The organism is Corynebacterium sp. HMSC11E11 (genome assembly GCF_001807025.1).
Lineage (GTDB): Bacteria > Actinomycetota > Actinomycetes > Mycobacteriales > Mycobacteriaceae > Corynebacterium > Corynebacterium freneyi.
Genome location: NZ_KV787156.1, coordinates 1 through 41,371 on the forward strand (window position 1 = coordinate 1; position 41,371 = coordinate 41,371).

Genomic DNA, 41,371 nt, shown 5'->3' on the forward strand with positions numbered 1-41,371 from the left:
GTCGCCGTCGTCAAGCTTGACGACGGCGACCTCGGCGCGTGGCTGCGCTCCCGCCGTGGCCCGGCGGCCGTCGACTATTCCGGCGGGGAGCTGGCCATCGCCGCGTCGGAGTCGGAGGAACAGCCGGGATCCGGTGAAGCCGACGGTGACGCGGCCGGTGCCGCCGCCTCCGCCGACGCCGCCCCGCAGTCGATCGATGCCGTCGTCCTCGATCCCGCCGCCCTCGTTCCCGCCGACGCGGAGGCGCTGGCGGAGTGGCTCGCCGGCGACCACCCGAAGCTCGTCCACGACGCGAAGTCGACCATGCACGCGCTGTGGGACCACGAACTCGAGCTCGGCGGCGTCATCCACGACACCTTCCTGGCCTCCTATCTGCTGCGGCCGAGCCAGCGCAGCTATTCGCTGGACAACATCCTCCAGCGCCACCTGAACCGCACGCTCGCGCAGGCCGAGGGGCAGCTGACGCTTCTCGACGAACCCGGCCCCGGCAACGCCGACCGCGTCGCGGCGGTCTACGACCTGGCGGGCGCGCTGGCCGCCGAACTCGACGACAACGGCCTCTACGCCGTCTACGCCGACATCGAGGTTCCTCTCGCGCCGGTCCTGGGGCGCATGGAGCGGGCCGGCATCGCGGTGGACGTCGACAAGCTGAAGAGCCTGCGCGATCAGGCCGCCCGGGCCCAGTCGACGGCGGAGGACGCGGCGCGCGAGATCGTCGACCGCCCCGAGCTGAACCTGGGCTCGCCCAAGCAGCTGCAGGAAGTCCTGTTCGACCAGCTGGGCATGCCGAAGACGAAGAAGACCAAGACGGGCTATTCGACGGCGGCCAAGGAACTGGAGAACCTGGCCAAGACAAACGATCACCCGTTCCTCGAGCGGCTCATGGCGTTCCGCGAGGCGCAGAAGATGAAATCCACCGTCGAGGGCCTGATCAAGGCCGTCGGCGAGGACGGCCGCATCCACACGACGTTCAACCAGACCGTCGCCGCCACCGGCCGCCTGTCGTCGACGGAACCGAACCTGCAGAACATTCCCGTGCGCACCGAGTTCGGCCGCGAGATCCGGTCGGCGTTCGTCGCCGGCGCGGGGTACGAGGGCCTGGTCACCGCCGACTATTCGCAGATCGAGATGCGCGTCATGGCGCACCTGTCCGGCGACGAGGGGCTCATCGACGCCTACCGGCGAGGCGAGGACCTGCACAACTACGTCGGCTCGAAGGTCTTCGACGTGCCCATCGACGGCGTGACCCCGGAGTTGCGCCGCCGCGTGAAGGCGATGTCCTACGGCCTGGCGTACGGGCTGTCCGCGTTCGGTTTGGCGCAGCAACTCGACATTCCGCAGGGCGAGGCCAAGCGCCTGATGGAGGAGTACTTCGAGCGTTTCGGCGGCGTGCGCGCGTACCTGGACGGGGTCGTGGAGCAGGCCCGCAAGGACGGTTACACGGCGACCCTGCTCGACCGCCGCCGCTACCTGCCGGACCTCAATTCCGACAACCGGATGGCCCGGGACATGGCGGAGCGGGCGGCGTTGAATTCGCCGATCCAGGGCACGGCGGCGGACATCATCAAGGTGGCCATGCTCCGCGTCGACGATGCTTTGCGACGGGGCGGCGCCGGCGCCGAGGAGCCTGCGGGTGACGGCGCACTGAAGTCGCGGGTGCTGTTGCAGGTCCACGACGAACTCGTCGTGGAGGTGGCCCCGGGCGAGCGGGAGGTCATCGAGGAGATGCTGCGCCGCGAGATGGATGCCGCCTTCGAGCTGAAGGTGCCGTTGGAGGTTTCCGTCGGGGCGGGCGCGAACTGGGACGAGGCCGCGCACTAGGGGCGGATGGCCACCACCGTCGGCGCTGACCTCGGCGCTGCCCGCTGACTATGGCCGGATGGCTACCACCATCCCCTTGAGCGGCAGGTGCACGAGGATCTCTGCGGGGCGGCCCACTCCGGCCAGCTCCAACGCGTCGGCGTAGCCGGCGAGCTGTCCGATGTACGTGGCGCGCACGTGATCGAGCGGGTCGTCGCCCGGGTAGGTTTTGTGGTCGATGAGGACCACACGGCCGTCGGGCAGTTCCAGCAGCTGGTCGATCCAGCCCTCGTGGACTTGGTGGTAGTCGTTGCGCCAGGTCACCGGCACCTCAGAGCGGATCGTGGCCCCGGGGTATTCCGCCTCGAGCCAGGACAGCCAGCGGTCGCCGACGTCGGCGAGCGTGTCGGCGTCGACGTGTGCGCCGACGCCCCACGCGTCGACGAGCCGTGTCGCCGCGTCGGCGCGCACGTTCTCGGGGAGAATCGTCAACGGCAGTCCGAGGTACCCGTGGACGGCTTCGCCGACGCGCTCCCAATGCTGCCCGCCGCCGGAGACGAGCGGTGCACCGAGGACGGCGCGTTCGACGACGGCCGCGCGGTCCTTCTGCCCGTCGGTCGCGGTGATCGAGGACGGCGCCACGCGGGCGGGGACCAGACGGTCCACGGGGGCCGGTCCGCGCAGGGAGTCGAGGCCGGGGCGGTGGCGCGACGGCGCCGGTTGCGCGGCGTCGGACTCGTCCCACGCCATCGTGTCGATTCGGGCGGGCACGAACGCCTCGTTGCCATCGGCGTCGGTGATGGTCACGTTCGCATCCCCGAGGGCCATGGTGACGCCGGTGCCCCGCACGGCATCGAAGTCGACGAACCCGGAACGGGCGCACAGGATCGAATGCTTGGCCGCACGGGTCAGCGACACGTAGGCCAGACGGCGTGCGTCCTCGATTTCGGCTGCGGCGCGCTCCTTCTGGACGGGCTGGGCGGCCATCGTTTCGACGATGAGCGTCGCCTTGTCCGGGGTGGCCGGCCAGAACCGCAGGTGGCGTTCGCCGAGCGGATCCTCCAGCGTCGGCGCGTTGCGGGAGGCAACCCAGTGCCCGTCGGGGGTGAACCGATCCCTCGGCTTGGGCACCGCAACGCACACGGCGTCCCATTCCAGGCCCTTCGACGAGTGCATGGTGCCCACGTAGACGGAATCGGCGTCGCCACCGGCCTGCGGCAATTCTTCGAGGGCGTCGAACCAGCCGAGGAAACCGGACAGCGACGTCGCCCCGCCCGCCGAGCGCGTTTCATCCTGGTACAGGCGGGCCAACCCGGTGAATGCGTCGAGGGACCCCATGCGCCGCGACGGCCGCGTCCAGCCGACGATGCGGCGGCGCAGGTCGAGCGCGTCGATGACCTGCCGCACGCATTCGACGGGGGTGAGGTTGACCGCCGCACCGCGCAGTTCGCGCAGCGGGGCGAGGGCGTCGTCGCGGGCCCATTCGGCGAGCAGGTCGGCTCGCGAGTCCTTGGTGGTGTCGGCCGCGGTGAGCTGTTCGAACCAGGTGTCATGTGCGACGTGGTCGTCGCACAGCACGATGAGTTCGACCAGCGCGCGCGTATCCCTTTCGTCGAGCAGGAAGCCCAGTGCCGCGCGGATGATCTGCCCCTCCCGTGCGCCTCGCAGGTCGGCTTTGTCTCCGCTGCAGGCAATGCCCGCCGTGGTCAACTTGTCGACGATCGTCTCGACGTTGGCCGTCGACCGGGCGAGTACGGCGATCTTTCCGGGCGCGATGCCCTCGTCGATGAGCGAGGCCACGCCGGCCGTGATCGCGTCGAACCACGGTGCGTTCGAGGTGCCCTTGTCGGTGGTGGGCCGCCAGATGCGCACGTCGCCGCCGGCATGCTCCCGCTTCTTCGGCTCGGCGACGCTCAACCGGACATCGGCGTCGGGCATGGCGGCGGAGAACAGTTCGTTGGTCAGGGCCAGGGGAAGTTCGTGGGAACGCCAGGATTGGTCGAGCTTTTCGACGGTTCCGTCGATGGCCAGTTCATCGAATGCCGCCGCCATGAGCTGGGGGTCCGAACCGCGGAAACCGTAGATCGACTGCTTCGGATCGCCGACCCAGATGACCTCGCCCGCAAGCTTGCCCAGCTCGAAGAAGAGGGCGAGCTGGATCGGGTTGGTGTCCTGGAACTCGTCGACGACGAGGACCTCGTACGTTTCGGAGATGGCCGCCCGCACCGACGCCGACGAGCGGATGATGCTCAGCGCCAGGACCTCCTGGTCGGTGAAGTCGATGAGGCCGAGTTCCTTCTTGTAGGCGTCGTAGGCCGTCAGGCACTCCGCCGCGGTGATCAGCACCAGGCGGGTCAGGGTCGTCATGTCCGCGCGGTAGGCGGGATTGGCGGCGATGTCCTCGGCGATGTCGGCGAAGTCCTCGAAGGCCGCGGCAATCGGCTTCGGCGAAGTGACGTGCCCGAGTTTCGCCCACTCGTTCCACGTGATGCGGTCGAGGTCCCCGCCCATCTTCTTCGCGAGATCCCCGTACATGCGCTGCCTTCTCTGCGACGTCGCGGTCTGCTTCGCGGCCGAGGCGTCGTGTGCGATGGCCGCAGTGCAGGCCGTGATCGCGTGCTTCGCCCACTCGGCGCGCTCGTCGTCGGCATCTTCGACGGTGATGTGGTCGAGGACGTCGATGAGATCGGCGACGGATTCATCGGCGCCGGCCGCGAGGGCCTCGGGGGCGATGAGGTTCTGGCGGGCGGTGTCGGCCACGGCCCGGACGGTGGCGGCGAACGACTCGCGGACGTCGAACTCGTGGGCATCGACGGGCCTGTCGTAACCGGTGCGCAGGAAAAGGCCGCGGTGGGTGTTTTCCGCGTCGGCGATGACGGAGTCGCAGGCGAGCTCGAAGGCTCGGCTCGCCGCATCCTCGGTCAGGGTCTCCAACTCCGGGGACAGTCCGGCGTCGATGGCGAAGTCGCGCAACAGCGTCGCCGACACCGAGTTGACGGTGCCGACAAGGGCGGAACCGATGGCCTGGGCCTGCTCGACCAGGCCGTCTTCCAGCAGTTTCGAGCGGATGCGTTCCGAAAGCTCGCCCGCGGCCTTCGTGGTGAAGGTCGTGGCGATGATGGCCGACGGCGACAACCCGTCCTTGATGCGGTCCGCGAGCTTGCCCGTGATCGTATAGGTCTTGCCGGTGCCGGCGCTGGCGGTGATGATGGTCGATTTCATGGGGTTCGTCTGATTCCCGTCGCTCATGACAGATCGGCCTCGACGCCGGTGATGATTCCGTAGTCCACGTATTTCGCGGTATCCACGGGCAGGTACAGGCTCTGGGCGTCGGCGGCCTCCGCGGCCTTGGCGGACGACTTCTCCAACTCGCGTGGCTTTCCGTCGGCCGCGTTGATCAACGCGTTTCCCTCGTCGCGGACGACGCCGGAGAACATGATCTCGGACAGGGCCTTTTCCACGGAGGCCACCGCCCGTTGCCACAGGACGTCGGGGGAGAGGGCGGACCCGCCTTCGGCGCCGTCGCCGAGTTCCGGCGAGGTGGAGTCGAAGCGTCCGTACTTCAGCTCGAAGTAGGCGGTGACGATGCCGTCCAGCGGCAGATCGTCGGCGACCGACCATGCGTAGGTGGCCAGCTGCAGGGATCGCCCGTCGTTGATGAGATCCCGGTACTTGGTGCGGGACACCGAGTACTTCATGTCGATGACGACGGTGCGGCCGTCCGACGTTTCGGCGTCGAGGTCGCGGAAACCGCCCATCGTCACCTCGTGGGCGTGGGCCGCCCCGGATTCGCCGGACTGGTCGGGGGCGCGCAAATTCAGCGTCAGCGCACGCTCGATGGGGGCTTCGGCGGCGGTGACGATCATTCCGCCGCGGCGCAGGGTGCCGAACAATTCGGTGATGTTGTCCACTGCCTCGGTCTCCACCTGCTGGCGCAACCGCGCATTCCCCGGAAGGTCGAGTTCGGAGGCGTAGTGGGGCAGCAGGCGGTCGAAGCAGACGCGCACGGTTTCCCGGGAGCAGCCGTCCAGATCCTCTTCGACGATCGTCTCGACGATCGCGTGCAGGAACGTTCCGATCATCCGGTTGCCGGTCGGGATGTCGGTCACCCAGCCCTCGCGGATGCGCAGGGGATGGGACAGCAACCACTCGAGGCGGTGGATCAGCAGCTTTTCGATCTGCGAGTAGGACAGCCGCTCCGGCAACAGGTGGGTGCCCGCGGGCACGGTGCGCACCTCGGCGGCGGACTTGACCGCCTCGGCATCGGGAACATGTGGCTCGGGGACCTGCAGCGGCAGGAACGCGTCGCCGTACTTCCAGGTTCCGTCGACGACGAGCTCGTGGGCGGTCTTCTCGACCTCCTCGATCTTCGCGCCCGCCTCCGTGACGTCGTGGGTGGCGAACGCCAGCACGGGGTGCCGTGCGGTGGCGGTGCCGTCGATGGAATCCGGGACGATGGCGATGACGGTGCCCGCCCGGCGCAGACCGGCCAACTCGGCGGTGGAACGCAGCCTGGCGAGTTCCCCCGGGTCGGGGACGGTGATGCCCGCCTCGGCGAGGGCCCGCACTTCCGCCGGCGTCCAGATGCGGCGGTGCACCCGACCATCGTCGACTGCACCCCACCACAGAACGGGGCCGCGGATGCGCAGCAGCGCCGGCGACGGCAGCCGCGGGTGCTCGGAGGCTTCGGCACCGGCCAGGGGAGAGGTCTGGGGCGTGCCGCAGTCTTCGACGATCCGCTGCAACTCGCGTTCCCCGACGTCGGATGCCTGTCCGAGCACCTCGATGGCGGTGAACACGGACTGCGCCGCGATGAGCAGTTCGGGTGCCGCGAACCGGGCGCCGAGCCTCTGCACCCGCCGCGCCAGCCACTCCAGCGGCCCGATGATCGCGGCGGTGGGGCAGGTCCCGCCCGCGAACTCGATGCGGGAGGTGCGGAAACACGCGTCGAGGGTCGCGATGATCTCCTCGTTGCGCGCCGCCCGCTCCGTTTCCCCGGCCGCCGCGTCTTCCGCGATGTCCGCCCGGATTTCCTCCAGTGCGGCCATCCACGCCGGTCCGCCGACGCCGGGTTGGGCGGTCAGCGCCCCGAGGAGGGGCCGCCGGATGGCGGCGGGCACCACGCCGAGCTTGGTCACCGCGCCGGATTCGGAGTCCGTGGTGGTCAGGCCCAAGTCCAGGAATGCGGCGATGGCGTGGACGTCGATCGGCCCGCAGATGGCCGCCAGAAACAGAGGCAGCACCTGGGCCGTGGCCCGCTGGTCCGACGCCTCCGATGCGCCGAGCCGGGGCAGACCGCGCCGCGCGAGCTCCTGGTCGAGGACGTCGGTGTGATGGGTGGCCACCAGCGCGGTGTCCGGTGCCGTCGACAGGATTCGGGCGGCCGTTTCCGCCGCCTCCCATTCCGTGGCGGCGGTGATCACCCGCAGATGTTGCAGCGCCGCCGGCGCGTCTTCCTCGGCCGCCGTCACGCCGAGAGCCGCGAGGTCCGCGATGATCCCCGGCCACGGCGCCGGCAGCGCCTCCGTCGAGCCGAGGACGGTCAAGCGGTCGATGCCCGGCGGCCACTCGACGCCATCGGTGACGAGCCCGCGCAGCATCGCCGCGACCTCGCGCACCGAATCGGCCGCCCCCGGAGCGTCGAAAAGCGCCTCCGCCTCCGCCAGATCGGCCAACCGGGGAGAACCGCCCGGCACCGCCGCCCCACCCCAGCCGACGGCGACGAGCTCGTCGCGCCAGGCCAGCATCTTCTTGGCCACGGCCCACGGGTCGACGTCGAAGGACTTGCCGCACCACAGCCGCGACGTCTGCGCCAGTGCATCGCGGTACGCGCCGATGCGCAGGGGATGCTCGGTCTCGGGCGCCGTCAGCCCCAGCCGCGTGCGCAGGATCCCGGTCAAACCCGCCGGCCCGACCGTCGCGTGCCCGAGCGTGGCCCGCGTCCCCCGTCGGCCGCCGGGCTGTTCCCACCCGGCTCCGTCGAGGCCCCAACCGAAAGTGATGTCCATGCCGCCGATGGTAGAAAACCTCGTGGATCGCAGCCGGAATCTTTTCGAACAGGTGTCCCCGGACGGCCCGGACACCGTCTCCCGCGTGCACCTGCGCGGCCCCTGTTCCGGCGCGCGCCTGCCCGGCCCTACTCCGCCAATCGAGTCACGAAAATCGCGGTCCCCGGGATGACGGCCCCGCGCGGCGGCGATCATTGGCCCCACGTCACGTCGAGGTCCTCGGGCCATTCGGGTTCGACGAGGTCCTCGAGGACGAAGCCCGCCGACACCAGGTCCCGCACCCGGTCGCCCATGGTGCGGTGGTGTTCGACGTAGATCGCGGTGCCCGCGTCGTCGCGTTCCACGTACGGCGTCCGGTGGAAATAGGGGATGCCCGCCTTCAGCCCCGCCGGTCCGGGGTCGTCGGGGAAGCACCAGCGCACGGGGTGGGTCACCGAAAACACGAATCGTCCGCCGGGCCGCAGCACGCGGGCGACGCCGCGCATCAGTCCGGCGGAATCGGCCACGAAGGGGATGGCGCCGAACACGGAGAACGCGATGTCGAAGGAGTCGTCCGAAAACGGCATCGCCGCGGCGTCTGCCTGCACCAGGTTCACGCCGGTGATGTCCCGCGGGCTTTTCGTGCGTGACGACGGCCCGCGCCCCGGTCGCGCGCCGGAGTTCCCGGCTGCCGCCGCCGTGACCCCGTGGTCGAGCATGCCCATCGACACGTCGAAGGCGGTCAGGGACTTCGGAGGGCGGTGGGCCGCCAGCCAACGTGAACACGGCGCGGACCCGCAGCCGATCTCGAGGACGTCGGCGGTGGCGAGCACGTCGGCGTCGCCAAGCAACGAAGCGTGTTCCTCGCGGAGCATCGCCCCATTCGTCACACCCGCAACACCCGGGCCCGACCTGCGACGGAACTTGATTCGGTGCAGGTCGACGCGTATCGTGTTCGCGGTATGCGTGCGCGACCAGCGTACGCCTGCCGATCCGGCGTCTCCATCTCCCGACCCGAGCCGTCCGCGACGGCCCCACGAGGGCCCGTGCGGGTGTCCCGGGACGACGAGGTGCGTAAACCGGATCGACCTTGTCCATCACGATTCCTATCCGCTTCGGAGCAACCAACACATGCCCACCTCCAACACCCCTCAGGTCGCCGTCAACGACATCGGCACCGCTGAGGATTTCCTCGCCGCCGTCGACTCCACGATCAAGTACTTCAACGATGGCGACATCGTCGAGGGCACCGTCGTCAAGGTCGACCGCGACGAGGTCCTGCTCGACATCGGCTACAAGACGGAGGGCGTCATCCCCTCCCGCGAGCTGTCCATCAAGCACGATGTCGACCCCGACGAGGTGGTCGAGGTCGGTGACGAGATCGACGCCCTGGTCCTCACCAAGGAGGACAAGGAAGGCCGCCTGATCCTGTCCAAGAAGCGCGCCCAGTACGAGCGCGCCTGGGGCACCATCGAGGACCTCAAGGAGAAGGACGAGCCGGTCACCGGTACCGTCATCGAGGTCGTCAAGGGCGGCCTGATCCTGGACATCGGCCTGCGCGGCTTCCTGCCGGCGTCGCTGGTCGAGATGCGCCGCGTCCGCGACCTGCAGCCGTACATCGGCCAGGAGCTCGAGGCGAAGATCATCGAGCTGGACAAGAACCGCAACAACGTGGTCCTGTCCCGCCGTGCGTGGCTCGAGCAGACCCAGTCCGAGGTCCGCTCCGAGTTCCTGCACCAGCTGCAGAAGGGCCAGGTCCGCAAGGGCGTCGTGTCCTCCATCGTCAACTTCGGCGCCTTCGTCGATCTCGGCGGCGTCGACGGCCTGGTCCACGTTTCCGAGCTGTCCTGGAAGCACATCGACCACCCGTCCGAGGTCGTCCAGGTCGGCGACGAGGTCACCGTCGAGGTTCTCGAGGTCGACCTGAACCGCGAGCGCGTCTCCCTGTCGCTGAAGGCGACCCAGGAGGACCCGTGGCGCGTCTTCGCCCGCACCCACGCCATCGGCCAGATCGTCCCGGGCAAGGTCACCAAGCTGGTGCCGTTTGGTGCGTTCGTCCGCGTCGAGGAGGGCATCGAGGGCCTGGTCCACATCTCCGAGCTGGCCGAGCGCCACGTCGACGTCCCGGACCAGATCGTGTCCGTCGGCGAGGAGGCCATGGTCAAGGTCATCGACATCGACCTGGACCGTCGTCGCATCTCCCTGTCGCTGAAGCAGGCCGACGAGGACTTCACCGACGAGTTCGACCCGACCAAGTACGGCATGGGCGACTCCTACGACGAGCAGGGCAACTACATCTTCCCGGAGGGCTTCGACCCGGAGACCAACGAGTGGATGGAGGGCTACGAGACCCAGCGCGCCGAGTGGGAGGCCCGCTACGCCGAGGCGGAGCGCCACCACCAGCTGCACGCCGCCCAGATCGAGCGTCACCGTGCGCAGGCCGCCGAGGCCGCCGCGACCCCGTCGAACTACTCGTCCGAGACTTCGGAGAACGCCCCGGCGTCGACCGAGGCTCCGGCCGAGTCCGGCGGCACCCTCGCCTCCGACGAGCAGCTGGCCGCCCTGCGCGCCCGCCTGTCCGGCAACTGAGCGAGTCGCTGATCCGGTTCGGCGGTTGATCCGCCGGCCGTGATCGTCGGGCCCGGCCCCGTCCTCCGCGGAGGGCGGGGCCGGGGCTTTTCGTTTCAGCGGTGTACCGGAGGGCGGGGCCAGCGGATGGATGCGTCGGCGTGCGTGGCGCGTGCCCGGTTCGTGCGTGACGACGAGCGGGTCGACGGGCCCGGGGCGCGACGTTGCCGCAGATGGCGGTAGGTGGAAACGCCGACGACAAGTAACGATTTGATTACTCTCAAAAGTGTTGTGCCAAACCGAAAGTGACGCCCCAATACGCCATTGATCCGCCGGATGGCTTAAGGTGGCGGTCATGTTGAAAGTTGGATTGACCGGAGGAATGGGCAGCGGAAAGTCTTCCGTGGCCCGGCGACTGCGCGAGCTGGGGTGCGTCATCGTCGACGCCGACGCCATCGCCCGCGAGATCGTCGAACCCGGTCAGCCGGCGCTTCGGGAGCTGGTCGATGCTTTCGGCCCCGACATCGTCGACGCCGATGGCCGTCTGCTGCGCAGCAGGTTGGCCAATCGGGCGTTCACGTCGAAGGAGAAGACGGCGATGCTCAACGCGATCACGCACCCGCGGATCGCGGAGCGCACCGCCGAGCGGTTCGCCGCGGCCGAGCCGAGGGACATCGTCGTCCACGACATGCCGCTTCTGGTGGAAAACGATCTTGCGGCGGATTGCCACATCGTCCTCGTGGTGCATGCGCCGGTGGACGTGCGGGTCAAGCGTCTGGTGGAGAGTCGCGGCGTCGACGAGGCCGATGCGCGCCGCCGCATCGCCGCGCAGATCTCCGACGAGGAACGGCTGGCGGCCGCCGACGTCGTCATCGACAACTCCGGAACCGAGCAGGCGCTGATCACGCAGGTCGACAAGATTTGGCGCACCCGTCTGGTGCCCATGACCGGCATGGAGGGCCTGGTGGAGCCGCAGCCGGTGCGCCCGCCGGGTCGCATCGATCGCGAGGTGGCCCGAGTGACGCGCCAATTCGGAGTCGGCGTCGTCGGAACCGTGCTCAGCGGCAACCGGCTCGTGCTCACCCTCGACGGCGAGCCGCAGATCGGCGACGCGCCGTACAAGCACGTCGGCGCACATTGGGAAAGCCTCGACCCGGGCAACCCGGTGTCGTTGGTCCGCCAGAAGACCCCGGACTTCGACGACCGGGTCGCCGGCGCCTGAGGGATCCCCGGCGGTGCCCGACGGGTTCCCCACAGCAGCCCGACGGGTTCTCTCACCGTGACGCGATGTCGATGAGCTCCCTCGCGTTGTGGCCTGGGCCGCCGGTTCCTCGCCACACCGCGCGGATGTGGCGGCGGAAATCGAGCCGTTCGTCGACGTCGACGACGACAAGTTCGCCGTGGGCCACCGCGTCGGCGACGGCCAGTTCGCTGAGCACCCCGGGTTCACCGCTGGCCCGCACGGTGGCGGCCACGGCGGCGTTGCTGCCGAGTTCTACGGCGGGCGGCGCGGGGTTCCAGGGGGCGAGCGCCCGGTCGTGGAACGCCCGCGTGCCCGAGCCGGATTCGCGCAGGACGAGGGGAGTGGCCGCGAGTTCGGCGGCAGTGACCGGGCAGAGGGCGGGTTCGTCGGCCACCGGTGCATCCGTGGTCGCGCCCGGGGCATTGCGGCCGCGCCGCGCCCACGGGTGCCCGGGGGCGACGACCACGACGAGGTGATCGTCGGCGATCACCGTCGCGTTGAGGTCCTTGCGGGCCAGGGGCGTTTCCACGAAGCCGATGTCGCACGTGCCGGCGAGCACCTCGTCGAAGACCCGCTCGGAATTGCGCACTCTCAGTCCGACGTCGGTGTCGGGATGCCGCCGTCGGTACGTCGCCAGCCACCCCGGCATGAGGTGTTCGGCGACGGTCATGCTCGCCGACACCCGCAACGGGGTCGAGTCGTCGGCGAGGAGGGACGTGGCGTCGCGCCGGAACGTGGCGGCGGCGTCGAAGAGGGGAGCGGCGGCCGCGATCACGGACCTGCCCAGCGGCGTTGCGGTGGATCCGCGCGGGCTGCGGTCGAGGAGCGGCGCGCCGAGGGCGTCTTCGAGGGCGGCGATGGCGCGGCTGACGTTGGGTTGCGCCATGCCCGTGGCCCGCGCCGCAGCGCCCAGGCTTCCGAGTTCGTCGGCGGCGGCGAGCAACCGCAGGCCGATGAGGTGTTGGGCGGTGAAGTGCATCGCGGCCAGCTCGGGTTGACGGTCGGCTGCAGTCGGATGGACGGTCATATCAAAATCGTATGCCCTCGGACGGATTCGCCGTCTACCGGATTTCCCGCGGGTGGCCGACACTAGTGGAGTGTCTTTGAAAATCACAGCGCAGTCCCCGACGAACGTCTTGCCCGGGTTGGCGCTCGCGGCCGCGGGGGTCGCCGTGGCGTACCTGGTGGCCGCAGCGTTTTCGGTGCTCAGTCCGATGGTCGTCGCGATCATCCTCGGCGTCGTGGTCGGCAATGCGGTTCGTTTGCCCGCCGCCGTGGATCCGGGCCTCGCCGTCGCCGCGAAGCAGGTGCTGCGGATCGGCATCGTCCTGCTGGGCCTGCGGCTGTCGCTTCACGACGTCGCCGACCTGGGGGCGGGAATGATCCTCACCGTCGTCGCCGTGGTCGTCGGCGGAATCGTGGCCGGCGTGGCCATCGGGTCGGCGCTCGGCATCGACCGTCGTCTGCGACTGCTCATCGCCTGCGGCTTCTCCATCTGCGGGGCCGCGGCCGTCGCGGCGCTGGCGGGCGTGCTGGGTGCGAACGACGAAAGCGGGGAGCGGCGGTCGTCGCAAAGCAACGGCACCGCGGAAGCCGGAGGAGACGGCTCCGCCGCCGGACTGCGCGAATCCGTGGTGACGGCCGTGGCGCTCGTGGTCATCTTCGGCACGCTCATGATCCCGCTGCTGCCGGCGCTCGGGCACCTTTTCGGACTCGACGACATGACCATCGGCATGTGGGCCGGCGCGTCGGTCCATGAGGTCGCCCAGGTCGTGGCCATCGGCGGGGCGATCGGCGGGCCGGCACTGGGGGCGGCGGTCATCATCAAGCTCGGCCGCGTGCTCATGCTCGCACCGGTCATGGCCGCCATCTCGATCGGTGAACGGCGCCGCATTCTCGCCGCCGGCTCGGGTTCCGCCGGGGAACCGGGGACGAAGGGGAATGCGAGCGGCGGGGTCGGCGAAATGACGTTGCCGCCGATCATGCCGCTGTTCGTCGCGGGATTCCTGACGATGGTCGTCGTACGTTCCACCGGGATCGTTCCGCAGGGCGTCATCGACGTCGCCGGCGTCGCCGAGCAGCTGTTTCTCGGTGCCGCGATGTTCGCGCTGGGGGTCGGGGTCAAGTTCTCGCTGATCCGGAAGGTCGGGGCGGCTCCGTTCGCCATGGCGGCGCTGGTTACCGCCGTCGTTGCGGGCATCGGCATTGCGGGGGTGCTCATCGCCGGTTGATTGGCGCGGGGAGGTGCGCGACTGCCGCGCAGTTGAAAAACATTTGCAACAAATGCTCTAATGCAATCCATGTTCAACAACAAGATTGCGGTCGGCGCACTCGCCGCCGCCTCGCTCTTCCTCGCCGCCTGCTCCTCCGATGACGACGTCGCCGCCGATGGCGCCGAGGGCACCTCGGGGGACGCGGCCCGCACTCCGGCCGTGACCACCGCGACCACCGCCGCCGATGTCTCCGAAACCCGCAACGCCGAGGCGCGGCTGGCGATCAGCTACGACGGCGGCGTCATGGTTCTCGACGCCGGTGACCTCGACGGGGGAGACGAGCCCGAGGTGCTCGCCGAACTGCCCGCCGATGGCTACCTGCGCCTCAACCCCGCCGGCGACGGCCGCCACGTGTTCGTGTCCACCGACGAGGGCTTCCGCGCCCTCGACATGGGTTCGTACTCCAAGCCGCATGGCGACCACTCCCACCACTACGCCGGAGACCCGCTGTTCACCGGATTCGGGGTCGATGCGGCCAAGCCGGGCCACGTCGTCGCCGGCGACGACACCGCCGTGCTTTTCGACGACGAGACCGGCGACGTCACCACCGTGCGGTTGACCGGCATGGACGCCGTCGACCACTTCCGCGTCCCCGCCCACCACGGCATCGCGGTACTCGGGGAGGACGGGACGTACATGGTCACCATCGCCGACGACGAGGGCAACCGCACCGGCGTCGCCCAGGTCGATGCCGACGGCAAGGAGCTCAAGCGCTTCGAGGAATGCCCCGGCGCGCATGGCGCCGAGGAGTCCTCGGCCGGCATCTTCGTCGGTTGCTCCGACGGTGGCCTGGTGTACGCCGACGGCAAGGTGACCAAGGTCAAGGCGCCCGACGAGTACGGCCGCATCGGAAACCAGGCCGGCTCCACCGAGTCGAAGTACGTCCTCGGCGACTACAAGTCGGATGCCGGGGCCGCCGAAGACGGCGAGCTCGAGCGCCCCGAAAAGGTCTCCATCATCGACGCCGAAACCGGAGAACTGAAGCTCGTCGACCTGGGCACCTCCTACACCTTCCGCTCCCTGGGCATGAATGACGACGGCCTTGCGGTGGTGCTGGGCACCGACGGAAAGCTGCACCTCATCGACCCCGAGCAGGCGAAGGTGGTCAAGACCATCGACGTCATCGACGCCTGGGAGGAGTCCGAGGAGTGGCAGGACCCGCGTCCCGCGCTCGCCGTGAACGGCGACGTCGCCTACGTCACCGACCCCGCCACCAAGACGATCCACGTCGTGGACCTCACCGGCGAGAAGGAAACGCTGACCGCCGAACTGCCGGAGACCCCCGATGAGCTCGTGGTGACCGAGGGGTAACGGACGAAGGCCCCGTGCCTCCGTGAAGAGTCAGGCGAGGTCGGTCGTGTCGCTCGCGTGCAGAAGCGTCGACAGCGAAAAACAGCGGAGCCCTCCTTTGACGAAGCCCGAGCCCCGGCCGTGTTTATTGTGAAGGATCGGGCTCCGCGATCTCGTGCGCGAAGTCTCGTCACTGCGAATCGGGCTCAGGTGGTAGACCTCGTAGTTTCCTCCTGGGGCGATTCCATGCTTGAGAGCACAAGACATGACTTTGCCGAGTCGCTTTTCTTTCGCGTCGGTCGATTTCTTCAAGCGGGCGGCTTCTTTGGTGCTCCACGCTTTCGGGACCTCAATCTCGAGGATTGTGGGAAACTCAGCTTCGATCCTTTTGTCGTGGTAGAACCCGATGTACGTCACGGGAGCGATCTTGCGATCTGCAGAGTTGATGAGTGCGCCAACTTGCTCGTAAATCTTGTAGACCTCGTCGTTGCGATGGCCGATGACCGCAGTGTCAAGCTTCGGGGGTACCGGGCGCTCCCGAACGGCGTCCGACACTCGTTCTATTTCTTCGATCCACTGAGCCGCGTCGGGGTCGATCCAACTGGCGAGTTTTATGATCTTCTTGAGTTCGACGCTGGGATCGAAGCGAAGAAGCGAATCATGGTGGGCGCAACGGTTCCGAAGTTCGAAAAGATCCTCGACGCCGTTTAACACGGTTTTGCGGTCGGTGTGCACGTGGGGAAAGGCGTTGCGAAGATGGTGTCGCCAAAGGTCTTCGTTCGCGGTGGGCTTGTCCTGAAGGAGAGTTTTCCAGAAGCCCAGATTGAGATGGGCGATGATGTCGTCGGGTTCGGCAGCTGACGTTGCATCGCGCGACTGTTTCGCTGCGACATCCTTTATCGTCTTGTTGTCGAGGTGCCATGGATATGCGAGCGGGTGGATTTTCTCGAGTTGCTCCATGATCGAGTTGCGGAAGAGAACCTCCACATGGTGTATGCACTCGGTGAGTGCGGAAGCGACCTTCGCGTTCCATTCGTAAAGGAGCCACGCCTTATCGTCATCGCTATCGCATTCTTCCCGGTATGGCTTGAAACGTGCCTCGGAAACCCACCTGATGTCGCGCTTGACTCCCATGTGGGCGATGGTAGTGTCGCCCGTGAGCCGCCTCTGGCGCCAGGAGCGTCACGCGGTAAGGGCCCGGATCGTAGCCTCTGACGCCAGGAGCGTTAACGCTTGCCGGGCCCTTTTTATGCCTGCGAACGAATGTGCGATGGACTGCGGGCGCTGTAGGCTGGCCCCATGGCCTTTCCCGCAGAACAACCGGTCGTCGCCCAGTCCGAATTCCGCCCCGTCGGCGACATTGAGCGCGCCGGCGGCGAATTCGAGGTCGTCAGCGAGTTCCAACCCGCCGGCGACCAGCCCCAGGCCATCGCCGAGCTGGCGGAACGGCTGAACAAGGGGGAGCGGGAAGTGGTGCTCATGGGCGCCACCGGCACGGGCAAATCGGCCACTGCGGCGTGGCTCATCGAAAAAATGCAGCGCCCCACGCTGGTCATGGCCCCCAACAAGACCCTGGCCGCCCAGCTGGCCAACGAACTGTCGTCGTTGCTGCCCAACAACGCCGTCGAATACTTCGTCAGCTACTACGACTACTACCAACCCGAGGCGTACATCGCGCAGACGGACACCTTCATCGAAAAGGACTCGTCCATCAACGAAGACGTCGAACGCCTGCGCCACTCCGCCACCTCCGCGCTGCTGTCGCGCCGCGACGTGGTCGTCGTCAGCTCCGTGTCCTGCATCTACGGCCTGGGCACCCCGCAGTCCTACCTCGACCGATCCGCCATCCTGCGCGTCGGTGAGGAAGTCGACCGCGACGAATTCCTCCGCATGCTCGTCGACATCCAATACGCGCGCAACGACATCGCCTTCACCCGCGGCACCTTCCGCGTCAAAGGCGACGTCGTCGACATCATCCCCGCCTACGAGGAACTGGCCGTCCGAGTCGAATTCTTCGGCGACGAGATCGACTCGCTCTACTACCTCAATCCGGTGACCGGCGACGTCGTCAAGCAAGTCGACGAACTGCGGATCTTCCCCGCAACGCACTACGTCGCGGGGCCCGAACGCATGGAACGCGCCATCGAGGAAATCAAGATGGAGCTCACCGAACGGCTCGCCGACTTCGAAAACCGCGGCAAGCTCCTCGAAGCGCAGCGGCTGCGCATGCGCACCGAATACGACCTGGAAATGATCCAGCAGGTCGGATTCTGCTCCGGCATCGAAAACTACTCGCGCCACATCGACGGACGCGCCGCCGGGTCCGCGCCGGCGACGCTCATCGACTACTTCCCGGAGGACTTCCTCACCATCATCGACGAGTCGCACGTGACCGTCCCGCAGATCGGCGGCATGTTCGAAGGCGACGCCTCCCGCAAACGCAACCTGGTCGACTTCGGGTTCCGACTGCCGTCGGCGCTGGACAACCGGCCGCTGACGTTCGAGGAATTCGACGCGCGCGTCGGCCAGGTGGTGTTCATGTCCGCAACGCCCGGACCCTACGAGCTGGGGCAGACCGGCGGCGAAGTCGTCGAGCAGGTCATTCGCCCCACCGGTCTGGTCGACCCGAAGGTCGTGGTCAAACCGACCCAGGGGCAGATCGACGACCTCATCCACGAAATCCGGCTGCGCGAAGACAGGGGCGAACGCGTCCTGGTGACCACGCTGACCAAGAAGATGGCGGAGGACCTCACCGACTACCTGCTGGAAAACGGCGTCCGCGTCCGCTACATGCACTCCGACGTGGACACGCTCAAGCGCGTCGAACTGCTGCGGCAACTGCGGCTGGGCGACTACGACGTGCTGGTGGGCATCAACCTGCTGCGCGAGGGGCTCGACCTGCCCGAGGTGTCGCTCGTCGCCATCCTCGACGCCGACAAGGAAGGCTTCCTGCGTTCGACGACATCGCTGATCCAGACCATCGGCCGTGCGGCGCGAAACGTCTCCGGCGAAGTGCACATGTACGCCGACTCGATCACCGACTCGATGCGCAACGCGATCGAGGAGACGGAGCGGCGCCGCGAAAAGCAGATCGCCTACAACACCGAGCACGGCATCGACCCGCAACCGCTGCGCAAGAAGATCGCCGACATCCTCGACCAGGTCCACGAAAATCAGTCGGAGGGCGGCGATGGGGCGGCCGGGGATGCCGCGGCCGCCGATGCGGCGCTGGCCGAACGGGCGAGCATCGAGGGCATGCCGAAGGCGCAGCTGCAGAAGCTCATCGACGACCTGACCGCCCAAATGGGCGCCGCCGCCCGCGAGCTGAAGTTCGAGTTGGCGGGCCGGCTGCGCGACGAAATCCACGACCTGAAGAAGGAGCTGCGCGGCATGGAGGAGGCCGGGCTGGAGTAGGCGCCGGGCGAACGGGGTTAGTGGCGGGGGATACTTTTGGGTCCGCATGAGATGCCCGCCACATTCGACGAGAGGCGTGATGACGTGCGCAGATGCTCGAAAATCAGTGAATGATCATTCGCGCACCGTCGGAAATGCCCGATCCGCCTGGCCCCGATTTTGCTAGTCTTGGGCAAAGGAACACGGCCCGAACGGCGCTTCCGACGTGCCCGGCCTGACGTTCCTCGCACCACCTCGATCGCACTGCGGCGATCTCGACAAAAATCAATCTCGAACCACCACCGAGTTTTGCGGAAGGCAGTTTTCATGAGCGCTTACCAGACCATCGTCGTCGGCACCGACGGCTCGAAGTCCTCGCTTCTTGCAGTCGAGCGCGCGGCGGGCATCGCCGCGGCGTTCGATGCGACCCTGGTCATCGGCTGCGCGTACTACGAGAACCAGGAAGCCGCTTCCTCGACGCTGCGCCAGGACTCCGTCCAGGTGCTCGGCGATGACCCGGCCCAGGAGAACCTGGCCACCGCCAAGAAGGCCGCCGAGGCCGCCGGCGCCAAGAACGTCGAGACCGAGGTCAAGGCCGGCTCCCCGGTCGAGGCCCTCATGACCCTGGTCAACGACCGCAACGCCGATCTGCTCGTCGTGGGCAACCGCGGCATCAACTCGCTGACCGGCCGTCTGCTGGGTTCCGTCCCGGCCGATGTCGCGCGTCAGTCCGACTGCGACGTCATGATCGTCCACACGGTCGCCTAACCCAGGTTTTTCGGCCACGTCTGCGGGAGTTTTTCCCGTGCGTGACGACGAAACCCCGGTCGCCCTTCGTTCGGGTGGCCGGGGTTTCGTCGTGTCGCATCTCGGCCTTGGGTTCTATCGGTCGTCGCAAAGCCCTGCCGGCCCGAGGGGCCGCTCAGCGTGCGGGGTCGAGCGGCGGCAGCGATTCGGGTTGCCCGTCTGCGACGACGGTGAGGCCCTGGGTGGCGCGGGTGAGCGCGACGTAGAGGTCCTGCAGGCCCTGGGGGGATTCGGCGACGATCGCGTCGGGGTCGACGAGGATGACTTCGTCGAATTCCAGTCCCTTGGCGGAGTCGACGTCGTGGACGGGGCATTCGACCCGCGCGCGGATGTCCTCGACGCGTGCGGCCGGGGCGATGACGGCGGTGAGGCGAGCGTCGTCGGATGCGTCGCGGACGATGGCGAGGGCGTCGGACAGGCTGCCGGTGCGCACGGGGGCGCGGCCGGTCGAGCGGATCGAACGCGGCGGCTCCGCGTTCGGCGCGATGCGCGACAGGACGTCGGCGGCGACGTCCATGATCTCCGACGGGGTGCGGTAGTTGATGGTCAGGCGATGCATGCGCCAGCGATCGCCGATGATCGGGCCCAGGGCGTCGTCCCAGCTTTCCGCGCCGGCCGGCGAACCGGTTTGGGCGATGTCGCCGACGATGGTCATCCAGCCGTTGGGGGAGCGGCGCCGGATCATGCGCCAGGCCATGGCCGACAGCTCCTGCGCCTCGTCGACGATGACGTGACCGTACGTCCATTCGCGGTCTTCGGCGGCACGGTCGGCGGTGCTGCGCACGTCGCGGTCGCGGTGGCGTTCGGCCAACGCCTCGGCGTCGATGAGGTCGTAGGCCATGAGGATCTCGGCGTCGGTTTCGTCGTCGAGCTCCTGGTGTGCCGAGCCGGTGAGGATGTCCAGCGCGTCCTGCGCTTCCTCGATCTGTCGCCGCCACCATTCGCGCTCGTCGCCGGTGTCGGAGACGCCGCCGAGCAATTCGGCGAGCTCATCCAGCAACGGCGGATCCGACGGGCCCATCGGCGTGCCCGGCTCGCGCAGCAGGGCGGCGCGGGTGGCGTCGTCGTACTCGACGGCGGCCGCGGCGATGCGGTCTTCGGACTCGAGCAGATCGACGAGCAGCTGCTCGGGGGTGAGCTCCGGCCACATGTCGTCGAGAAGCCCGGAAATGACCTCGTCGGCGTCGAGCTCGTCGCGCAGATCCGCGACGTCGGTGATGGACAGCAGGTTTTCTCCGCCCAGCGGATCAGCGCCGATGCGGTCGGCCAACGCGCGCGCCAGCGACTCGAGGAGATGCTCGCGGAACAGGGGGCGGGCGAGGTTGTGCGGCTTGCGGGAGCGCCGGGCGCGGGTGCGGGCGGCGCGGATCATCGCGGGCGTGATGGTCAGTTCGACGCCGTCGAGCGTCACAGTCTCGTAGGCGTCGGGGTCGGGCTGCCGGTCGCGGACCGCCTGGCGCAGGATGTGCACCATCTCCGCCGACCCCTTCACCTCGCGGGTGGCCTGCGATTCCGCGCCCGTTCCGGATACGCCGGGGTAGAGGTCGGCGATGGTCCGCAGCACCACGCCGGTCTCGCCGAGGCTGGGCAGGACCCGCGAAATGTACTCCAGGAACGTCGTGTTGGGCCCGAGGATGAGCACGCCGGTCTTCGCCAGCTGATCGCGGTGCGTGTACAGCAGCCACGCCACGCGGTGGAGGGCGACGGCCGTTTTGCCGGTGCCGGGGCCGCCCTGGACGACCATGGCGCCGCGGCCGTTGTCTCGGATGATCAGGTCCTGCTCGCGTTGGATCGTTTCGACGATGCCGCGCATGTGGCCGGTGCGCGCCGAATCGATGACCTCGCGCAGCACCGCCTCGCCGCCGACGCCGTCTTCGATGCGTCGTTCGACCGGACCCTCGGCGTCGCCGCCCCGCGCGTCCGCCACCCCGGTCGTCCCGGTCGCGGCATCGGCGCCCGTCAGCCGCTCGTCGTCGATGGCCCGCACGGTGCGTCCGCGGGTGCGCAGGTGACGGCGCAGGGTCACCCCCTCCGGATGCGCGGTGGTGGCCAGGTAGAACGGACGGGCCTGCGGAGCGCGCCAATCCATCAACAGCGAACGGTAATCGTCGTCGGCGTCGGAAAGCCCCATGCGTCCGATGTACCGGCGATCCAGCTCGGGGGCGCCGGGCACGGGATTGTCGGGCTCGTCGTCGGCGACGTCGATGCGCCCGAACACCAGGCCCACCTCGGCGTGCCGGTACCGCTCCAGGTTGGCCTGCAGCCGCTGGTACTCCACCTCCCGCTCGACGCGGGCCTGCGGCTCCGGGTCGTCGTCGAGCATCACCGTGCGCAGGGCATCCTGGTCGCGGCGCCGCGCGGCGTCGAGATGCGCGTACACCTCGTCGAGATGTTCCTGCTCGGCGGGCAGATCCGGGTGCGGCACGTGCGCTCCAATCGTGGTCGGGGGAAAGCGCCATCTTACGCCACGCCCGTGCCGTTTCCACCGGGACGCGTGACGACGACCCCGCGTGACGGCATTCCCGCGTGACGACGATCCGGCCTGACGACGACCCCCGTGGGGCCCGATGCACACTCAAGACGCGAAACGGCCCGCCCACCTGACGTGGTGGACGGGCCGATCGTCTACGCGGAAGTGGCCCGCAGCCGGGCCCCGCATGCGGCGGGTGACCTACTTGAGGTTCTTGCGGGCCTTCTTGACCTGCTTGCGGGCCTGCTTGCGAGACTTCTTCAGCTGCTTGCGGGCCTGCTTGCGGGACTTCTTGGTCTCCTTCTCCGCGGTCTCGGCGGCGTCGGACAGCGACTCGCGGGCGGTGTCCGCGGCGTCGGACAGCGACTCGCGGGCGGTGTCGGCCGCACCGGCGAGGGTGTCGCGGGCATCCTCGGCGAAGGACTGCAGCGAGTCCTTCCAGTCGCCCTTGTTGTCGGCGATGTAGTCCTCGGCGCGGTGGAAGGCGACCTCAGACTTGTCCTGCAGATCGGCGCCGAAGTCCTGGGCCTTCTCCAGCCACTCGGAGGCGGTGCCCTTGATCTCCTCGGTGCGCTTCTCGGTCTCCGACTTGGTCGGCAGCGCCGCCTGCACCTTCTTGTTCACCTGCTTGCCGGCGTGCTCGGCGCGCCAGGCCAGGCCCGGCTTGCCGGCGGTGTCGGCGGTGGCCAGGAACAGGGCGCCGAGCAGGCCGACGTCGGTGAGGAAGCCGGTCTTGCGGGCCTTGCGCTCCTTCGGCTCCTGGGTCTCCCAGAACGAGTGGCGGGCCAGGGCTGTGGGCACCTGGACCAGGGCCAGGGCGGTCGCGGCGACGCGCGGGGCCTTGCCCAGGGCGTACATGGTGCCGGCGGCGACCTTCGTGCCCGCCACGATCTGCACCGAGGTCTTCGGGTTGCTGGGCAGGAAGGAGAGGTACTCGGCGGGCACGACGGTGCGGAGTCGCTTGGTCACCTCGTTGGCGCCCTCCACGTGGTCCTGCTGGTTCATGAGGGTGTCCACGCCATCTGCGATGAAGACCGAGGCCAGCATCGGACGGGCGAGCTTGCGGATCATTTTCTGGTCAACTCCTGGTTGTCGTGTCTGTCACGGTCGGGCCGGGCCGGTGTGAACGGTTCGGCGACCCATACGTCGAGTCTACGCGGCGTTCGATCTCCCGCCGGGGTTTCACCAACCCCGGTTGCGCCATTCCTCCAGGTGGGGGCGTTCGGCTCCCACGGTCGTATCCGAACCGTGACCGGGGTGGACGACGGCGTCGTCGGGGTAGGCGTCGAAAATGCGCTCTTCGACGTCCTGGAGCAGCTGCGAGAAGTTCTCCTGGTTGGTGGTTTTGCCCACGCCGCCGGGGAAGAGGGAGTCGCCGACGAACAGGTGGATCGGGGAATCGTCGGAGACGTCGTCGTCGGCGGCGTTCGACGGTTCGCCGCCGTCGAGGCCCAGGCCCACGCCGCCGCGGGTGTGGCCGCGCAGGATGAACGCGACCAGCGTCGCGCCGTCGCCGAAGGTGATCACGTCGCCCTGGTCGAGCAGACGGTCGGCGGGGACGTCGATGTCCGGGGAATCGAGCGTCGACGTCACGTGCTCCGCGCCCCATGCTTCGACCAGCTCCGGCAGCGCCTGCACGTGATCGCCGTGGGAGTGCGTGGTGACGATGGTCGTCACCGTCGCGCCGACCGCGTCGCACAGGTTCTTCAGATGCTCGGCCTCCGCGCAGGCGTCGATAAGCAAGGAACGTTCGGGAGCCCTCGTGTCGACCAGCAGGTGGCAGTTGTTGTCCATGTCGCCGACCGACGTCTTGTAGACGTCGATCGCGCCGACGCGGATGCGCTGGACCTCGTTGCGGGACAGGTCGCCGGTGTAATCGTCGTTGATGGTGACGTCGTGTGCTGTCATGGCCGCCAGGGTAGCCGTGGTTGACCGATCCCGCCGCGATCCGTTCGAACGAATGTATGAGTGATGTATCATCGCGGGGGATGCGGGGCCGCGACGAGCGCGGGGTTCCGCCGTCAACCGACGGATGCCGGCATAAGACCGTCAGAAGACCGACAAAAGAAAGGTGCGTGCGTTGGCCGAACGGCTCATCGTCCGTGGTGCCCGGGAGCACAACCTCAAGGGCGTCGACCTCGACCTGCCCCGCGACAAGATGGTGGTTTTCACCGGATTGTCGGGGTCGGGCAAATCGTCGTTGGCGTTCGACACGATCTTCGCGGAGGGGCAGCGCAGGTACGTCGAGTCGCTGAGTTCCTACGCGCGCATGTTCCTGGGGCAGATGGAAAAGCCCGAGGTCGAGCTGATCGAGGGCCTGTCGCCGGCGGTGTCCATCGACCAGAAGTCCACGAACCGCAACCCGCGGTCGACGGTGGGCACGATCACCGAGGTCTACGACTACCTGCGCCTGTTGTTCGCGCGCACGGGCACGGCGCATTGCCCGACCTGCGGCGAGGTCATTTCGTCGCAGGCGCCGCAGCAGATCGTCGACCAGGTGCTGGCGATGCCGGAGGGCACGAAGTTCCAGGTGCTGGCGCCGGTGGTGCGCACCCGCAAGGGCGAGTTCGTGGATCTTTTCGCCGAGCTGGCGTCCGAGGGGTACGCGCGCGTGGTCGTCGACGGCGAGATGCACCGGCTGACGGATCCACCGAAGCTGGAGAAGCAGGTCAAGCACGACATCGACGTCGTGGTAGACCGGTTGCAGGTCAAGGCGACGCAGAAGCAGCGCCTGGCGGATTCCGTGGAGACGGCGTTGCGGCTGGCCGACGGCGTCGTCGTCATCGACGCGGTCGGGCTTGACGACGACGACCCGAATCGCATGCGGCGTTTTTCCGAGAACATCTCGTGCCCGAACGGCCACCGCATCGACATCGAGGAGCTCGAGCCGCGGTCGTTTTCGTTCAACTCCCCGTACGGCGCCTGCCCGTCCTGCGATGGTCTGGGCACGAAGCTGGAGGTCGACGAGGACCTCATCGTGCCGGACCCGTCGAAGCCGGTGACCGAGGCGATCGAGCCGTGGAACCGGACGCTGAACAAGAAGTACTTCGAAAAGCTCGTCACCGGGTTGGCCGACGCCATGGGCTTCGACCCGCACACGCCGCTGCAGGATCTGACGAAGGCGCAGCGCAAGGCCCTGATGCGCGGGTCGAAGCACAAGGTCAGCGTCCGATACCGCAACCGCTACGGCCGAACCCGGCAGTACACCGCGCCGTTCGAGGGCGTCATGCCCTACCTGCACCGCAAGTTGGAGCAGGCGGACAGCGAGTCCCAGAAGGAGCGCTACCAGGGCTACATGCGCGAGGTCCCGTGTTCGGCGTGCAACGGCGCCCGCCTGCGCCCGGAGATCCTGTCCGTGACGCTGGAGGCGGAGGGTTTCGGCGAGAAGTCGATCGCCGGCCTGACGGACATGTCGGTGGCGAATTGCTCGGCGTTCCTCGATGCGTTGACCCTGGGTGCGCGCGAGGAGATGATCGCCGGCCGGGTGTTGCGCGAGGTGCAGGCGCGGCTGCGGTTCCTGCTCGACGTCGGCCTGGATTACCTGTCGCTGGCCCGCTCCGCCGGAACGCTGTCCGGCGGCGAAGCCCAGCGCATTCGCCTGGCCACCCAAATCGGCTCCGGCCTGGCCGGCGTCCTCTACGTCCTCGACGAGCCGTCGATCGGCCTGCACCAGCGGGACAATCACCGTCTGATCCAGACGTTGAAGAAGCTGCGGGATCTGGGCAACACGCTCATCGTCGTCGAGCATGACGAGGACACGATCCGGGAGGGCGACTGGCTCGTCGACATCGGACCACGCGCCGGCGAGTACGGCGGCGAGATCGTCTACTCGGGGACGCCGGACGGAATTTTCGACGCCGCCGATTCCATCACCGGCGAGTACCTGTCGGGCAAGCGGAAGATCCTGCCGCCGGAGAAGCGTCGCCCGGTCGATTTCGATCGGTTGGTGACGGTGCGCGGCGGGCGCGAGAACAACCTGAAGAACGTCGACGTCACCTTCCCGCTGGGCCTGTTGACTTGCGTCACGGGTGTGTCGGGGTCGGGCAAGTCGACGTTGGTCAACGAGATTCTGGCCAAGGTCATGGCCAACGAGCTCAACGGCGCCCGCCAGGTGCCGGGGCGGCATACCCGCGTCGAAGGGCTCGATCAGCTGGACAAGCTCGTCCAGGTCGATCAGTCTCCGATCGGTCGTACGCCACGGTCGAATCCGGCGACGTACACGGGCGTGTTCGACAAGATCCGCACGCTTTTCGCCGAAACGCAGGAGTCGAAGGTGCGCGGCTACAAGCCGGGGCGCTTCAGCTTCAACGTCAAGGGCGGCCGGTGCGAGGCGTGCCGCGGCGACGGCACGTTGAAGATCGAGATGAACTTCCTGCCCGACGTCTACGTCCCGTGCGAGGTCTGCGACGGCGCCCGCTACAACCGCGAGACGCTCGAGGTGCAGTACAAGGGCAAGAACATCGCCGAGGTTCTGGACATGCCGATCTCGGAGGCGGCGGAGTTCTTCGAGCCGATCCAGTCCATCGCCCGGTACCTGAACACGTTGGTCGACGTCGGCCTGGGTTACGTGCGCCTGGGGCAGGCGGCGACGACCTTGTCCGGTGGTGAGGCGCAGCGCGTGAAGCTGGCGGCCGAGTTGCAGAAGCGGTCGAACGGTCGGACGGTGTACATCCTCGACGAGCCGACGACGGGCCTGCATTTCGAGGACATCCGCAAGCTCATGCTCGTGTTGCAGGGCCTGGTGGACAAGGGCAACACGGTCATCGTCATCGAGCACAATCTGGACGTGATCAAGTCCGCTGATTGGATCATCGACATGGGGCCCGAGGGCGGCGACGGCGGCGGCACCGTGGTGACGCAGGGCACGCCGGAGGACGTCGCCGTGGTCGAAGCGTCTCACACGGGTCACTACCTCAAGCCGTTGCTGGAGGCCTAGCTGTTGTGTCCCGGTAGGTTGCGAGCGCCGACCACCGGGGACTCCAGCCGATCACGTTTCGGCAGCGCTACGGGGATAAGGCGCGCGGGCGCACCACCCGAATGCCAAACCACGGGGTCGGTGCCCACCCCGTGGTTTAGGGCCGAACAATTACCGACCCCGTGGTTTGGATCCCGTGGTTTGAGAATGTGTTGGCCGACCCCGCAGTTTGGAGCCCGAGGTTTGTTGCGCGGGGCAGTCGCCGGGGCATCATGGACGGTCGTTTCCGGGGCCTTTGAGTGTGGGGCCCAAGACGATCACAGGGACGGCCTTCCTTCTTTTTGCAGGGTTGGCCTTTCCTCTATTTGTCTGACCGTGGCTACCGCCGGATGTGGTGCTATCGCCGGATGTGGTGATGGCCCGGTAGGAAACGTTCGCAATCTACCGGGACACAGCAGTTAGACGACAAATGCAGCCTCTCGGTTTCGCGCCCTGGGCTTTTATCGGCGTTCACTCGGCGTGAGGCTGCATTTGTCGTATTCAGGTCCTTCTCGGCGCCCCCATCGGGTCTCCATCCGCCGGGTCTCACTCCATCCGCCGGGTCGCACTCCTTCCGGCTGTATCTCACGCGGTCTCCATCCGCCGGGTCGCAGGCGACCATCCAAGAAGGATGTGCTTGACGACGGCCGTCGCAAAGCCTGAAACGGCCCAAAGGGGGCCGACAAACCACGGGGCCACCACTCTCACGCCAAACCACGGGGTCTGAACCACGGGATCGATGACGACCCCGTGGTTTTGTGGCGCGGGGCAGTCTCCGGGGCGCGGGAACTAGCGGTCGGCGGGATCCACGTCGACCGGGCGGGCGTCCAGGTCCGCCCGGTCCGCCTTTTTGTCGCGGAGGCTGCGGGCGACGACCATGCCGAGCATCACCAGGCCGCACAGCAGGAACGCGGACACGCGGGTCAGACCCGTCATCGCCTGCATGTCGTAGAAGACCAGCTTGATCACCGCGACGCCGGCGATGACCAGGGACGCGGCCATGTTGGCGTCGACGTTGAGTCGCTTGGGGGCGAGCATCAGCCATGCGGCCGCGACCATCCAGCCGATGGACAGCAGGACGTGGGCGAGGCTGAAGCGCACGCCCGCCGACGTCAGGGTGATGATGACGGGCACCGCGGTGAGCAGCAGGCCAACCAGGCCGGCCGTCTTTTCGTAGTTGCCCGCGTGTTCGCGGTGGGCGACGGTGATCGCGATGAGGCCCAGGGCGATGACGCCGAGGAGCAACGCCGACAGGACGACGTTCGGGGCGTCGAGGACGCCGAGCTGGAAGCTGTGCTCGATGAGGTAGGACGGCGCGAACATGGTCAGCACCAGAGCCGGACCGTTGCACAGCAGGGCGACCGCGACCCACAGCGGCATCAGGCGCCGTCCCAACGTGGACCGGCGGAAGACGTACGTCCACACGAACGCGGCGGCGACGAGCAGTGCCGGCAGTCGGGTCCACGTTTCGTGGTTGTCTACGATGCCCAGGTGCAGCGCGGGCCAGGCCGCGGTGATGAAACCGGCCCAGCGGAGGGTGTTCATCCGCGGATCGGAGCGGTCCTTCCACGGGCCGAATCCGGCGGCGCCGATGGCCAATCCGAGGAGCAGCGCGACGGTGAGGGAGAACTTCTCGCCGGGGCCGACGATCGACAAGATGATCACCGTCGGCCATGCGAGCGCGTACAGGGTCGCCAGCTGGAGGCCGCTGCTTCCCGGGGTGGTCGCGTGGGGTGCCGGTGCGGCCGGGTCTGCGCCGGCGGAAGGGGTTACGAGGGTGTTCCCCTCGATGACGGTGTCGTCGAGGAACTCCGGCACCGCGATGGCGATGCCGATGGCGATGAACGCGGCAACCCCCAGCCAGCCGGGCTCGGTGGAGTCCAGCACCACGATGGAACCGACGAGGTAGAACCCGGCGGCGTTCTTCGAGACCATGCTGCGCTTGGGACGGTCGCGCCAGACCCACGCCACGACGAGCGAGGGGATCAAGAGTGCCGGTAGGACGGCGTACGGGTCGGCGTCGTCGGAACGCGGCCACACGGTAACGAACGCGGCCAGGTACGTTACGACGAACCCGACCATGAGGAAGGCGACGGAATTCCACACCCGAGCGGCGAGGAAGCCCAGTCCCATCACGCCGAGAAGCACCAGCGTGCCGAGCCAGTTCGGCCACCATTCCAGTCCCTGGACCAGTGTCGCGGTGGTGACGTGGGCGGTGATCACGGCGGCCGATCCCGCTGCGGTCACGCCGGCGTTGTCGGGGTCCTTGCGGTGGACGACGACGGCGGTGACCGCGAGGACGGTCGCCAACGCGTACGCCAGGATCACGCGACCCAGCGGCCCGAGCAGGCCGGACTGGATGGCGAAGGCGACCAGAAGGATGATGCCCGACACGGTGATGAAGGCGCCGACGCCGGCGGTGACCCTCAGGACGATCTTCTCGTCCTCCCACCATGGGTGATCGCGGGTTTGGCGCCGGGGCGTGATCAGTTCCGGCGGACGAGCGGCGAAGGGAGTCGGGGGTTGCTGCGGCTGCTGCGGTTGCTGCGGCTGGAAGAATCGTTGGGGCCGGAGACTCTGCTGGGGCCCCAACGGCGACGGTTGCTGGGGCCCCAACGGCGACGGTTGCTGGGGTGGCTGCGGTGCCGACGGCTGCAATGGCGGCTGCTGCGGCGGCTGGCCCGCCACCGGCTGCTGCGGCGTCGGCGTCGGCATCGGCTGCCCGGGCGCTGGACCCGCGGTGCGGCTCCGTGCGAGGGGATGCTGCCGCTGCGGCCCAGGTGGCATCGGCGGCAGGGACCACTCGGGCCTGGACTCGGCGCCCCACGTGCCGGCCGAGTCCGCGGCGGCGTCGGAGTCGCCGGGAGCGGCGCCCGTGGCATCCGCCGCAGCTGCGGTGGTGCCGTCGGTTCCGGGCGTGCCATCGGTCATCTGCAGGTCGCCGCGCAGGTCCTTCGCCACTGCAGCGACGCGGTCGGCGGCGTCGGCGAGGTCCGCGAGTGCGTCGGCGAGGCGACGGTTGCGGTCGTCTGGCGTGTTCATGATCACGACAATACGTTCGCGTCCTTAACCACGCCCCGCGTCTTTCCGCGGCCGGGACGGGGGGGGATATGCGAAACCCGCCCCGGAGTCGTTCCGGGGCGGGTGTCACCGCCGTGTGGCGGCGTGTGCGGGCGGGTGCGCCGTCGTCACGCCCGCACGTGGCTTCTGCTGCTTGACGACGACGTCTACTTCTTCACGATGGTGATGGACCATTCGGCGTCGCCGACGACCTTGAAGTCCTTGACGCCGTGGCCTTCGGTGGCGGCCCAGCGCGGGATGGACTCGGTGCCCTGGGTGCAGTCGAAGCCGATGACGAGCTCGTCGCCGGTGTTGAGCTCCTCCATCTTCTGCTTCGCTTCGATGAGGGGGAAGGGGCAGACTTCGCCGTTGGTCTCGAGAACGTGGGTGGCCATGGTGGTTCCTTTCGGGGGAAGAGCGGAAATGCTGATTCTCGTGGTCGGTGGGGCCTTGCGCCGCCGGTGAGCCGCTTGCGGGTTTGCGGGCGCATCGCCTCCGAGGCGCTTAGGCGTTGACCTTCGCGGTATCGGCGTCGGACACGGCGGTCTCGTCGGCGGCGTCCGTGGTGCCGGTGCGGGAGAACGCGGCGCGCAGGGACTCGGGCAGGAGGGGCTTGCGCATCAGGTAGATGCGTGCGGCCAGGCCCGCGCCGAGGGCCATCGCGGCGAGCGAGACCCAGCCCTGCCAGGAGAACAGGCCGGTGGCGACCATGCCGTTGCCGACGGTGCAGCCGCCGGCCAGCACGGCGCCGACGCCCATGAGCACGCCGCCGCCGACGGAACGCTGCGCGATCTGGGCGTTGGGGACGCGGACGCGGAACTCGCCGGAGACCTTGGCGGCGATGTAGGAGCCGACGATGATGCCGAGCACCAGCAGGGTGCCCCAATTCATGTATTCGGCGTCGCCGGTGCCGAACCAGCCGACGAGGTGGGCAGACGGCGTGGTGATGCCCAGTCCGGAGTTGCGGCCGGTGGCCTGCGACAGCGGCCAGGCGATGACGCCGATGACGCCGACGATGGCGGCGGTGGTGAACAGACCCCAGGGCTTCTCGGCCAGCAGGTGGGCCAGGCCGGTCTTGCGCGGGGGCAGGCCGGGGATGTCGATCTTGGGCTTGGAGACCTCGCGGTAGACGAGCCAGGCGGTGACGGCGACCAGGGCGATGAGCGGCACGAACACGGGGACGCCGAGGTCGCCGTGGATGGTGCCGGTGCCGATGGTGTGGTCGCGGGCGGCGTCGGTGAATCCGGCCAGGGGGCCGATCTTCATGAAGGCGGCGGTGGCGGCGTAGGCGACGAGGGCGAGCCACGAGCCGACGAGGCCCTCGCCGGCGCGGTACCAGGTTCCGGTGGCGCATCCGCCGGCGATGACCATGCCGTAGCCGAAGATGAGGCCGCCGACGATGGAGGCGACGGGGGCGAAGCCCTGGTCGCGCAGTGCGATGACGTCGGCGCCGGCGAGCGCCCAGTAGCCGACGGCGTGAACCGCGATGACGAGCATCAGGGCGGTGAAGCCGCGCATGGACTTGGTCAGCCAGAGGTCGCGGAGGAATCCAGTGACGCAGAAGCGTCCGCGCTGGAGCACGTAACCGAGGATGGTCCCGAGGACCGCTCCCGTGAGGAGCATGCGAATGCACCGTCCTGTTCATCGTTTCCCGGTCTGGCTCGGCGCCGGTCCGGGGAGGGCGAAATACTTGAAAACGCTTGCCGACGCTCATGCGTGGGTCAGGCGCGGCGGCCACGTTACATGCAGACGAACAAGTCTGTCTAGTCCGATCTGTCTATCTTTTATTCATGCTGGCTCAAAGGAGTTTGGCGTGCGACTCGCCGGCTTGTGTTTTGGCTGATCGGGGGAGGCCGTGCTATCTTCGTCCGTACGACCGCCAAGCGGCGGCGCTTCATTGCGCCATCGCCTTGGTAGCGAAGAGGAGAGAATCCCACCCTGGGTGCGCCGAAGAACCATGGTTGCGCCGGGGTCGACCCGATGGGGCGAAGAAGGCCGATGCGGCCCGTGCGCCCGTCAACATCGGAAGGCGTCGTGGCCCGTTTCCCGGGTCGCCTCGCGTGGCTTCCCTCGTACATTTGCTTCCGGCGGTTCGGCACCGAAATGTACAGGCACTACCTAGGAGGCCACATCAGCGCTGAAGCTCGCATCAACGAGCGAATCCGAGTTCCCGAAGTCCGACTCGTCGGACCCGGTGGTGAGCAGGTCGGCATCGTTCGCACGGATGACGCCCGCAAGCTCGCGTACGAAGCCGATCTCGACCTCGTCGAGGTCGCGCCCAACGCGAAGCCGCCGGTCTGCAAGATCATGGACTACGGAAAGTTCAAGTACGAGCAGGCCCAGAAGGCCCGGGAAGCTCGCAAGAACCAGCAGCAGACTGTGGTCAAGGAACAGAAGTTCCGGCCGAAGATCGACGATCACGACTACGAGACGAAGAAGGCCAACGTGGTCCGCTTCCTCGACAAGGGGTCGAAGGTCAAGGTCACCATCATGTTCCGCGGCCGCGAGCAGTCGCGCCCGGAGCTCGGTTTCCGCCTGTTGGAGCGCCTCGCCGAGGATGTCAAGGAACACGGCATCGTCGAGACGCGCGCCAAGCAGGACGGCCGCAACATGACGATGGTCCTGGGGCCGGTCCGCAAGGGCAACAAGAAGTAGCCGGCCAACGGCCGGAATGACGCGAACCGGGATGCGGCAGGCATCCCCGGGCGGACCACCGCGCCCCGAAAACGGGCGTCGCGACGATTCCGGACAACAAGATTTCGAAAAGGACGCGAAACACCATGAAGCAGAAGACCCACAAGGGCACCGCCAAGCGCATCAAGGTCACCGGCGCCGGCAAGCTCCGCCGCGAGCAGGCCAACCGCCGCCACCTTCTCGAGGGCAAGCCCTCGACCCGCACCCGCCGCCTGAAGGGCACCACCGACGTCGCCAAGGCCGACGAGAAGCGCATCAAGCGCCTCCTGGGCAAGGCGTAAGCGCCTCCCACTGCCCGTGATCCCCGGCCAGGGCGCCGGGGACCGGATAACGAACACAACATCCGTCAGATAAGTAAGGAAGTATCAACGTGGCACGTGTGAAGCGGTCCGTCAACGCCAAGAAGAAGCGTCGCGAAGTTCTCGATTCCGCCAAGGGCTACCGCGGCCAGCGCTCCCGCCTGTACCGCAAGGCCAAGGAGCAGATGCTCCACTCGAAGACCTACGAGTTCCGCGACCGCCGTCAGCGCAAGGGCCAGTTCCGCAAGCTGTGGATCCAGCGCATCAACGCCGCCGCCCGCGCCAACGGCATGACCTACAACCGTTTCATCCAGGGCCTGGCCCTGGCCGGTGTCGAGGTCGACCGCAAGAACCTGGCCGAGCTCGCCGTCAACGACGCCGCCGCCTTCGCCGCCCTGGTCGAGACCGCCAAGGCCGCGCTGCCGGAGGACGTCAACGCCCCGGCCGCCAAGTAGGCGTTCGCTCTCGCGTACTCTCGTCGTCATGGCTGACGACTTCCGACGACCCGTGGAGACCTTCACCGCAAGGACTCCGCGGGTCGTTTCGGCTTCGAAGCTCCACCGGGCCGCGGCCCGTCGCAAGGCGGGGCGGTTTCTGGTGGAGGGTTTCAATTCCGTCGATGCGGCGCTGCGGGCGGGTGCGGTCGTCGAGGTCTTCGCCACCGACTCGGCGATCGATCGTCACCGCGAATTGCTCGACGAGGCGGTGGCTTCGGGGCGCCCGGTGTCGATCATCGATGATTCGGCGGCGGCGTCGCTGTCCGAGACCGTCACCACCGCCGGCCTGTTCGCCGTGTGCGCCTCCGATGCGGCGCTGTCGCCGATGGAACGCGCCATCGCAGCCGGCGTCGAGTCGGGCGTGCTCGTCGTGCCCGTCGAATGCAATGACCCGGGCAATGCGGGCACCATCATCCGCATGGCCGACGCGCTCGGCGCCGGGGGCGTCATCCTCGCCGGCGATTCCGTCGATCCGCTCGGCGGCAAGGTCGTGCGTTCGTCGGCGGGGTCGGTATTCAATGTGCCGGTGGCCCGCGAGCGTGACGTGGATGCGGTCTTGCGTGCGGTGGCCGAGGCCGGCTTTACGACGTTGGCCACCACGATGGACGCCGACGTGGTCCTGGGCCGCGATGAGCTGCCGACGGGTCCGGTGGCGTGGTTGTTCGGCAACGAGGCCCATGGTTTGCCGGGCGACGTCCTGGCGGGGGCGGGCGCTCGGGTGTCCATTCCCATTCGCGGCGGCGCCGAGTCACTCAATCTGGCGACCGCCGCGGCGATGTGCCTGTGGGAGACGGCCCGGGGCCAGTAGCCCGCCGGGGTGCACCGGGCGCCGTGGCGTCACGCCGACCGTCGTAAAGCAATGACGACGCGATGACGAAGCAACGGTGACGGCGTCGGCCCGGGCGGTGACGGTGCCGCTCCGGGGGAGCGGCTATGATTGCCCGTTGTCAAGAACGGGGTCGGCGCGCCCCAGCGTGCGCCAGCCCCGTCGTCCCCGCCGACGAAGAAATGGGCACCTGACGTGAGCGACACCCCCACCTCCATCGATCTGTCCGAGGAAGCGCTGAACGCCGCCGCCGCCGCCGCGAAGGCCGCGTTCGCCGAGGCCTCCGACCTGGCCCAGCTCGCCGAGGCGCGCCGCGCGCATCTCGGCGACGACGCCCCGATCCCGCAGGCCCGCCGCGCCCTCGGTTCGATTCCGAAGGCCGAGCGCAAGGACGTCGGACGCCGCGTCAACGTGGTGCGCGGCGCGGTGGAGAAGGAATTCGCGCAGCGCCAGGCGGTGCTGGAGGAAGAGGACGCGGCGCGTCGGCTCGTCGAGGAGCGCATCGACGTCACCGTCGACACCACCCGCGGCCAGCGCGGCGGCATGCACCCGATCACCATCCTGTCGGAGCAGATCGGCGACATTTTCGTGGGCATGGGCTGGGAGATCGCCGAGGGGCCGGAGGTCGAGGCCGAGTACTTCAACTTCGACGCCCTGAACTTCCTGCCCGATCACCCGGCGCGCACGCTGCAGGACACCTTCCACATCGCCCCGGCCGGGTCGCGGCAGGTGCTGCGCACGCACACGTCGCCGGTGCAGGTGCGCACCATGCAGGAACGCGACCTGCCCATCTACGTCATCTGCCCGGGCCGTACGTTCCGCACCGATGAGCTCGACGCCACCCACACTCCGGTGTTCCACCAGGTGGAGGGGCTGGCCATCGACAAGGGCCTGACCATGGGCCACCTGCGCGGCACCCTCGACCACATGGCCAAGGAACTGTTCGGGCCGGACACCCGTACCCGCATGCGCCCGAACTACTTCCCGTTCACCGAGCCCTCGGCCGAGGTCGACGTCTGGTTCCCCAACAAGAAGGGCGGCGCCGGCTGGATCGAGTGGGGAGGCTGCGGCATGGTCAACCCCAACGTCCTGCGCGCCTCGGGCATCGACCCGGAGGAGTACTCGGGCTTCGCGTTCGGCATGGGCCTGGAGCGCACCGTGCAGTTCCGCAACGGACTGTCCGACATGCGCGACATGGTCGAGGGCGACGTTCGCTTCACCCAGCCGTTCGGCATCCGCGGTTAATCGGCACACCCACCACTCGAAGGAGAATCGCTTCCATGTTCATCCCGCAGTCCTGGGTCACCGACGTCGTCGCCGCGGCCAATCCCGGCTGGTCCGTCACGCCCGATGAGCTCGACGCAGGTTTCGTCCGCGTCGGCTTCGAAACCGAGGGCCATGAGCCCCTGCCTCCGGTCACCGGTCCGCTGGTCTTCGGCCGCGTCACCGAGATCGAGGAGTTGACCGAGTTCAAGAAGCCGATCCGCTTCTGCATGGTCGACGTCGGCGAGGCCAACGGCACCGGCGAGCGGCAGGGCATCATCTGCGGCGCCCGCAATTTCGCCGAGGGCGACGTCGTCGTGGTGGCGCTGCCGGGTGCGGTGCTGCCGGGCGATTTCGCCATCGGCGCGCGCAAGACGTACGGGCGGATTTCCGCCGGCATGCTGTGCTCGGAGGCCGAGTTGGGGCTGACCACGCAGTCCGCCGGCATCATCGCGCTGCCGGAGTCGGTGCTTGACGACGCCGACGTGGAGATCGGAGCCGACGCGCGGGCCTTCCTCGGCCTGGACGACGAGCTGTTCGAGGTCAACGTCACCCCGGACCGCGGTTACGCGCTGTCGGTGCGCGGTCTTGGCCGCGAGATCTGCTCGGCGTTCGACGTCGAGTTCGCCGATCCCGCCGACGTCGAGCCGATTGCGGCGGAGGGGTCGGTCCTGGATCTGGAGGTGCGCCCGGAGACCGACGCCGTGCGCTTCGGCCTGCGTCGCGTCACCGGCGTCGACCCGAAGGCGACGACTCCGTGGTGGATGCGCCGCCGCCTGTTTCTCGCCGGCCAGCGCAGCGTCAACCTGCCGACGGACATCACCAACTACGTCATGCTGCTGCTGGGCCAGCCGATGCACGCCTTCGACGGCGGTGCGATCTCCGGTGGCCTGACGGTGCGCAACGCCGTGGCGGGGGAGACCCTGACCACGCTGGATCACGTCGAGCGCAAGCTCGATCCCGAGGACGTCGTCATCTGCGACGACTCCGGCATCCAGTCCCTGGCCGGCGTGATGGGCGGCCTGACCTCCGAGATCGCCGACGGCACCACGGACGTGCTGTTCGAGGCGGCCATCTGGTCGCCGCTGCGGGTGTTCCGCACCGGCCGCCGTCACAAGCTGTCGTCGGAGTCGTCGCGCCGATTCGAGCGCAACGTCGACCCGGCCCTGGTCGAGCCGTCGCTGGACCTGGCGTGCCGCCTGCTCGCCGAGCTTGGCGGAGGCGCCGTGGAGCCGGGCCGCACCCTCGTGGGCGACGTGCCGCAGCCGGCGACCATCGAGTTCCCGGTCGACCGTCCGTCGCGGGTGGCCGGCGTCGACTACTCCCGCGAGACGGTCATCGGCCGCCTCGAGGAGGTCGGCTGCTCCGTGGAGGCCTCTTCCTCCGACGACGACACCCTGCTGGTGACCCCGCCGACGTGGCGCCCCGACCTGACCATGCCGGCTGACCTGGCGGAGGAGGTCCTGCGCCTCGAGGGGCTGGAGGACATCCCGGTGGTCCTGCCGGTGGCCCCGGCCGGCCGTGGCTTGACCCCGCGCCAGCAGCTGCGCCGCAACGTCGGTCACGCGCTGGCCCACAACGGGTACCTGGAGATCCTCCCGACCCCGTTCACCGCCAACGACGTCTTCGACGAGTGGGGCCTCGACGCCGACGACCCGCGCCGCAACACCGTGAAGGTGATCAACCCGCTGGAGAGCGATCGCGCGCAGCTGGGCACCACCCTGCTGCCGGCGATGCTCGATTCCCTGCGCCGCAACGTCTCCCGCGGCCAGGTGGATCTGGCGCTGTACGGCGTGGAGCAGGTCAGCGTGGTCCGCGGCGACGGTCGTTCGCCCATGCCGTCGACCGCCGGACTGCCCGACGCCGAGGAGCTGCGCGTTCTGCGGGAATCCCTGCCGGAGCAGCCGCTGCACGTCGCCGCGGTGGCCTGCGGCCAGATCGAGCTGGACACCCCGTGGGGGCCGGGCCGCGCCTACTCCGCGGCCGACGCCATCGAGGCCGCGCGCATCATCGCCCGCGCCGCCGACGTCGAGCTGGAGATCCGCAACGCCGAGCACCTGCCGTGGCACCCGGGCCGTTGCGCCGAGCTGAGCGTCGACGGCCGAGTCGTCGGTTACGCCGGCGAGCTGCACCCGAAGGTCATTTCCGCCGCCGGCCTGCCCGAGCGCACGTGCGCCCTGGAGATCAACCTGGATGCGCTGCCGCTGGAGGAGCACCTGCCCGCGCCGGTGCTCAGCCCCTTCCCGGCCGTGCACCAGGACCTGGCGCTGGTCGTCTCCGACGAGGTCCCGGCCTCCGCCGTCGAGGCCACGGTCCGCGAAGGCGCCGGCGATCTGCTCGAGTCGATCCGCATCTTCGACGTCTACCGCTCGGAGCAGCTCGGCGAGGGGCGTCGTTCCCTGACGTTCTCGCTGCGCTTCCGCGCCACGGACCGCACGCTCACCGAGGACGAGGCCTCCGAGGGGCGCCTGGCCGCCATCGAGCTGGCCAAGCAGCGACACGACGCGGAGCTGCGCGGCTAGGTCCGCGCGTCCCTGCGGCGATTCGGGGCCGGGCGCGCGCGGCCCGTGCACAGATTGCCCCGGGCCCGCATGTTCCTGCGGCCATTCGACACGGCACGCCGATGCGATGAATATCTTGCATCGGAGTGAATATCCGTGTTGAATGGCCGCATGAGCATTTCAGTGGCGATCGCGGGAGCGACGGGTTACGCCGGAGGAGAAATCCTCCGGCTGCTCCTTTCGCACCCCGCTCACCTGTCCGGCGAATTGACCATCGGCGCGTTGACGGGCGCCTCCAACGCCGGCGCCCGCGTGGGGGACATCATGCCCCACCTCGCGCCGCTGGCCGACCGCCGCATCGAGGAGACCAACGGCGACACCCTCGGCGGCCATGACGTCGTCTTCCTCGGCCTGCCGCACGGTCATTCGGCGGCCATCGCCGAGCAGCTCGGCGACGACGTCACCATCATCGACTGCGGAGCCGATTTCCGGCTGTCCGACGCCGCCGAGTGGGAGCACTACTACGGTTCCCCGCACGCCGGGACGTGGACCTACGGCATTCCGGAGCTTCCGGGCCAGCGCGACAAGATTGCGGGCTCCAACCGCATCGCCGTGCCCGGTTGCTTCCCGACGGGCGCCTCCATCGCGCTGTACCCGTCGCTGTCGGCGGGCCTGGTCGAGCCCGACTTCTCCGTCGTGTCCATCACGGGCACGTCCGGGGCGGGCAAGAAGGCCGCCGTGCCGATGCTCGGCTCGGAGGTCATGGGCAACCTCAAGGCGTACAACACCGCGGGCCGCCACCGGCACACCGCCGAGTTCCGGCAGAACCTCGGCGTCTTCGCCGACGACGTCAACGTCAGCTTCACGCCGGTGCTCGCCCCGACGTCGCGCGGCATCCTCACCACGGCCACCGCGCCGTTGGCGGACGCCGGAGTGACCACGGACTCGGCCCGCGAGGCCTATGCCGCCGAGTTCGACGGCGAGCCCTTCGTCCAGCTGCTCGCCGGGGGCCTTCAGCCGCAGACGAAGTCCGTCATCGGCTCGAACCTGGTGCAGGTGCAGGTCGAGGTCGACGAGCGCGCCGGTCGCCTGCTGATCACGTCGGCCATCGACAACCTGACCAAGGGCACCGGCGGCGCCGCCGTGCAGTGCATGAACCTCATCATCGGCCAGCCGGAGACGGCCGGCCTGCCGTTGGCGGGTGTTGCGCCGTGACCGCCGAGAAGTTTTCCGTCGCCGACGCGACCGTCGGCGGGACCGTGGAGTTCGGTCCCGAGTGCGGCGGCGTCGTCGCCCCGCGGGGGTTCCGCGCCTCCGGCATCACCGCCGGCATCAAGGCCTCGGGCAAGCCGGACATGGCCCTGGTGGTCAACGACGGCCCGAAGAAGACCGCGGCCGCCGTGTTCACCCGCAACCGCGTCGTCGCCGCGCCGGTGACCGTCACCCGGGATCACATCGGGGACGGTTCCATCACCGCCGTGCTGCTCAATTCGGGCAACGCGAACGCCTGCAACGGTCGCCCCGGCGTCGAGGACGCCCTGCGGTCGTGCGAGTCGCTTTCCGACGAGCTCGGGGTGCCCGTGACCGACATCGCCGTGTGCTCGACGGGCCTCATCGGCGATCGCCTGCCGATGGATACGATCCTCGGCGGCATTGAGCCGCTGGTCGGGGGCCTCTCCGGTGATAACGTCGCCGGGCGCGCCGCGGCCACCGCGATCATGACGACGGACCTCGTCGACAAGCAAGCGGTTCGCCGCGCCGATGGCTTCACCGTCGGGGCGATGGGCAAGGGCGTCGGCATGATCAGCCCGTCCATGGCCACGATGCTCGGCGTGCTGACCACCGACGCCGACATCACGCCGGAGATGGCGCACGCCGCGCTGGCCGCCGCCTCCGAGAAGACGTTCAACCGACTCGACATCGACGGTTCGACGTCCACCAACGACACCGTGCTGCTGCTGGCCTCGGGCGCCTCCGGGTACGTGCCGACCCAGGAGGAGCTCGACGCCGCCGTGCTGGCCGTCTGCGACTCCATCGCCGCGCAGATGCAGGGCGACGCCGAAGGCGTGACCAAGCGCGTCGCCATCACCGTCACAGGCACCGGCGGAGAAGACGACGCCCTGGTCGCCGCGCGCATCATCGGCCGCGACAACCTGTTCAAGTGCGCGATGTTCGGCTCCGACCCGAACTGGGGCCGCGTGCTCGCCGCCGTGGGCGTCGCCCCGGTGGCCATGGACCCGGAGCACATCACCGTGTCCTTCAACGGCCACGTCGTCTGCCGCGACACCGGCGGCACCCCCGACGCCCGCGACGTCGACCTGTCCGGCTCCGACATTCACGTGGAAGTCGACCTGGGCACCGGCGACGGGGGATCGGCGACCGTGCGCACCACCGACCTCTCGCACGATTACGTGCACATCAACTCGGCGTACTCGACGTAAGGAAGGCCGCCACCCATGAGTCCCTTCAGCGGAAACCTCACCGAGGACCTCACCCCGGAACACCGCGCCCACGTGCTGGCCGAGGCCCTGCCGTGGCTGCAGCACCACCGCGACAAGGTCGTCGTGATCAAGTACGGCGGTAACGCCATGACCGACGACCGTCTCAAGGCGGCGTTCGCGCGGGACATGGTGTTCCTGCGCACCGTCGGCATCAAGCCGGTCGTCGTCCACGGCGGCGGGCCGCAGATCTCCTCGATGCTGCGTCGGCTCGGCCTGGACGGCGAGTTCCGCGGCGGCTTCCGCGTCACCACGCCGGAGGTCATGGAGGTCGTGCGCATGGTGCTCTTCGGCCAGGTCGGCCGGGAACTCGTGGGCCTGATCAACGCGCACGGCCCGCTGGCGGTGGGCACCTCGGGCGAGGACGCCGGACTGTTCACCGCCGAGAAGCGGCTCGTCGATGTCGGCGGCGTGCCCACGGACATCGGCCTCGTGGGTGACATCGTGGAAGTCAAGTCGGAATCCTTGTTCGACCTCATCGACGCCGGCCGCATCCCGGTCGTGTCCACCATCGCCCCGGGCTGCGACGGCGAGGTCTACAACGTCAACGCCGACACCGCCGCCGGCGCCCTGGCCGCGGCGCTGGGAGCCGAACGCCTGATCATCCTGACCAACGTCGAGGGCCTGTACACCAACTGGCCGGACAAGGGGTCTCTCGTCTCGCAGATTTCCGCCAACGACCTGCGCGACATCATCCCGGGCCTCGACGCCGGCATGATCCCGAAGATGGAGTCCTGCCTCCACGCCGTGGACAACGGCGTCAAGGCCGCGCACGTCATCGACGGCCGCCAGCCCCACTCCGTCCTGCTGGAGTTGCTCACCTCCGGCGGCATCGGCACGATGGTGCGGCCCGGCGACGGAACGCTCGGCGACGATCCGGGCGCCCGCGCCCTGCGCGCCGCCATGGAGGACCCGGAGGAGGCGCAGGCCAACGCGGCCGCGGCCGCC

The 41,371-nt window shown here is 68.6% G+C and carries 28 protein-coding genes; 17 read left to right on the forward strand and 11 right to left on the reverse strand.

Annotation, left to right across the window (positions count from 1 at the left end):
* A partial coding sequence (locus HMPREF3121_RS09050) for a DNA polymerase (protein ID WP_070522524.1) occupies positions 1–1,821 on the forward strand: 1,821 nt, incomplete at its 5' end.
* Positions 1,822–1,869: 48 nt separating this feature from the next.
* Here the strand turns inward: HMPREF3121_RS09050 and HMPREF3121_RS09055 are convergent.
* From HMPREF3121_RS09055 to HMPREF3121_RS09065, 3 genes are all read right to left on the reverse strand, one after another.
* Positions 1,870–5,049: a UvrD-helicase domain-containing protein gene (locus HMPREF3121_RS09055; RefSeq protein ID WP_070522527.1), complete on the reverse strand. Its 3,180-nt coding sequence runs from the start codon at positions 5,047–5,049 to the stop codon at positions 1,870–1,872.
* Positions 5,046–7,808: a PD-(D/E)XK nuclease family protein gene (locus HMPREF3121_RS09060; protein WP_070522530.1), complete on the reverse strand. Its 2,763-nt coding sequence runs from the start codon at positions 7,806–7,808 to the stop codon at positions 5,046–5,048. Before HMPREF3121_RS09060 ends, HMPREF3121_RS09055 begins: the two co-directional genes overlap by 4 nt.
* Before the next feature lie 191 nt (positions 7,809–7,999).
* A complete protein-coding gene (locus HMPREF3121_RS09065; RefSeq protein WP_371327339.1) occupies positions 8,000–8,872 on the reverse strand; it encodes a class I SAM-dependent methyltransferase in 873 nt (290 codons plus the stop codon).
* 46 nt (positions 8,873–8,918) lie between these two features.
* Here HMPREF3121_RS09065 and rpsA point away from each other — a divergent pair, with 46 nt between their 5' ends.
* Together rpsA and coaE are read left to right on the forward strand one after the other, a co-directional pair.
* Positions 8,919–10,376 carry a 30S ribosomal protein S1 gene (gene rpsA, locus HMPREF3121_RS09070; protein ID WP_035122564.1) on the forward strand — a complete coding sequence of 486 codons (1,458 nt, stop codon included), beginning with the start codon at positions 8,919–8,921 and terminating at the stop codon, positions 10,374–10,376.
* A 334-nt stretch (positions 10,377–10,710) separates the two neighbouring features.
* Complete coding sequence (gene coaE, locus HMPREF3121_RS12980) at positions 10,711–11,577, forward strand: dephospho-CoA kinase (RefSeq protein WP_083291572.1); 867 nt, start codon at positions 10,711–10,713, stop codon at positions 11,575–11,577.
* Positions 11,578–11,629: 52 nt separating this feature from the next.
* Here coaE and HMPREF3121_RS09080 read toward each other — a convergent pair whose 3' ends face one another.
* Entirely contained in the window at positions 11,630–12,625 is a 996-nt protein-coding gene (locus HMPREF3121_RS09080; protein ID WP_210387266.1) for a LysR family transcriptional regulator, read from the reverse strand.
* 70 nt (positions 12,626–12,695) lie between these two features.
* On the opposite strand from HMPREF3121_RS09080, the gene HMPREF3121_RS09085 reads away from it, so the two are divergent.
* Positions 12,696–13,829: a YeiH family protein gene (locus tag HMPREF3121_RS09085; protein WP_246816121.1), complete on the forward strand. Its 1,134-nt coding sequence runs from the start codon at positions 12,696–12,698 to the stop codon at positions 13,827–13,829.
* A 69-nt stretch (positions 13,830–13,898) separates the two neighbouring features.
* Positions 13,899–15,182, forward strand: a complete 1,284-nt coding sequence (locus HMPREF3121_RS09090; RefSeq protein ID WP_070522586.1) for a hypothetical protein — start codon at positions 13,899–13,901, stop codon at positions 15,180–15,182.
* 30 nt (positions 15,183–15,212) lie between these two features.
* Here the strand turns inward: HMPREF3121_RS09090 and HMPREF3121_RS09095 are convergent, their stop codons facing one another.
* The gene (locus tag HMPREF3121_RS09095; protein ID WP_083291564.1) at positions 15,213–16,295 is read right to left on the reverse strand and encodes a hypothetical protein; all 1,083 of its coding nucleotides are present in this window, start codon (positions 16,293–16,295) and stop codon (positions 15,213–15,215) included.
* 165 nt (positions 16,296–16,460) lie between these two features.
* Between HMPREF3121_RS09095 and uvrB the strand changes: the two genes are divergently transcribed.
* Positions 16,461–18,575, forward strand: a complete 2,115-nt coding sequence (gene uvrB, locus HMPREF3121_RS09100) for an excinuclease ABC subunit UvrB (protein WP_070522542.1) — start codon at positions 16,461–16,463, stop codon at positions 18,573–18,575.
* 306 nt (positions 18,576–18,881) lie between these two features.
* Positions 18,882–19,322, forward strand: coding sequence for a universal stress protein (locus tag HMPREF3121_RS09105; RefSeq protein ID WP_070522544.1), 441 nt, complete (start codon positions 18,882–18,884; stop codon positions 19,320–19,322).
* Between the two features lie 154 nt (positions 19,323–19,476).
* On the opposite strand, the gene HMPREF3121_RS09110 is transcribed toward HMPREF3121_RS09105, so the two are convergent.
* The 3 genes from HMPREF3121_RS09110 to HMPREF3121_RS09120 form a co-directional block, all read right to left on the reverse strand.
* On the reverse strand, positions 19,477–21,786 hold the full coding sequence (locus tag HMPREF3121_RS09110; protein ID WP_246816122.1) for a HelD family protein: 2,310 nt from the start codon (positions 21,784–21,786) through the stop codon (positions 19,477–19,479).
* A gap of 246 nt (positions 21,787–22,032) precedes the next feature.
* Positions 22,033–22,902, reverse strand: coding sequence for a DoxX family protein (locus HMPREF3121_RS09115; protein ID WP_070522547.1), 870 nt, complete (start codon positions 22,900–22,902; stop codon positions 22,033–22,035).
* A 111-nt stretch (positions 22,903–23,013) separates the two neighbouring features.
* Positions 23,014–23,739 (reverse strand): MBL fold metallo-hydrolase, encoded by a 726-nt coding sequence (locus HMPREF3121_RS09120; protein ID WP_070522551.1) that lies wholly within the window; start codon positions 23,737–23,739, stop codon positions 23,014–23,016.
* A 172-nt stretch (positions 23,740–23,911) separates the two neighbouring features.
* Between HMPREF3121_RS09120 and uvrA the strand changes: the two genes are divergently transcribed.
* Positions 23,912–26,767 (forward strand): excinuclease ABC subunit UvrA, encoded by a 2,856-nt coding sequence (uvrA, locus tag HMPREF3121_RS09125; RefSeq protein WP_070522554.1) that lies wholly within the window; start codon positions 23,912–23,914, stop codon positions 26,765–26,767.
* Positions 26,768–27,574: 807 nt separating this feature from the next.
* Here the strand turns inward: uvrA and HMPREF3121_RS09130 are convergent.
* From HMPREF3121_RS09130 to HMPREF3121_RS09140, 3 genes are all read right to left on the reverse strand, one after another.
* Entirely contained in the window at positions 27,575–29,827 is a 2,253-nt protein-coding gene (locus HMPREF3121_RS09130) for a DUF2339 domain-containing protein (protein ID WP_141743052.1), read from the reverse strand.
* A gap of 185 nt (positions 29,828–30,012) precedes the next feature.
* Positions 30,013–30,240: a sulfurtransferase TusA family protein gene (locus HMPREF3121_RS13040; protein ID WP_070522562.1), complete on the reverse strand. Its 228-nt coding sequence runs from the start codon at positions 30,238–30,240 to the stop codon at positions 30,013–30,015.
* Positions 30,241–30,349: 109 nt separating this feature from the next.
* Entirely contained in the window at positions 30,350–31,468 is a 1,119-nt protein-coding gene (locus HMPREF3121_RS09140; RefSeq protein WP_070522564.1) for a YeeE/YedE thiosulfate transporter family protein, read from the reverse strand.
* Positions 31,469–31,948: 480 nt separating this feature from the next.
* Between HMPREF3121_RS09140 and infC the strand changes: the two genes are divergently transcribed.
* From infC to argB, 9 genes are all read left to right on the forward strand, one after another.
* A complete protein-coding gene (gene infC / locus HMPREF3121_RS09145) occupies positions 31,949–32,500 on the forward strand; it encodes a translation initiation factor IF-3 (protein WP_035119595.1) in 552 nt (183 codons plus the stop codon).
* Positions 32,501–32,625: 125 nt separating this feature from the next.
* A complete protein-coding gene (gene rpmI / locus HMPREF3121_RS09150; protein ID WP_035119589.1) occupies positions 32,626–32,820 on the forward strand; it encodes a 50S ribosomal protein L35 in 195 nt (64 codons plus the stop codon).
* An 89-nt stretch (positions 32,821–32,909) separates the two neighbouring features.
* The gene (gene rplT / locus HMPREF3121_RS09155; RefSeq protein WP_070522567.1) at positions 32,910–33,293 is read left to right on the forward strand and encodes a 50S ribosomal protein L20; all 384 of its coding nucleotides are present in this window, start codon (positions 32,910–32,912) and stop codon (positions 33,291–33,293) included.
* A 28-nt stretch (positions 33,294–33,321) separates the two neighbouring features.
* Entirely contained in the window at positions 33,322–34,143 is an 822-nt protein-coding gene (locus HMPREF3121_RS09160; RefSeq protein WP_210387267.1) for a TrmH family RNA methyltransferase, read from the forward strand.
* Between the two features lie 213 nt (positions 34,144–34,356).
* Complete coding sequence (gene pheS / locus HMPREF3121_RS09165) at positions 34,357–35,406, forward strand: phenylalanine--tRNA ligase subunit alpha (protein ID WP_070522574.1); 1,050 nt, start codon at positions 34,357–34,359, stop codon at positions 35,404–35,406.
* Positions 35,407–35,441: 35 nt separating this feature from the next.
* Positions 35,442–37,946 (forward strand): phenylalanine--tRNA ligase subunit beta, encoded by a 2,505-nt coding sequence (gene pheT / locus HMPREF3121_RS09170; protein ID WP_070522577.1) that lies wholly within the window; start codon positions 35,442–35,444, stop codon positions 37,944–37,946.
* 150 nt (positions 37,947–38,096) lie between these two features.
* Positions 38,097–39,140 carry an N-acetyl-gamma-glutamyl-phosphate reductase gene (gene argC, locus HMPREF3121_RS09175; RefSeq protein WP_070522581.1) on the forward strand — a complete coding sequence of 348 codons (1,044 nt, stop codon included), beginning with the start codon at positions 38,097–38,099 and terminating at the stop codon, positions 39,138–39,140.
* A 44-nt stretch (positions 39,141–39,184) separates the two neighbouring features.
* Positions 39,185–40,366 carry a bifunctional glutamate N-acetyltransferase/amino-acid acetyltransferase ArgJ gene (argJ, locus tag HMPREF3121_RS09180; protein WP_070522593.1) on the forward strand — a complete coding sequence of 394 codons (1,182 nt, stop codon included), beginning with the start codon at positions 39,185–39,187 and terminating at the stop codon, positions 40,364–40,366.
* A 15-nt stretch (positions 40,367–40,381) separates the two neighbouring features.
* Positions 40,382–41,371 (forward strand): acetylglutamate kinase (argB, locus tag HMPREF3121_RS09185; RefSeq protein WP_083291568.1); only part of this gene is annotated, 990 nt, incomplete at its 3' end.

Excerpts from the sequence above, each read along its gene's own strand:
- HMPREF3121_RS09055 (WP_070522527.1), bottom strand. The coding sequence starts at position 5,049 with ATGAGCGACGGGAATCAGACGAACCCCATGAAATCGACCATCATCACC.
- HMPREF3121_RS09060 (WP_070522530.1), bottom strand. The coding sequence starts at position 7,808 with ATGGACATCACTTTCGGTTGGGGCCTCGACGGAGCCGGGTGGGAACAG.
- rpsA (WP_035122564.1), top strand. The coding sequence starts at position 8,919 with ATGCCCACCTCCAACACCCCTCAGGTCGCCGTCAACGACATCGGCACC.
- coaE (WP_083291572.1), top strand. The coding sequence starts at position 10,711 with ATGTTGAAAGTTGGATTGACCGGAGGAATGGGCAGCGGAAAGTCTTCC.
- HMPREF3121_RS09080 (WP_210387266.1), bottom strand. The coding sequence starts at position 12,625 with ATGACCGTCCATCCGACTGCAGCCGACCGTCAACCCGAGCTGGCCGCG.
- HMPREF3121_RS09090 (WP_070522586.1), top strand. The coding sequence starts at position 13,899 with ATGTTCAACAACAAGATTGCGGTCGGCGCACTCGCCGCCGCCTCGCTC.
- HMPREF3121_RS09095 (WP_083291564.1), bottom strand. The coding sequence starts at position 16,295 with ATGGGAGTCAAGCGCGACATCAGGTGGGTTTCCGAGGCACGTTTCAAG.
- uvrB (WP_070522542.1), top strand. The coding sequence starts at position 16,461 with ATGGCCTTTCCCGCAGAACAACCGGTCGTCGCCCAGTCCGAATTCCGC.
- HMPREF3121_RS09105 (WP_070522544.1), top strand. The coding sequence starts at position 18,882 with ATGAGCGCTTACCAGACCATCGTCGTCGGCACCGACGGCTCGAAGTCC.
- HMPREF3121_RS09115 (WP_070522547.1), bottom strand. The coding sequence starts at position 22,902 with ATGATCCGCAAGCTCGCCCGTCCGATGCTGGCCTCGGTCTTCATCGCA.
- HMPREF3121_RS09120 (WP_070522551.1), bottom strand. The coding sequence starts at position 23,739 with ATGACAGCACACGACGTCACCATCAACGACGATTACACCGGCGACCTG.
- HMPREF3121_RS09130 (WP_141743052.1), bottom strand. The coding sequence starts at position 29,827 with ATGAACACGCCAGACGACCGCAACCGTCGCCTCGCCGACGCACTCGCG.
- HMPREF3121_RS13040 (WP_070522562.1), bottom strand. The coding sequence starts at position 30,240 with ATGGCCACCCACGTTCTCGAGACCAACGGCGAAGTCTGCCCCTTCCCC.
- HMPREF3121_RS09140 (WP_070522564.1), bottom strand. The coding sequence starts at position 31,468 with ATGCTCCTCACGGGAGCGGTCCTCGGGACCATCCTCGGTTACGTGCTC.
- infC (WP_035119595.1), top strand. The coding sequence starts at position 31,949 with ATGTACAGGCACTACCTAGGAGGCCACATCAGCGCTGAAGCTCGCATC.
- rpmI (WP_035119589.1), top strand. The coding sequence starts at position 32,626 with ATGAAGCAGAAGACCCACAAGGGCACCGCCAAGCGCATCAAGGTCACC.
- HMPREF3121_RS09160 (WP_210387267.1), top strand. The coding sequence starts at position 33,322 with ATGGCTGACGACTTCCGACGACCCGTGGAGACCTTCACCGCAAGGACT.
- pheT (WP_070522577.1), top strand. The coding sequence starts at position 35,442 with ATGTTCATCCCGCAGTCCTGGGTCACCGACGTCGTCGCCGCGGCCAAT.
- argC (WP_070522581.1), top strand. The coding sequence starts at position 38,097 with ATGAGCATTTCAGTGGCGATCGCGGGAGCGACGGGTTACGCCGGAGGA.